This window comes from Kitasatospora sp. NPDC038210, from assembly GCF_055600605.1.
In genome coordinates this window covers 224,961-282,631 of record NZ_JBVJYK010000008.1, presented here as the reverse complement: position 1 = coordinate 282,631, position 57,671 = coordinate 224,961, and the positions used below count along the sequence as shown (strand labels likewise).

General features: G+C 74.4%; 41 protein-coding genes and 1 tRNA gene (2 of these 42 cut by a window edge). 19 read left to right on the top strand and 23 right to left on the bottom strand.

Annotation, left to right across the window (positions count from 1 at the left end):
• On the top strand, positions 1-296 hold the 3' portion of the coding sequence (locus ACZ7KX_RS19245) for an SRPBCC family protein (RefSeq protein ID WP_470327436.1). The gene continues 190 nt to the left of window position 1, outside the view; only the last 296 of its 486 coding nucleotides appear in the window; its start codon lies beyond the left edge, outside the window; it ends in the stop codon at positions 294-296.
• A 277-nt stretch (positions 297-573) separates the two neighbouring features.
• Here the strand turns inward: ACZ7KX_RS19245 and ACZ7KX_RS19240 are convergent, their stop codons facing one another.
• Together ACZ7KX_RS19240 and ACZ7KX_RS19235 are read right to left on the bottom strand one after the other, a co-directional pair.
• Positions 574-2,334, bottom strand: a complete 1,761-nt coding sequence (locus ACZ7KX_RS19240) for a DUF885 domain-containing protein (RefSeq protein ID WP_470327435.1) — start codon at positions 2,332-2,334, stop codon at positions 574-576.
• A gap of 86 nt (positions 2,335-2,420) precedes the next feature.
• Positions 2,421-3,977 carry an AMP-binding protein gene (locus tag ACZ7KX_RS19235; protein WP_470327434.1) on the bottom strand — a complete coding sequence of 519 codons (1,557 nt, stop codon included), beginning with the start codon at positions 3,975-3,977 and terminating at the stop codon, positions 2,421-2,423.
• A 325-nt stretch (positions 3,978-4,302) separates the two neighbouring features.
• On the opposite strand from ACZ7KX_RS19235, the gene ACZ7KX_RS19230 reads away from it, so the two are divergent.
• The 3 genes from ACZ7KX_RS19230 to ACZ7KX_RS19220 all read left to right on the top strand — a co-directional run bounded on the left by ACZ7KX_RS19230 (position 4,303) and on the right by ACZ7KX_RS19220 (position 6,604).
• Positions 4,303-4,386: transfer RNA gene (locus ACZ7KX_RS19230), tRNA-Leu, on the top strand.
• 326 nt (positions 4,387-4,712) lie between these two features.
• Positions 4,713-5,933 (top strand): sensor histidine kinase, encoded by a 1,221-nt coding sequence (locus ACZ7KX_RS19225; RefSeq protein ID WP_470327433.1) that lies wholly within the window; start codon positions 4,713-4,715, stop codon positions 5,931-5,933.
• Positions 5,930-6,604 carry a response regulator transcription factor gene (locus ACZ7KX_RS19220; RefSeq protein WP_470327432.1) on the top strand — a complete coding sequence of 225 codons (675 nt, stop codon included), beginning with the start codon at positions 5,930-5,932 and terminating at the stop codon, positions 6,602-6,604. Before ACZ7KX_RS19225 ends, ACZ7KX_RS19220 begins: the two co-directional genes overlap by 4 nt.
• A gap of 78 nt (positions 6,605-6,682) precedes the next feature.
• Here ACZ7KX_RS19220 and ACZ7KX_RS19215 read toward each other — a convergent pair whose 3' ends face one another.
• A complete protein-coding gene (locus ACZ7KX_RS19215; RefSeq protein ID WP_470327431.1) occupies positions 6,683-8,095 on the bottom strand; it encodes an amidase in 1,413 nt (470 codons plus the stop codon).
• Between the two features lie 123 nt (positions 8,096-8,218).
• On the opposite strand from ACZ7KX_RS19215, the gene ACZ7KX_RS19210 reads away from it, so the two are divergent.
• The 8 genes from ACZ7KX_RS19210 to ACZ7KX_RS19175 all read left to right on the top strand — a co-directional run bounded on the left by ACZ7KX_RS19210 (position 8,219) and on the right by ACZ7KX_RS19175 (position 18,031).
• Positions 8,219-8,863, top strand: coding sequence for a TetR/AcrR family transcriptional regulator (locus tag ACZ7KX_RS19210; protein ID WP_470327430.1), 645 nt, complete (start codon positions 8,219-8,221; stop codon positions 8,861-8,863).
• A gap of 190 nt (positions 8,864-9,053) precedes the next feature.
• Complete coding sequence (aroA, locus tag ACZ7KX_RS19205) at positions 9,054-10,301, top strand: 3-phosphoshikimate 1-carboxyvinyltransferase (RefSeq protein WP_470327429.1); 1,248 nt, start codon at positions 9,054-9,056, stop codon at positions 10,299-10,301.
• A 194-nt stretch (positions 10,302-10,495) separates the two neighbouring features.
• Positions 10,496-11,527: an RNA ligase family protein gene (locus ACZ7KX_RS19200; protein ID WP_470327428.1), complete on the top strand. Its 1,032-nt coding sequence runs from the start codon at positions 10,496-10,498 to the stop codon at positions 11,525-11,527.
• Between the two features lie 187 nt (positions 11,528-11,714).
• On the top strand, positions 11,715-12,092 hold the full coding sequence (locus ACZ7KX_RS19195; RefSeq protein ID WP_470327427.1) for a YciI family protein: 378 nt from the start codon (positions 11,715-11,717) through the stop codon (positions 12,090-12,092).
• The gene (locus ACZ7KX_RS19190) at positions 12,089-13,414 is read left to right on the top strand and encodes an RNA polymerase sigma factor (protein WP_470327426.1); all 1,326 of its coding nucleotides are present in this window, start codon (positions 12,089-12,091) and stop codon (positions 13,412-13,414) included. The genes ACZ7KX_RS19195 and ACZ7KX_RS19190 overlap by 4 nt, the downstream gene beginning before the upstream one ends.
• A gap of 479 nt (positions 13,415-13,893) precedes the next feature.
• Positions 13,894-14,946, top strand: coding sequence for an alpha/beta hydrolase (locus ACZ7KX_RS19185; protein ID WP_470327425.1), 1,053 nt, complete (start codon positions 13,894-13,896; stop codon positions 14,944-14,946).
• Between the two features lie 224 nt (positions 14,947-15,170).
• A complete protein-coding gene (locus tag ACZ7KX_RS19180; RefSeq protein WP_396551556.1) occupies positions 15,171-16,118 on the top strand; it encodes a diiron oxygenase in 948 nt (315 codons plus the stop codon).
• 176 nt (positions 16,119-16,294) lie between these two features.
• Positions 16,295-18,031, top strand: a complete 1,737-nt coding sequence (locus tag ACZ7KX_RS19175) for an FAD-dependent oxidoreductase (protein WP_470327424.1) — start codon at positions 16,295-16,297, stop codon at positions 18,029-18,031.
• Between the two features lie 381 nt (positions 18,032-18,412).
• On the opposite strand, the gene ACZ7KX_RS19170 is transcribed toward ACZ7KX_RS19175, so the two are convergent.
• From ACZ7KX_RS19170 to ACZ7KX_RS19140, 7 genes are all read right to left on the bottom strand, one after another.
• Positions 18,413-19,513, bottom strand: coding sequence for an aromatic ring-hydroxylating oxygenase subunit alpha (locus ACZ7KX_RS19170; RefSeq protein WP_470327423.1), 1,101 nt, complete (start codon positions 19,511-19,513; stop codon positions 18,413-18,415).
• On the bottom strand, positions 19,510-20,364 hold the full coding sequence (locus ACZ7KX_RS19165; protein WP_470327422.1) for a methyltransferase domain-containing protein: 855 nt from the start codon (positions 20,362-20,364) through the stop codon (positions 19,510-19,512). Before ACZ7KX_RS19165 ends, ACZ7KX_RS19170 begins: the two co-directional genes overlap by 4 nt.
• 205 nt (positions 20,365-20,569) lie before the next feature.
• The gene (locus ACZ7KX_RS19160; protein WP_470327421.1) at positions 20,570-25,309 is read right to left on the bottom strand and encodes a DNA repair ATPase; all 4,740 of its coding nucleotides are present in this window, start codon (positions 25,307-25,309) and stop codon (positions 20,570-20,572) included.
• A 121-nt stretch (positions 25,310-25,430) separates the two neighbouring features.
• The gene (locus tag ACZ7KX_RS19155; protein WP_470327420.1) at positions 25,431-27,461 is read right to left on the bottom strand and encodes a flotillin family protein; all 2,031 of its coding nucleotides are present in this window, start codon (positions 27,459-27,461) and stop codon (positions 25,431-25,433) included.
• 149 nt (positions 27,462-27,610) lie between these two features.
• Positions 27,611-28,411 (bottom strand): hypothetical protein, encoded by an 801-nt coding sequence (locus ACZ7KX_RS19150; RefSeq protein ID WP_470327419.1) that lies wholly within the window; start codon positions 28,409-28,411, stop codon positions 27,611-27,613.
• A 275-nt stretch (positions 28,412-28,686) separates the two neighbouring features.
• A complete protein-coding gene (locus ACZ7KX_RS19145; protein WP_470327483.1) occupies positions 28,687-29,835 on the bottom strand; it encodes a PucR family transcriptional regulator in 1,149 nt (382 codons plus the stop codon).
• 112 nt (positions 29,836-29,947) lie between these two features.
• Positions 29,948-30,775 (bottom strand): GntR family transcriptional regulator, encoded by an 828-nt coding sequence (locus ACZ7KX_RS19140; protein ID WP_470327418.1) that lies wholly within the window; start codon positions 30,773-30,775, stop codon positions 29,948-29,950.
• Between the two features lie 358 nt (positions 30,776-31,133).
• Between ACZ7KX_RS19140 and ACZ7KX_RS19135 the strand changes: the two genes are divergently transcribed.
• Both ACZ7KX_RS19135 and ACZ7KX_RS19130 read left to right on the top strand, forming a co-directional pair.
• The gene (locus tag ACZ7KX_RS19135) at positions 31,134-31,895 is read left to right on the top strand and encodes a tyrosine-protein phosphatase (protein WP_470327417.1); all 762 of its coding nucleotides are present in this window, start codon (positions 31,134-31,136) and stop codon (positions 31,893-31,895) included.
• Positions 31,896-32,049: 154 nt separating this feature from the next.
• Complete coding sequence (locus tag ACZ7KX_RS19130) at positions 32,050-32,613, top strand: DUF4291 domain-containing protein (protein WP_402805667.1); 564 nt, start codon at positions 32,050-32,052, stop codon at positions 32,611-32,613.
• 8 nt (positions 32,614-32,621) lie between these two features.
• Here ACZ7KX_RS19130 and ACZ7KX_RS19125 read toward each other — a convergent pair whose 3' ends face one another.
• Both ACZ7KX_RS19125 and ACZ7KX_RS19120 read right to left on the bottom strand, forming a co-directional pair.
• Positions 32,622-33,461, bottom strand: a complete 840-nt coding sequence (locus tag ACZ7KX_RS19125) for an ABC transporter permease (RefSeq protein ID WP_470327416.1) — start codon at positions 33,459-33,461, stop codon at positions 32,622-32,624.
• Positions 33,458-34,369 (bottom strand): ABC transporter ATP-binding protein, encoded by a 912-nt coding sequence (locus tag ACZ7KX_RS19120; protein WP_470327415.1) that lies wholly within the window; start codon positions 34,367-34,369, stop codon positions 33,458-33,460. The genes ACZ7KX_RS19125 and ACZ7KX_RS19120 overlap by 4 nt, the downstream gene beginning before the upstream one ends.
• Before the next feature lie 133 nt (positions 34,370-34,502).
• Here ACZ7KX_RS19120 and ACZ7KX_RS19115 point away from each other — a divergent pair, with 133 nt between their 5' ends.
• Both ACZ7KX_RS19115 and ACZ7KX_RS19110 read left to right on the top strand, forming a co-directional pair.
• Positions 34,503-35,681, top strand: coding sequence for a sensor histidine kinase (locus ACZ7KX_RS19115; RefSeq protein WP_470327414.1), 1,179 nt, complete (start codon positions 34,503-34,505; stop codon positions 35,679-35,681).
• Positions 35,678-36,343 carry a response regulator gene (locus tag ACZ7KX_RS19110; protein WP_470327413.1) on the top strand — a complete coding sequence of 222 codons (666 nt, stop codon included), beginning with the start codon at positions 35,678-35,680 and terminating at the stop codon, positions 36,341-36,343. Before ACZ7KX_RS19115 ends, ACZ7KX_RS19110 begins: the two co-directional genes overlap by 4 nt.
• Before the next feature lie 91 nt (positions 36,344-36,434).
• On the opposite strand, the gene ACZ7KX_RS19105 is transcribed toward ACZ7KX_RS19110, so the two are convergent.
• The 9 genes from ACZ7KX_RS19105 to ACZ7KX_RS19065 all read right to left on the bottom strand — a co-directional run bounded on the left by ACZ7KX_RS19105 (position 36,435) and on the right by ACZ7KX_RS19065 (position 47,231).
• The gene (locus ACZ7KX_RS19105; protein WP_470327412.1) at positions 36,435-37,523 is read right to left on the bottom strand and encodes a hypothetical protein; all 1,089 of its coding nucleotides are present in this window, start codon (positions 37,521-37,523) and stop codon (positions 36,435-36,437) included.
• Between the two features lie 378 nt (positions 37,524-37,901).
• Positions 37,902-38,537, bottom strand: a complete 636-nt coding sequence (locus ACZ7KX_RS19100) for a hypothetical protein (RefSeq protein ID WP_470327411.1) — start codon at positions 38,535-38,537, stop codon at positions 37,902-37,904.
• 128 nt (positions 38,538-38,665) lie between these two features.
• On the bottom strand, positions 38,666-39,685 hold the full coding sequence (locus ACZ7KX_RS19095; RefSeq protein WP_470327410.1) for an N-acetylglucosamine kinase: 1,020 nt from the start codon (positions 39,683-39,685) through the stop codon (positions 38,666-38,668).
• Positions 39,686-39,833: 148 nt separating this feature from the next.
• The gene (locus ACZ7KX_RS19090) at positions 39,834-41,147 is read right to left on the bottom strand and encodes a 6-phospho-beta-glucosidase (RefSeq protein ID WP_470327409.1); all 1,314 of its coding nucleotides are present in this window, start codon (positions 41,145-41,147) and stop codon (positions 39,834-39,836) included.
• The gene (locus ACZ7KX_RS19085) at positions 41,147-42,064 is read right to left on the bottom strand and encodes a carbohydrate ABC transporter permease (protein WP_470327408.1); all 918 of its coding nucleotides are present in this window, start codon (positions 42,062-42,064) and stop codon (positions 41,147-41,149) included. Before ACZ7KX_RS19085 ends, ACZ7KX_RS19090 begins: the two co-directional genes overlap by 1 nt.
• 21 nt (positions 42,065-42,085) lie before the next feature.
• Positions 42,086-43,102: a carbohydrate ABC transporter permease gene (locus ACZ7KX_RS19080; protein ID WP_470327407.1), complete on the bottom strand. Its 1,017-nt coding sequence runs from the start codon at positions 43,100-43,102 to the stop codon at positions 42,086-42,088.
• Positions 43,103-43,130: 28 nt separating this feature from the next.
• Positions 43,131-44,486 (bottom strand): ABC transporter substrate-binding protein, encoded by a 1,356-nt coding sequence (locus tag ACZ7KX_RS19075; RefSeq protein ID WP_470327406.1) that lies wholly within the window; start codon positions 44,484-44,486, stop codon positions 43,131-43,133.
• 98 nt (positions 44,487-44,584) lie between these two features.
• Positions 44,585-45,775, bottom strand: a complete 1,191-nt coding sequence (locus ACZ7KX_RS19070) for an ROK family protein (RefSeq protein WP_470327405.1) — start codon at positions 45,773-45,775, stop codon at positions 44,585-44,587.
• Positions 45,776-46,052: 277 nt separating this feature from the next.
• Positions 46,053-47,231, bottom strand: coding sequence for a mechanosensitive ion channel family protein (locus ACZ7KX_RS19065; protein WP_470327404.1), 1,179 nt, complete (start codon positions 47,229-47,231; stop codon positions 46,053-46,055).
• Positions 47,232-47,719: 488 nt separating this feature from the next.
• On the opposite strand from ACZ7KX_RS19065, the gene ACZ7KX_RS19060 reads away from it, so the two are divergent.
• Complete coding sequence (locus ACZ7KX_RS19060; RefSeq protein WP_350521433.1) at positions 47,720-48,364, top strand: HNH endonuclease; 645 nt, start codon at positions 47,720-47,722, stop codon at positions 48,362-48,364.
• A gap of 114 nt (positions 48,365-48,478) precedes the next feature.
• Here the strand turns inward: ACZ7KX_RS19060 and ACZ7KX_RS19055 are convergent, their stop codons facing one another.
• On the bottom strand, positions 48,479-52,354 hold the full coding sequence (locus ACZ7KX_RS19055) for a beta-N-acetylglucosaminidase domain-containing protein (RefSeq protein WP_470327482.1): 3,876 nt from the start codon (positions 52,352-52,354) through the stop codon (positions 48,479-48,481).
• A 476-nt stretch (positions 52,355-52,830) separates the two neighbouring features.
• Here ACZ7KX_RS19055 and malQ point away from each other — a divergent pair, with 476 nt between their 5' ends.
• Positions 52,831-54,936, top strand: coding sequence for a 4-alpha-glucanotransferase (malQ, locus tag ACZ7KX_RS19050; protein WP_470327403.1), 2,106 nt, complete (start codon positions 52,831-52,833; stop codon positions 54,934-54,936).
• Between the two features lie 145 nt (positions 54,937-55,081).
• The gene (locus tag ACZ7KX_RS19045) at positions 55,082-55,309 is read left to right on the top strand and encodes a hypothetical protein (protein ID WP_350521432.1); all 228 of its coding nucleotides are present in this window, start codon (positions 55,082-55,084) and stop codon (positions 55,307-55,309) included.
• Positions 55,310-55,402: 93 nt separating this feature from the next.
• Here the strand turns inward: ACZ7KX_RS19045 and pepN are convergent, their stop codons facing one another.
• Positions 55,403-57,671, bottom strand: the 3' portion of a protein-coding gene (gene pepN / locus ACZ7KX_RS19040; RefSeq protein ID WP_470327402.1) for an aminopeptidase N. 311 nt of this gene lie beyond the right edge of the window; the window shows 2,269 of its 2,580 coding nt (coding positions 312-2,580); its start codon lies off the right edge, out of view; it ends in the stop codon at positions 55,403-55,405.

Sequence of the window (57,671 nt, the reverse complement as noted above, 5' to 3'; positions counted from 1 at the left end):
GCACGACGCGGGAGATCACCGCGCGCGGTGTGCTGCGGCTGCGCGAGGAGTTCGTGCGGTGGGAGGAGGGGGTGCGGCACTCGTTCTGCGTCGCGCAGGCCACCCTGCCGCTGTTCCGGCGCTTCGGCGAGGACTACCTCGTCGAGCCCACGGCGAACGGCACCCGCTTCACCTGGACCTTCGCCTTCGAGCCGGTCCCGCTGCTGGCACGCCCGGCGGCGCTGACCGGGGTCCCGGGCGCGGCGTTCCTGAAGGGTCTGATCGGCGACACCAAGCGGCACTTCGGCGCCGCCTGAGCCGCGCCGGACGGGCGGACGGACGGACGGACGGCCGTCCGCCCGTCCGGACCGTGTGCGGAGCGGGGTGGCGACCCTCAGCGCCGCCACCCCTCTTGCGTTCTCGGCACCCGGGTGGCACTTCGTTGAGCCAAACCCCACGGTGGGGTGAAGTCCGGTGGGGATCTCCCGGGGATTCGGCGGAGGTGCCGCGCCGGCGGAGGTGCTGCGCCCGTTCTGCTGGGCCGGCGGGCTGCCGCGCCCGGGCTGCCGCGCCGGGCGAGCTGCTGCGTCGGCTCTAGAGCGCGGCGAGTCGGTCGACCAGGTCGTCGAGTCCCAGCGAACCCAGGGCGAGCGCCTTCATGTGCCACGTCTTGAGGTCGAACCCGGCGCCCGGACGGCTGCGGGCCGCGTCACGTCCGCGCAGCCAGGCGCGTTCGCCGAGCTTGTAGCCGATGGCCTGGCCCGGCCAGCCGAGGTAGCGGACGATCTCGCTGTCGCGCAGCTCGGCCGGGCTGCCGTTGTACGTGGCCATGAACTCCGTGGCGAGTTCCGGGGTCCAGCGCTCGCCGGGGTGGAAGCCGGCGTCGGCCGGGACGGCCAGGTCCAGGTGCATGCCGATGTCGATGATCACCCGGATGGTGCGCAGCATCTGTTCGTCGAGGAAGCCGAGGCGGTGCGCCGGGTCGTCGAGGAAGCCCAGCTCGTCCATGAGGCGCTCGGCGTACAGCGCCCAGCCCTCGACGTTGGCGCTGACCATGCCCAGCGTCGTCTGGTAGCGGCTGAGTTCGTCGGCGAGGGCGACCCACTGGGCGAGCTGCAGGTGGTGACCGGGGACGCCCTCGTGGTACCAGATGCTGACGAGCTGCCAGGTCGGGAAGGAGTCCCGGCCGAGGGTGGGGAAGTAGGTGCGGCCGGGGCGGCTGAAGTCCAGGCTCGGGCCGGAGTAGTACGGCGAGGCGGCGCTGCCCGCCGGGGCGATCCGGGACTCGACCCGGCGCAGCGGTCCGGAGATGTCGAAGTGAGTGCCGTCGAGGGCGGTGACGGCCCCGTCCATGATCTGCTGCAGCCAGTCGCGGACCGCCTCCTCGCCCTCGATCGCGGGGCCGTGCCGCTCAAGGTGCCGCATCGCCTCCAGGGCTCCCGCTCCGGGCAGTACGCGGTCGGCCGCGGCGCGCATCTCGGCCGCGGTCCGGTGGAACTCGCTCCAGGCCCAGGCGTAGGCCTCGTCCAGGTCGACCTCGGCACCGGTGTGGTGGCGCACGGCGAGCCGGTAGCGCTCCCGGCCCACGGCGTCCGGGGTGCCGACGGTGGCCGGGGCGTAGGTGTCGCGCAGCCAGTCGCGGAACTCGGCGGTGGCGGCGGTGGCCCGGAGGGCGGCGGCGTCCAGTTCGCCGCGCAGCCGCTCGGGGCCGGGGGCGACGAAGCCCGCGAACCACCCGGCGTTCCCGGTGTCCTCGCCGGTCCAGGCGGTGAGCTGGTCGACGACCGCGGCCGCCTGGCGGGGCGCGACGAGCAGCCGCCGGGACATGCCCTCGGTGAGGGTCGCGCGGTACCCGTCGAGGGCGGCGGGCAGGTTGCGCATCCGGCCGGCCACCGCGGCCCAGTCGTCGTCGGTGGCGGTCGGCATGTAGCTGAAGATGTCCCGGACGTGGTGGACGTGCGCGGCGATGTTGCGCAGCTGGCGGAAGTTCTCGCCGGAGTCGTGCACGGCCAGTTCGGCGGTCAGCCGTTCGCGGAGCAGCCGGGCGCAGGTCCGGTCGGCGGGGTCCGTTGCGGTGGCGGCTGCGGTGGGGGCTGCCTTGTGGTCGTCGTCGGCGTCGGCCCCGGCGGCGCCGGCCCCGGCGGTGAGGCCGGTGGCGGGGTGCGTGGCGTCGAGCGCGGTGAGGGTGCGCCGGGCGATGTCGGCGAGCGCCTCGAACCCTTCGGGGGAGAGGTCCGGCTGCCGGTCGTCCCCCGGGTGCAGGCCCAACCATGCGGCGTGCAACGGGTCGTGGGCGGCCACCTGGTCGAGGTGGCGGTCGGCGATGGTGCGAGCGGTGATCGTTTCATCTGCCATGGCGTCATGATGGCCCATCCGTCGGGGGTGCTTCCGGTCGGATCGTCCGCGGAGGATCCGACCGGAAGCGCCCCCCGGGGCACTTCTCAGCCCGCGTGGGAGTCGCGCAGCAGCTTCTTGTCCGGTTTGCCCACGGCCGTCAGCGGGATCTCGGCCAGTACGTGCAGGGCCTCCGGTGCGTACATCCGGCCCTTGCGGGCGGTGACGAAGGCGCGGACGTCGTCCAGTTCGGGCTGCTGCCCCGGCGCGGGGACGACGGCGACGTGGACGTGCTCCGCCTCCTGGGCGTCGTGCACCCCGTAGACCGCGCACTGGGCGATCGCCGGGTGGGTGAGCAGCAACTCCTCCACCTCGGCGGGGTAGACGTGCCCGCCGACCACGATGATCTTGTCCTTGCTCCGGTCGGCCAAGTAGAGGTAGCCGTCCTCGTCGAGGTAGCCGATGTCGCCGGTGTCCAGCCAACCGTCGCGCAGGACCTCGGCGGTGAGGTCGGGCCGCTTCCAGTACCCGGCCATGACGGTCGCCGAGCGGACGTGGATCCCGCCCTGCTCCCCGGCCGGCAGCTCGGTGCCGTCCTCGGCCCGGACCGCCACTTCGACACCCGGGAGCGGCCGGCCGACCGAGAGCCGGCCGCCGTGCCCGATCCGGTCGTGCTCGTGCGGCGCGAGCATCGAGATGTTCTGCGCCTCCGACTGGCCGTAGCCGCTCACCAGGACCGGCCCGAACACCTCGATCGCCTCGCGCACCCGGGACGGCGAAGCGGCGCAGCCGCCGTACGAGACCCGGCGCAGGCTGGACAGGTCGGTGCGGCCGATCGCCGGGTGGTCGAGCAACTGGTACAGCAGCGGCGGCAGCACCCAGAGGTCGGTGATGCGCTCGCGCTCGACCGCCGCCAGGACCTCGCCGGGGTCGAAGGAACGCTGGATGACCACCGAGCCGCCGCTGTGGAACGTCAGGTCGGACAGCACCCCGGCCAGGTGGGCGAGGGAGGTGGCGGCGAGGAAGCGGGGCGGGGCGGCATCCGGGTCGGTGCCGCCGTACTGGGCGTCGAAGGCGCTCCGGTACGGGCCGTGCAGGCTGCGGATGCCCTTCGGGATGCCGGTGGTGCCGCCGGTGTGGCGGATGCCCAGGTCGTCGTCCGGGCCGACCCGGACGGCCGGCGGCTCGGCGGGCCGGTGCGCGGAAGCGGCGACGACATCCTCGCCGATCGCTGCGGCGCCGGACGTCTCGGGGCCCGGGCCCAGCGTGAGGACGGTCGGCACGTCGACGAGCGGCAGCAACTCGGCGGCCGTCGCGTACCGTTCGGCGTCCACCAGCAGGAGGGCGGTGTCGACGCTCGTCGTGATCTCGGCCAGGGTCGGCGCGCTCATGCCGTCGTACAGGTTCACCACCCGTGCGCCCGCCAGCCCGGCGGCGTAGCGCGCGCTCAGCGCCTCGGCGGTGTTGCCCGTCAGCAGGGTCACGGTGGTGCCGCGGGTTGCGCCCCGGGCGACCAGCTCGTGGGCGAGCCGGTACGTGGCGGCGGCGAAGTCGCCGGCCGTGATCACCGTGCCGTCGGCGGTGGTGATGGCCCGCCGGTCGGGGCGGGCGGCGAGGGAGCGGAGGATCAGGGCCGGGGCGCTGATGAACTCCTTTTCGGCCATGGCTACTTGGTCTGTGTCATTCACAACCATGGCCCCAGACTAGCCCCGTCCTTCGTGTCCGATCCGGGAGTTTCCCCTCGGTCCTCCTCGTCGGGGGTGGATTGTCGGAGGGGCCGGGGCCGGGCCTGGGTTTGGGTCCTCGTGTTTCACCCCCCCGTCGGCCCGGGCGCCGAGCCGCCTGCCCCGGCCGGCACCACCTGGGACGGAGTCGGACGCTCCACCGGAGCCGGGCCGCAGCCCGGCCGGAGAGGGTGACCGCGGGCGTCGCCCGGACGTGGTCGGAAGCACCCCTCCAGATGGTCTATGCTTAACCCATCACCCAGATGCGCGGGTGGCGGAATAGGCAGACGCGCTGGATTCAGGTTCCAGTGCCCGAAAGGGCGTGGGGGTTCAACTCCCCCCTCGCGCACAGCGAACGGCCGGTCGATCTTCGGATCGACCGGCCGTTCTGTTCTCCGTCGCGCGATCCGGTCCCCGCAGGGGGCCGCGCCGTGCCGTCCGGCCGATCCGTGTGTGGAACCCCGCCCGGAAGTGCACCGTGGGGCTGCTGATGGTCCGAAGCGCGAGGGGGCGGGACGCGGGATGGACGCGCTGCTGCAGTGGGCTGCCGGACTCGGTCCGGTTCAGGCGGTGGGCGGAGCGCTGGCGTCGGGGACCGACCGGTCGGACACGGGCGCGAGATGCTCCCTCGATCGGGGGAGGCCGGGTGCGGGGCGTGTGGCAATACTGGCGACCATGATCAAGGTCCTTCGGCCGTTGTTGCGCGGCTCCACGTATTCGGGTGTGTTGTTCGCCGTTCTCGGGGCGGTGGCGGGGTTGCCGTTGGCGCTGGTCGCGGCGGTGCCCGCGGCGGGGATGCAGGCGGATCCGTACGCGCTGCCGGAGGTGCTGTCGCTCGCGCTCTGGGTGGTGCTGATCGGGGTGGTGGGCCTGGCCGGGGTGACGCGGCGGGTGCTGGTCCGGGCGGCGCGGCGGCTGCTCGGGGTGGCGCTGCCGGATCCGGTGAAGGGGGCGGCGGGGGAGCGGTGGCGGACACCGGTGTTCCTGGTGCTGCACGTCATGTCGGGGTGGGCGGTGCTGTTCGGCGGTGGTGTGCTGCTGACGATGGGACTGTTCCTGTCCACCGGATACGCGAAGGGGGACGCGCGGTTCAGCCTGTTCGGGTGGTCCAGGGAGCTGACGGGAGGCTGGGGCCGGCTGGTGTCGGTGGTCTGCCTGGTGCTGCTGGTGGTGCTGTTCGTGGCGGTGTCGGGTGCGTTGCGGTGGCTGGCGCCGCGGCTGCTCGGGCCGTCGCCGGCGGAGCGGCTGGCGATGGCGGCCGAGCGGGAGCGGGCACTGGCCGAACGCAACCGGCTGGCGCACGAGTTGCACGACTCGATCGGTCACACCCTGACCGCCGCCACCATCCAGGCCGCCGTCGCCGGTGAGGTGCTCGCCGCCGATCCGGCGGCCGCCCGGGCCGCCATGCGCAGCATCGAGGAGTCGGCCCGGGCGGCGCTGGAGGACCTGGACTACGTGCTGGGCGTGCTGAGGGAGGAGGAGGCGGGCGTCGCGCCGACCCGGACCCTCGCCGACCTGCCCGAACTGCTGGACCGGCTGCGCCACGCGGGTGCCGTCGTGGAGACGGTGGTCCTCGGTGATCCGGAGCAGGTCCACGGCACGCTCTCCCGTGCCGCGTACCGGATCCTGCAGGAGGGCCTGACCAACGCGCTGCGGCACGGCGCGGGCGGGCCGATCGAGCTGCGGGTGGTGGTCGCGGCGGACGGGCTGGAACTGGGTGTGGTCAACGGGGTCAAGGCCGGCCCGAGCGGCTTCCCGACCTCCGGCCACGGCCTGCCCGGCCTCGCCGAGCGGGTCCGCCTGCTGCACGGCGAGTTCGAGGCCGGGCTGCAGGGTGCGCGCGGGGAACAGGTCTGGCGCCTGGCGGTCCGGCTGCCGATACGGTTGTCGGCGTGAGCAGCCCGGAACGCCCCGTCACCGTCCTGATCGCCGACGACGACCCGGTGACCCGCAGCGGGCTGGGCACCCTGCTGGGTGCCCAGCCGGGCATCGCGGTGGTCGGGCAGGCGGCCGACGGGGTCGAGGTCGTCGAACAGGTGCGGCGGCTGCGCCCGGACGTGGTGCTGATGGACGTGCGGATGCCGCGCCGCAACGGGATCGAGGCGACCCGCGAACTGCTCGCCGGGGACGCCGACCCGCCGAAGGTCGTCGTGATCACCACCTTCGAGAACGACGACTACGTCACCGCCGCCCTCGGCGCCGGGGCCAGCGGCTTCGTGCTGAAGCGGCGGCCGGTCCCGCAGATCGCCGAAGCGGTGCGGGTGGCGGCGGCGGGGGAGGCGATCCTCTTCCCCGCCGCGCTGCGCCGGATGGTGGCCGCCCGTCCGTTGGACTCCGCTCAGGCGCTGCCCCGGGCGGCGCTGACCGGGCGGGAGGAGGAGGTGCTGCGGCTGATGGCGACCGGGTCGTCGAACCCGGAGATCGCGCAGTCGCTGGCGGTGAGTCCGGAGACGGTGAAGACGCACGTGGGGAACGTGCTGACCAAGCTCGGCGCCCAGAACCGGACGCATGCGGTGGTGATCGCGTACGAGTCGGGACTGGTCGTGCCGGGCCTTCAGGGCGCGTAGCCGCGGCGTTCCGTCGCCCACGGCCCCCGGCCCGCAGCCCCCCGCCGCCCCCGCCGACTCCGCGGACCGCTACGGCCGCTACGGCCGCGGGTCGACCGGGGTGAGCACGCCGAGCCGGTCCTCGACGGCCTGGGCGGCGGCCAGGCACAGGTCCTCCCGGAACGCCCGCCCGACGAGTTGCACGCCGGTGGGCAGACCGTCGTCGGCGAGCCCGGTCGGGACGGCGACGGCCGGGACACCCACGAAGGTGGTCACCGAGCAGAGCCGCATGCCCGAGGCGACGCGGTCCCGGCCCGCCTGGTCCCGCGACTCCAGGCCCGGTTCGACAGCCGGCTCGGTGAAGACCGGGCCCAGCAGCAGCGGGTACTCGTGCAGGAACTCCGTCCAGGAACGGCGGATGTTCATCCAGGCGCTCATGAGCCGGATGAGCCCGGCGGCGTCGGCGGGCGGAGCGCTGCGCATCGTCAGGTCGATGAAGCGGTCGCCGCCTTCGCCCAGCAGCTGCCGTACGACGGGCCAGCTCGGGGCGAACTCGGTGACGGTGAGCCGGTGGTAGGCGTCGTAGGCCTCCTGCAGCCTCGGCACGTCGGGGACTTCCCGGACGTCGTACCCCGCGTCGCGCAGCGCGTCGGCCGCGGTCTCGACGGCCCGGCGGACGGTGGGGTGGACGCCGTGGCCGCCAGGGTCGGCGACGACGGCGACCCGTGGCGGGCGACCGAGAGGTTCGCCGTACAGCGGGACGGGGACGGCGCGCGGGTCGCGGGGGTCGGTGCCGGCCAGTGTCTCGTACGCGAGCCGGAGGTCGGCGACCGTCCGGGCCACCGGGCCGTCGGTGACCAGGACCTGGGAGGCCGGGCCGGGGTCGTCCGGACCGAGGAGGCGCTGGTCGGCGGGGAAGCGGCCGGTGGTCGGCTTGAGTGCGGCGACGCCGCAGAAGGTCGCCGGGATCCGCAGCGAGCCGCCGGAGTCGTTGCCGAGCCCGAGCGGGGCCATGCCGGCGGCGACCGCGACGCCGTCGCCGCCGCTGCTGCCGCCGGGGGTGCGGCTCGGGTCCCACGGGTTGCGGGTGTCGCCGTAGAGCTCGCTGCGCGTGTGCATCCCGGCCAGGATCAGCGTCGGCATGTTGCTGTGGCCGATCGGGATCGCCCCGGCGGCGCGCAGACGGGCCACCGGGACGGCGTCGACGGGCGCGACGTGGTTGCGGAAGCGCGGGGTGCCGAAGGTGGTGGCCACCTCCGCGATGGGGGTGCACTCCTTCACGGTGAACGGCACGCCGGCGAGCGGGCCCGGGTCCTCGCCCGCGGCCCGGCGCCGGTCGGTGTGCCGGGCGGCCTCGCGGGCGCGGTCGGCGAGGAGCCGGGTGACGGCGTTCAGGTGGGGGTTGACCTCGGCGATGCGGTCCAGGTGGCTGTCGACCACGTCGAGGGCGGAGACCTCGCCGGCCCGGACGGCGGCGGCGAGTTCGGTGGCGGTCCTGTTCCACAGGGGCATGGGTGCGGGTCTCCTCGGATCGGTTCCGATGCAGTTGCATCGGAACCATAGTCCGGGAACCGATACGCTTGCATCGAATAATGGACGGCCCCGGTTCCCGGAGCCGGGACGAGGAGGCCGGACATGCCGAAGCAGGTGGACCACGAGGGCCGACGCCGGCAGATCGCCGATGCCGTCTGCCTGCTGGTGGACGAGCACGGACTGGAGGGCGTCACCCTCCGGGACGTCGCCACCCGCGCCGAGGTGTCGATGGGGGCCGTCCAGCGCTGCTTCCGCACCAAGGAGGAGATGCTGCGGTTCGCCCTCGCGCACATCGGCGAGCGCGTCACCGAGCGGGTCCGGAGGCGGCTGGCCGCCGGCCCGGCGCAGTCGGCCGCCAGCGAACTCGGGCTGGTGGCCCGGGAAGTGGCGCTGCTGCGCGAGGAGCACCGGGCCGAGGCCAGGATCTGGCTCGCCTTCGTCGCCGGGGCCGCGGTGAACCCAGCGCTGGCGGCGACCCTGCGGAGCAGCTACGCGGCCCTGGAGGAGTTGGTGGTGCGGCTGCTCGCGGAGGCCTCCGGGGACGGAGGCGAGGCCGGGGCCGGGGACGGAGGCGGGGCCGGGCTCGGGGAGTCGGCGGAGGGTCGTGCGGCGGATCGGACCGAGGCCCGGACGTTGCTGGCCCTGGCGGACGGCCTCACCGCGCACGTGCTGGTCGGGCACCGGACGGCGGAGGAGGCGGAGGAGGTCCTGCACGCCCACCTGCTCGGGCTCTGGGGGCGCCGCTGAGCCTGCGGGGTACCGGGCGGGGCGGGGTCCGGAGGGGGGCGGCGTCCGCCGAGCCGTCCCCCGTCCCCCGTCCGCCGGGCGGCCGTCGGGCCGGCGCCGTCCGGTCCGTGGAAGGCCGGGAACGGCAGGGCGCAGGTGCGGCAGGATCGGGCCGACATCGCTGGACACACCTGTGTAGGGAGAGCCTGCCGTGACTGCCGTCGAGATCCCGGGGTCCAAGTCCATCACCGCCCGGGCGCTGTTCCTGGCCGCCGCCGCCGACGGCGTGACCACCCTGCACCGGCCGCTGGCCTCGGACGACACCGAGGGCTTCGCGCAGGGACTGGTCGCCCTCGGGTACGACGTCGAGCGGGCGGCGGACCGGTGGCGGGTGACGGGACGGCCGGCCGGGCCCGGTGTGGAGACGGCCGAGGTGTACTGCCGGGACGGCGCCACCACCGCGCGCTTCCTGCCCGCCCTCGCCGCCGCCGGCCACGGCACCTACCGCTTCGACGCCTCCGCGCAGATGCGCCGCCGTCCGGTCGCCCCGCTGACCCGGGCGCTGCGCGAGCTGGGCGTCGACCTGCGGCACGAGGAGGCCGAGGGGCACCACCCGCTCACGGTCGTCGCCGACGGCGTCCGCGGTGGCGGACTCACCCTCGACGCCGGGGAGTCCTCGCAGTACCTGACCGCGCTGCTGCTGCTCGGCCCACTCACCCGGGACGGGCTGCGGATCACCGTCACCCGGCTGGTGTCCGCCCCGTACGTCGGCATCACCCTGGCGATGATGCGGGAGTTCGGGGTCGAGGTGAAGCGGGAGCGGACGCCCGGCGGCGAGGTGTTCGAGGTGCCGTCCGGGGGCTACCGGGCCACCGCGTACGCCGTCGAGCCGGACGCCTCCGCCGCGAGCTACTTCTTCGCCGCCGCGGCCGTCGCCGGCCAGGAGGTCACCGTGCCCGGCCTCGGCCGGGACGCCCTCCAGGGCGACCTGCGCTTCGTGGAGGTGCTGCGGCGGATGGGCGCCCGGGTGGACGTCGGGAGCGACCGTACGACGGTGGCGGGCGACGGCACGCTGAACGGCCTCACCGTCAACATGCGGGACATCTCCGACACCATGCCCACCCTCGCGGCGATCGCGCCCTTCGCGTCCGGGCCGGTGCGGATCGAGGACGTCCACAACACCCGGGTCAAGGAGTGCGACCGGCTGGAGGCCTGCGCCGCCAACCTGCGCGCCATGGGCATCACGGTCGCGACCGGCGACGACTGGATCGAGATCCACCCCGGTGCGCCGCGCCCGGTCGAGGTCGCCACGCACTCCGACCACCGGATCGTGATGTCCTTCGCCGTCACCTCGCTGCGCACGCCGGGGATCACCTTCGACGACCCGGGGTGCGTGCGGAAGACCTTCCCCGGGTTCCACGAGGCGTTCGCCCGGCTGCGCTCGCAGTGGGCGGTCTGACCGCGCACCGGGGTGACCGCGTGCCGGGGTGACCGCGTACCCGGCCGCCGGCCGCGGCGCACCGGGATGACCGCGGCGTGCGGCTCCGAGCGTGTTCGGGCCGAGCGTGTCCGGGCCGGGCACGCACCTGTGGGATCGGCGGGGTAGGGAATCCCGGTTGCCGACGGGCGGATCCGGCGGCGAGGATCCTGTGCGTGTCCGAGACGACGACGGTGTTCGACGCGGCCGAGCTGCAGCCCTATCCCAAGATCCCCGCGCGCGGCCGCTCCGGCGGGCCCGGCAGCCGCGAGTGGGTCGCGGCGGAGAAGGTGCACGGCGCGCACTTCGCGGTGGTCTGCGAGGGCGACTCGGTGCGGCCCGCGAAACGGCGTCAACTGCTCGACGAAGAAGGGCTGGACGGCTTCTTCGGCGTGAGCCGCATCTGGCCCGGCCTCGCCGTCGCCGCGGCCCGGCTCGCCGGTGCGGTGCGCGGGCCGTGGGGCCCGTCGGCGGTGGTGACCGTCTACGGCGAACTGGCCGGCGGACGCTACCCGCACACCGACGTGCCCGCCGCCGACGGGCTCGAACCGGTGCAGACCGGCGTCTGGTACGACCCCGGCCTGCGCTGGCTGCCGTTCGACGCCACCGTACGGACGTCCGAAGGCCGTTGGTGGATCGCCGACCGTGCCCTGCGCACCGCCGCGGGCACCGCCGGGCTCACCTGCGTGCCGCTCCTCGGCCACGGCCCGCTGAACGCGCTGCAGGACCTCCCGGCGCTGTTCCCGAGCCGGGTGCCGGCACTGTTCGGGCTGCCCGAGCTGGCGGACAACCTCGCGGAGGGGTACGTCCTCAAACCGGCCGGGCAGTGGCGGGAGTCGGGCGAGGCGGGGGCGGTGGCCCGGCCGCTGGTGAAGGTGAAGCAGCAGGCCTTCGCCGAGGACGAGCGCTACGGCGGCGCCCGCCCCTACCTGCCCCCGCCGGAGGGCGCGGCCGGGGTGCCGGCGTGGCTGCTGGTCCAGGCGTCGGCCCTGCTCACGCCCGCCCGCGCGGCCGCCGCGGTCAGCAAGCTGGGGCCGCGCACGGCCACGGAGGCGGTGGCCGAGGAGATCGCACAGGACGTGACGGAGGAACTCGCCGACGCACTGGGCGGCCTGGACGCTCCCGGCCTGGCGGCGCTGCGTCGGGCACTGGAACCGGGCGCGCGGGCGCTGGCGGCCTTCGAGGCCGTGGACCGGCGCGGCGCCTGAGAGGGATCCTCCGACGGCGAGTCTCCGACGGCGGGTGCTTGACGGCGAGTGCTTGACGGCGGATCTCCGACGGCGAAAAAACTTCGGAGAAACCCCGCCGTCGATGTCGAGGGCCCCTGCCGCGGCTCCGACTGAGAGGTGACGGCGCGCCGGAGGGGCGTGCGGGACGGAAGTGGGGACACCCGGGATGAAGTACGTCGCGATGATCTACGGCAACCAGGCCAAGTGGGACTCCTTCCCGGCCGAGGCCTGGCCGGAGGCGATCGCCAAGCAGGAGGCGTTCAACACCAAGTACCGCGCGAGCGGCGAGCTGATCGGCGCGTACGGGCTGGCGGACGCGGCCGCCGCGCAGCTGGTGCGGCGGGCGGAGGGCGTGCCGGTGATCACCGACGGGCCGTACCTGGAGACCAAGGAGTACCTGGCCAGCTTCTACCTGCTGGACTGCGAGAGCCCGGAGCGCGCCCAGCAGATCGCGGCGGACATGCCGTTCGCGGACGTCGAGCCGGTGGAGCTGTGGCCGATCCTGCACGAGTCGCCGACGAACGACCTCGCGGCGAACGGGTGACCGAGCCGAACGGCGTCGAGGGCCTGCTGCGCGAACTGGCGCCGCAGGTCCTCGGCGCGCTGGTGCGCAGGCACGGCGGGGCCTTCGACGCGTGTGAGGACGCCGTGCAGGAAGCCCTGCTGGCCGCCGCGCTGCAGTGGACGGCGGGCGGGGTGCCGGCCAACCCGCGTGGTTGGCTGGTGACCGTCGCCGACCGCCGACTGGTGGACCAGGTGCGCAGCGAGTCGGCCCGGCGCCGCCGGGAGGAGGCGCTGGCGCTGGCCACCCCGCAGGCGGCGCTGCTCGCCCCCGCCGCCGACGAGCCCGACCCGGCGGCGGACGACTCGCTCGCGCTGCTGTTCCTCTGCTGCCACCCGGCACTGTCGGTACCGAGCCGGATCGCGCTGACCCTGCGCGCCGTCGGCGGCCTGACCACCGCGCAGATCGCCGCCGCGTTCCTGGTGCCCGAGGCGACCATGGCGCAACGGATCAGCCGGGCCAAGCAGACGCTGAAGGCGGCGGGCGGCCGCCTGGCGCCGCCGGAGGGGGACGGGGCGGAGGACGGGGAGCGGGCGGGGCAGGGGAAGAGGGAAAGGGACGGCGGAGCGGCGCGGCTCTGCGAGGTCCGACACGTGCTGTACCTGATCTTCAACGAGGGCTACACGGCCAGCGCCGGCGATGAGTTGACCGTGCCGCAGCTCGCCGTCGAGGCGATCCGGCTCACCCGGCTGCTGCGGCGCCTCACCCCGGGCGACGCCGAGACGGCGGGACTGCTCGCCCTGATGCTCCTCACCGACGCCCGCCGACCCGCCCGCACCGGACCGTACGGCGAGCTGGTGCCGCTGGAGGAGCAGGACCGTGCCCGCTGGGACCGCGAACTGCTCGATGAAGGTCTGGAGTTGATCGCCGCTGCGCTACCGGGCGGGCAGCCCGGTCCGTACCTGGTGCAGGCGGCGATCGCCGCGGTGCACAGTGAGGCGGCGACCGCCGAGGCCACCGACTGGCCGCAGGTCCTGGCGCTGTACGACCTGCTGCTGCGCTTCGACGCCAACCCGGTGGTCGCCCTCAACCGGGTCGTCGCGGTGGCGATGGTCCACGGGCCGGCGGCCGGGCTCGCCCTCCTCGATGCGCTGGCCGCCGACCGGCGCCTCGCCCGCCACCACCGGCTGCTCGCCGTGCGCGCCCACCTCCTCGACCGGCTCGGCACCGACCCGGCCGCCGCCGCCCGCGCCTACCGCGAAGCCGCCTCCCGTACCTCCAGCGCCCCCGAACGCCGCCACCTGGCGGCCCGAGCCTCGGGGCTTGGAGTGCGGGTGGGGCGAATATGTAGGTCGGTCTACTGACTCGCGCGCGGGTGGGGCCGGGGCTGGGGGCTGGCGGCGTGGTGTGCGTGGGAAGTCGGCTGGGTCGACTTCCCGTGCGGCTGGGGGTGGTGCTGGGTGTGGTGCCGGGGGTGGTGTGGGCCAGATTATGTCGGTCGGTCTACTGATTCGACCCCTGAAGTGGTGCTCGTGCGCAGGAAGTCGGCCTGACCGACTTCTCGTGCGCAGTGGCGCTGGGCGGCGGGGGCGGCGGCAAGAATGTAGACCGGTCTGCATAATTTCCCCGGGTGCCGGACCAGGGTGGGCGCGCGTCGGGTCGAGGGTGGGTTCAGAGGGCGTCCAGGAGGCTTCCAACTCTGCTGGGACGGCCCCATCATGGGCTCCCGTTCGGGCAACACCGTCCCCGGTCGGTCCCGAGCGCGGTCCCCAGCCGGTCCCCAGCTGGTCCCGAGCGCGGTTCCCGGTCGAGTCCCCAGCACCGTCCCCAGGAGGCAGAAGAGATGACGATCCCACTCCCCGTCCGGATCCAGGCCGCCGTCGTCCGGGGCATGTACGCCCTTCCGGAGGGCCTGCGGCGGGCGATCGCGGGCAAGCCGGTGGTGCGGGACGGGCAGACGCTCGCGTTGGACGCGCAGTTGATACTCAAGCTGCAGCGGCAGTCGAAGGCGGCGCTGGTGATGCCGGGTGGGGTCGATCCGTCGCGGGCCGCGATGGAGTACGCCCGGTACCTGGTGGGCGGGCCGACGCTCCACACGGTGGCCGCGCGGGCCGTCGGGATCCCGCAGGAGCAGGGCGAGTTGGCGGCGACCCTGTACACGCCGGAGGGTCTGGCGGAGGGTTCCGGCCTGCTGGTGTACCTGCACGGCGGGGGCTGGGTGGTCGGCAGCCGGGCCAGTCACGACCACGTCGCCCGGTTCCTGGCGCAGCGGGCGCACGTGCGGGTGCTGTCGGTGGAGTACCGGCTGGCGCCCGAGCACGCCTTCCCGGCCGGGGCCGAGGACGCGCTGGCCGCGTTCGACTACGCGCACGCCAAGGCGGCCGACCTGGGTGCGGACCCGGAGCGGATCGCGATCGGCGGGGACAGTGCGGGCGGCAACCTGGCCGCCGTCGCGGCGCAGCAGGCCGTGCGGCGGGGCGGTCCCGCGCCGGTGTTCCAGCTACTGCTGTACCCGGCGACCGATGCGTCGACCCGGCGCCCCTCGCGGGAGCTGTTCGCCGACGGGTTCTTCCTGACCAGCGCCGACATGGACTGGTTCCTGGAGCGGTACGCGCCCGAGCCCGCCGACCGCGTCGACCCGCGGCTGTCGCCGTTGCTCGCCGGGGACCTGGCCGGTCTGCCGTCCGCGTACATCGGCACCGCGGGCTTCGACCCGCTGCGCGACGAGGGCGAGGCGTACGCGCGGGCGCTGGAGGAGGCCGGGGTGACGGTGCAGCTGAGCCGCCAGCCGGACCTCATCCACGGGTACGCCAACTACATCGGCATCGGCCGGCGCTTCCGGGAGGCGACCGCGGAGGCCGCCGAGGCGCTGCGCCGGGCGCTGGCCTCGGTGTAGCGGAGGCCGGCGAGCAGAGCGGCGAGCGAAACGGCGAGCGAAACCGCGCGCAGGGCGAAGAGCGCAGCGAAGGGCGGGGCCGCGACGGCCCCGCCCTTCGTCGTGCCCGCCCGCGCGCCGGCTCGCTGCTGCGCGGGGGGTTCTCGGCGGCAGGGTCTTATTGTACTGTCCGTCTAATAAGCGGGTGAGCGGGCACCCGCAGCAGCAGGCACCTGGAGGCAGCCATGGCTCTCACCGACCCGAGGGCGCGGAGGCGGGACCACCGTCAGGACGACCGCCGGAGTGACCGTCACACCACCGCCGACGACGACGTCTCGAAGCGGCTGCTGGAGTCGGCCGCCGCCCTCTCCTTCGACCCCTCGACCGAGATCGACTGGGACGCCCCCCTCCCCGAGGAGCACTACGGCCTCAACCCGGAGTGGAGCACGCTCTACGGCACGCGGTTGTGGGACGAGATGACCGAGCGGCAGCGGGTGACCCTGACCCGGCACGAGGTCTGCTCGATCATGAACACCGGCATCTGGTTCGAAATGATCCTCCAGCAGATGGTGCTGCGCGACCAGTACCTCAAGGACCCCGCCAGCGCCGAGTTCCGGTTCGCCCTCACCGAGATCGCCGACGAGTGCCGCCACTCGATCATGTTCGCCCGCGCCTGCGAGAAGATGGGCGTCCCCGCCTACCGGCCGAACAAGCTGATCGCCCAGGCCGGACGCGTGTTCAAGGCGCTCGCCAAGGGTGAACTCGCCTACGGCGGCATCCTGGTGGCCGAAGAGGTGCTCGACGTCATGCAGCGCGACTGGATGCGCGGCGAGAACGTGCTGGAGATCGTCCGCGGGACGTCCCGGATCCACGTGGTCGAGGAGTCGCGGCACATGAAGTTCGCCCGGCAGGAGATCCGCGAGCGGATGCGGCACGCGAGCCCGGCGCGCCGACGCGCCTCGGCGACCGGCATCGCCGTGGGCGCGTACGTCATCGTCACCAGCATGGTCCACCCGGGCGTCTACCGGGCCGCCGGGCTCGACGTGCAGCGGGCGCTCGCCGAGGTGCAGGCCAATGAGCACCGCAAGGCGATGATGCGCACCAGCTCCCGGCACCTGATGGCCTTCCTCGCCGAGACCGGGCTGCTCACCGGCCGCTCGGCGGCCGTCTACCGCCGCGTGCACATGCTCTGACCTGCGGTCGGAAGCGCACCCGCGCCGCCCGCCCCTGCTCGCCGCACCGCCGCACCGCCGTGCCCACCGCCGCCACCTACCACCGCACCCACCGCACCCTCCGCCACCCCCGACGCGACCCCCGACGCGACCCCCGACGCCACCTTCCGACGCGCAGCGAGGACCCCACTCCGGCCATGGCCTACGCGATCACCCAGACCTGCTGCAACGACGCCTCGTGCGTGTCCGTCTGCCCGGTCAACTGCATCCACCCGACCCCGGACGAGCCGGAGTTCGGCACCACCGACATGCTGTACATCGACCCGAAGGCGTGCATCGACTGTGGCGCCTGTGCGGACGCCTGCCCGGTGGACGCGGTGTTCCCGGTCGACCGGCTGCGCGGTCCGGACACCGTGTTCGGGGACCTCAACCGCGACTGGTTCCGCGACCACCCCAACGACCACGCCTGGGGCCGGCCGAGTTTTCCGCGCAGCCTGCCGGGGGAGCTCGGCGCGCTGCGGATCGCCGTCGTCGGCACCGGGCCGTCGGCCGGTTACACCGCGCAGGAACTGCTGCGCAGCACCAGCGCCGAGATCACCATGATCGACCGGCTGCCGGTCACCGGAGGTCTGCTGCGGCACGGCGTCGCGCCCGACCACCAGTCGACCAAGCGGATCGCGGAGAGCTTCGCGAGCGTCTTCCGCGACCCACGGCTGCGGATGCACCTGAACGTGGAGATCGGTGCGGACGTCACCCACCGGGAACTCGCCGCGCACCACCACGCGGTGGTGTACGCCGTCGGTGCGGCCGCCGACCGCCGGCTCGGCGTCCCCGGTGAGGATCTTCCCGGCAGCCTGCCCGCGACCGCCTTCGTCGGCTGGTACAACGCCGATCCGACGGTGCCGGCCGACGCCGTCGAGTTGTCGGCGGAGCGGGTGGTCGTGGTCGGCAACGGCAACGTGGCCGTGGACATCGCCCGCATCCTGCTCACCGACCCCGACCGGCTCGCCGCCACCGACATCGCCGACCACGCCCTCGCCGCGCTGCGCGGCAGCCGGGTGCGGGAGGTCGTGCTGCTCGCCCGCCGCGGTCCGGAGCAGGCGGCGTGGACCGCGGCGGAGTTCCTGGCGCTGCGGCAGCTGCCGGGCGTCGAGGTGGTGGTCGAGGACCACCCGGAGGTCCGGGCCGCCATCGACGCAGCGGTGTCGGCGGCGGGGGCGTCGGCGGAGGAGGCGGGGGCGTCGGCGTCGGCCGGGGGAGCGGGCCCGGGCGCCGCGCCGCCGCCCGCAGGCTCGCGGGCGGCGTTGCTCGCCGGCCTCCCGCTGGTCCCGTACGACGGGGCCGCCGAGCCCGGCGCGGGGCGGCGGATCGTGCTGCGGTTCCTGTCGGCGCCGGTGGAGCTGTCCGGGGACGGGCAGGTCGAGGCGCTGGTCGTGGAGCGGACCAGGCCGGTGGACGGGGGCCGGGTCGAGCCGACCGGGGAGCGGGACGTGCTGCGGGCCGGGCTGGTGGTGCGCTCCATCGGGCACCGCGGGGTGCCGTTGCCGGGGCTGCCGTTCGACGAGCGGGCGGGGACGGTCGCGCACCGGGGCGGCCGGGTCGTCGACCCGGAGACCGGGCAGCCGCTGCCGGGGACGTACGTGGTGGGCTGGGCCAAGCGCGGCCCGTCCGGCGGGATCGGTGCCAACCGGGCCTGCGCACGCGAGACCGTGGACGCACTCCTGGACGACGCGGCCGCCCGCGTGCTGCCGGTACCGGAGGCGGGCCGCAAGGACTTCGACCGGTTGGTGCGGCGCCGTCGGCCGGACGCGGTCGGGCTGAAGGAGCTGCGGGCGGTGGACCGGGCCGAGCGCGAGCGGGGCGAGGCGGAGGGGCGGCCCCGGGTGAAGCTCGCCACCGTGCCCGAGCTGCTGGCGGCGGGCCGCCGACGGTAGGCGGCAGGGCGCCGTACGCGTCGTGCGTCGTGCATGCACACGGCCGCGCAGGAAGTCGGCCCGACCGACTTCCTGCGCGCCAACCCCTGTCCGCAGCGCCTCCCGTGCCCCGCAGCGCCTCCCGTGCCCCGCAGCGCCTCCCGTGCCCCGCAGCGCCTCCCGTGCCCCGCGGCGCCCCCTCCGCGCCGCCCCGGACGGAGCCCCGCGAGGGGTTGATGTGCGGGCCGTCCGGTTGACGGAACCGTGTCCCGGCGCGGCCTGGGCGCGTTGGGTGGGTGTGAGTGGATTTGGGGTGATGCCGGTCGCACGGCGGTGGCCGGCCGAAGAAACGATCCTGCATGGGCTGGAGCCGCCCGGAGAACCCGATCCGGAGGCTCCCATCTATGCCGAGCTGGCCCGGCGGTGGCAGGCGGAGGGGCGGTCCGTCCCCGGGCTGCCCGACCCGGTGTGGGAGTCCCTTGCCGCGCCCCGGGGTCGGGGTCGGTCCGCGGGATCCGCCTCCGGGTAGAACTGCCGGGCCCAGCGGCGGAACAGTCCGATCGAGCGCTCCCCGGGGACGAGCCGCGGCTGCTCCAGGTACCGCTTGTGGGCCAGCACCGGCCGGTCCTGCTTGATGATCCGCACCGAGGCCTGCAGCGCCAGCCAGGACGTCGCCCGGTCGAGCGCCTTCGCCGACCCGCCCCCCGGCACCAGCGCCGACACCGGCGCCCATGCCGGCACCGGCACCGTACCGGTCGCCGCGAACCACACCCTGGTCCGCCACGGCGCGACCGGTGTCGCCAGCACCCAGACCCGCAGCGTGCTTCCCAGTTGCGGCAGTTCGGCCGTCAGTCGCATCATCCCCAGCCCCGCCAGCGTCACCGGCTGCTCCAGGCTGACCGCGCCCAGCCCCGGGAATCGGGTCGTGGTGCGCTGGTGGACGGTGAACAGCGGGCCGTCCACCTCCGGCGGCGCGGTCTCCCGGGTGTCCAGGCCGTGCAGCACGCTCACGTGCCGGAAGTCGACGCTGTTCTCCATCACCTCCTGCGGGTGCGAGCGCACCTCCCCGCTCCACCAGGCGAGCGGACGCACCCCGACCGCCGGCGGCAGCTCCCACCCGGGCGGCCGTCCGTCCGGGCCCCGCCAGACGAACAGCGCGCCGTCCCGTTCGCTGAGGTGGTGCGTCGTCAGTGACGCGTGGAGCCGGGTGCCGTCCGGCGCCCCGGTGCACGAACCGTCCGGACCGAAGGCGAAGCCGTGGAACGGGCAGACCAGCTCCTCGCCCCGGACCGTCCCGCCGGCGCCGAAGTGCGCGCCCAGGTGGGGGCAGTGCGGCCCGACCGCGCGCACCGCGCCCCGGCGGGTCCGGTACAGCACCACGTCCTCGCCCATCAGCCGGGCCGTCCGCACCCGCCCGGGCGGCAGGTCCCGGGCCCGGCCGACGCAGAACCAGCCGCTCGGGTACGGCAGCGGCGCCGGGCGCCCGTCCACGGCGGAGGTCACCGCGCCGGCTTGACGGCGGTGTGGACGTACCAGGCGATGTACTCGCGGACGGCGTACATCTCCACCGTGGAGCGGAGGTTGAGCCACTTCGCCGGGTCGCCGAAGCGTCGCAGGACCTCCCACGGCAGCCGGAAGTACGCGTACACCGCCTCCGACGTGGGCGTGTAGTACGGCGTCGCGTCCAGCGCCTCCTCGACCTCGAACCCGGCGTCGGCGAGCAGCCGCGGCAGGTTGCGGGCGTGGTAGAGCTTGGCGCCCGTCATCGTCATCGCGTCCAGGTACGGTTCGAGCAACGCCCGTGCGCCCGGCTCCAGTTCGTCCAGCGGGACGGTGCTCATCGGGCCGAGCAGCACCAGCCGCCCGCCCGGGCGCAGCACCCGGTGGAACTCGGCCAGGGCGCGCGGCGGGTCGTAGGAGTGGACGAGCGTCTCCATCGAGTAGGCGCCGTCGAACTCGTCGTCCCCGAAGGGGAGCCGGTGGTAGTCGCCCCAGGAGAAGGCGGTCCGGTCGTCCAGTGCGGCCCGGACGCTGAGCCGACGGGCCTCGGCGAGGTGGAAGTCCAGCACGTCGACCCCGGTCACCTCCAGTCCGAACCGCGCGGCCATCGCCCGCGCCACCACCCCCGCCCCGCACCCGGCGTCCAGCACCCGGGCCCCGACCGGCAACGCCAGTTTGTGCCCCAGCACGTCCTCCAGCTGCTGCTGCGCCCGCCACAGCCGCCACTTCGACTGCCCCGGCTCCGTCCATCCCCAGTGCCGGGCGTTGCGCGCCACCCGGGTGTAGAACCACCGGCTCCCGGCCCGCCCGTACACCCGGCGCAGCCCGGTCAGATCGAGTTGCTGAGCGCCCATGCGGACACGCTAGCCGCGGGCCTCGGGCGCGACCCGGCGGCGCCACGGAGGGTTGCCCCGGTGGGGCGTGTTGTGTGGTCGTCCGACCGGCTGATCAGCGGACCGGTGCACGCAGCGACACGGCGAGGCCCCGGCAAGGCCCCGGCGGGCCCCGACACAGGTGGCGAGGCCCGCTGAGTCCCGGCGGGGCCGGGAGGCCCGGTCGTCAGAGACCCGGGCCCCGCCCCCGTCGGGCGCGCTTCAGCTCCTCCCAGCGCTGCGCCTGCTCCGGCGTCAGGGCGCCGCGCAGCTCGGCCAGCTTCAGCAGCTGTGCCTCCGCCTCGGCGCCCAGCGGCTGGGCCTCGGCGCGGTAGTGGTCGGTGAGGAGGGCGTCCAGCTCGGGCCGGGTGAGGGCGGGGTCGAGGCGCTGGGCGAGCTTGGCCATGTTGCGGTACGAGCCCTGGAGCAGGAACGGCGGCTCGGTGCGGGTGCGGTCGTCCTGGGCCGCGGAGTCCAGGTAGGCGCGGTTGACGGCCAGGACGGTGGTGCGCAGGTGGAGCAGGCCGGCCAGGACGGCCGTCATCCGCTCGACCTCGGCGGCCGGCCAGGCGCCGGTCAGGGTGCCGCCCGGGACGCCCGCGGCACGGGCGAGCAGGGTGTCCAGGTCGGCGCGCTCGGCGGTGGCGAGCGGGGCCAGGTGGGGGTTGGCGGGCAGGGCGTTCTCGATGAAGCTGAGCGCGAAGAGGTCGTCCCGCCCGGCGACGGCGTCGCCGAGGTTCCAGACGTCGGCGCGGTTGGCGAGCATGTCGGGCAGCCGGAAGAGCCGGCCGGACTCGGTGTACGGGTTGGCGGCCATCACCACGGCGAAGCGCTTGCCGCGCAGGTCCCACTCGCGGGCCTCGCCGTCCCGGACGCCGTCGATCCGGCGCTGCGCGTCGCACAGCGGGATGAAGCGCTGCAGGAACTCGGGCGAGGTGTGCTGGACGTCGTCCAGGTAGAGCAGCACGTTGTCGCCGGCGTGCAGGGCGAAGTTGAGCTTCTCGACCTCGCGCCGGGAGGTGGCGTCGGGTGCCTCGGCGGGGTCGAGCGAGGTGACGCGGTGGCCGAGCGCCGGGCCGCTGACGGAGACCAGCAGCAGGCCGAGCCGCTCGGCGAGGTACTCGACGAGGGTGGTCTTGCCGTAACCGGGCGGGGAGACCAGGAGCAGCAGGCCGCTGCGGTCGACCGGTCCGCCGGACTCCGCCGTGCCGAGCTGCTTGGCGAGGTTGTCGCCGATCAGCGGCAGGTACACCTGGTCGATCAGCCGGTTGCGGACGAAGCCGTTGAGCGGGGCGGGCCGGTACTGGTCGAGGCGCAGCCGGGCGTGCTCGGCGGCCAGGAGCTCGCCGCGCAGCTTCCGGTAGGCCCGGTGTCCCGGCACCTCGACCTCCTCGAACTCCTTGACCCGGGCGAGCAGTTCGTCCAGTCGGAGGTCGAGCGCGCCGCCCGCCAGGCGCGGGTGGTCGCCGAGCAGTCCGGTGAGCCGGGTGGCCACCGCGGCGTCCACCGGCCGTCGCGGCAGGGACGGGCAGAGCAGCACGGCGGCGGCCTCGGCGAGGTCGGCCGGATCGGCGTCGGCGGCTCCCGCCGTCAGCCAGGCGGTGGCGAGCTGGCGCCGTACGGGCAGCAGCGCGGGCTCGTCGGGCAGGGCGGCCAGCGCCTCGGTGAGGCCGGCCGACTCGGGGGCGGCGCGGAACTTGTCGAGCAGCGCGGCCGCGCCCGCCGAGTAGGCGAACGCGGGCGATGCGGCGGTGAGTTCGGCCACCAGGTACGGTCCGGCGTCGGCCGCCCCGGGGCCGGCGGACTCCGGGTCGAACTCCGCGACGGCCCGCGAGAGTTCGGCGGCCAGCCCGTCGAGCGCCGGCACACCGCCGAAGGCCTGCCGGGCGAGCCCGAGCGATCGGGCCCGGGTGTGCCAGAGCAGCCGCTGCCGCTCGTCGGCGCCGTGCGCCCAGTACAGCTGCGCGGCCGCCCGGGCGGCCGCCGGGTGCCGCAACAGGCCGGCGTCGGAGCCGAGTTCGATCAGGGCGCGGAGCAGCAGCGCCGCGTCGTGGTCGTGCACGCCGCGCTGGTAGCCCTCGTCCGGCCGCTGCTCGGCGGCCCGCCGGACGTGGTCCAGCAGGTCCGCGTCGGCGGAGAGCGAGCCCGGCTCGGCGGCCAGCAGCAGACTGGCGGCGAGGTACTCGGCGCGGTAGAGCTGCGGGGTCTCCGAGGGCAGCGGGCGTTCCCAGTAGCGCTCGGTGGCGGCGAAGGCCGGGTCGGTGACGGGGGAGCGGTAGTCGGTGCCGGTGAGGGTGAAGGCGGGGCGCCCGCGCCAGGGCACGAGGGCGAGTTCGGGCCGTCGGGTGGTGACGGCGAACAGGTGCCGGCCCAGCCGCAGGGTGCCGGGGCCGTCCCCGGCGAGTTCGGCGCGGTCGCGCAGGGCACGGTGGGCGCGGCCGCGGGCGGCGCGCAGCCGTCCGGTCAGCTCCTCGGCCCGGACCCGGTCGCCGAGCGCGGTCAACTGTCCGGCGAGGTCGCGGAGTTTGACGGCGGTCGGGTCGGCGGCGAGCGCGGCGTCGATCTCGGCGGCGGTGTCCAGCGCGGTCAGGCGCCGGTGCAGGGTGTCGAGGATCCGCTCGGCGGAGGCGGCGAGCCGGTCGGCGCGGCGGGCCCGTTCCTCCAGCAGGTGCTGGCGGCGGGCGGTGAGCGCGTCGTGGATCCCGGTGCGCCGCTCGGCGAGCTGCTCGCCGAGGGCCGGGTCGGCGTCGGCGAAGCGGGTCTCCAGCTGCTCGATCCGCAGCAGGAGCCGGCCGAGTTGGTCGTCGCAGGCCTCCGGGGTGTCGGCGGCGGCGAGCGCGGCGGTGGTGGCCTGGGCGAGCAGGGCCGTCTCGGCGGCGAACTCGGCGGCGGCCTCGCGGGTGCGCAGCTCCCGGCGGCGCACGGTGAGCGCGGTCCGGGCCCGGTTGAGCAGCCCGAGGACGTCGGCGAGGCGGTCCAGGATCGCGGTGCGGGTGGTGGCGTCGGCCAGGTCGAGGGTGCCGACCAGCTCCGAGACGGTCTGCAGCGCCTCGCCCTGGGCGTTCAGTTCGAGGCCCAGCGGCTCGGCCTCGGCGGCGGTCGCGATCACGGCGCACTGCTCGGCCAGTTCGGCGGCCCGCCTTCGGTGCGGTTCGAAGGCGGTGGGTTCGGCCAGCTGGCCGACGGCGCGTTCGGCGGCCTCGGCCAGGCCCTCGGTGAGGTGCGCGGCGAGCGCGTCGATCCGCTCGGCGTCGGCCCGCGGCAGGTCGCGCAGCGCCTCGACCCGGCCCTGGGCGCGGCGCAGCGCGGCGAGCCGGTCGACCCACTCGGCGGCGTCGGCCAGGGTCTCGCCGCGGGCGGTGCGCAGCAGGCCCTCGACGTGTTCGGCCGCCTCGCCGGTCTGCCGGGCGGCGTGCGCGGTGAGCTGGGCGATCGCCTCGTACTCGGCGATGACCTGCCGGGCGGTGCCGCGGATCTCGGCGAGCGGTGCGGCGAGGTCGCCGAGGCCGCTCTGGCCGAGCCAGTGGTGGCGGTCGGCGGTGCGGGTGCAGGCGGCGAGGACGGCCCGGTGGCCGGCCGGGGTGTCGGCGCCGGCCGCGGCCAGCCGGGCGAGCGCGAGGCAGTCGGCCAGGCCGCGTACCAGGTCGGCGTTGCCGATGCGGGCCAACGGCCCGGTGCCGGGCGGCTGCCGGGCGGCGAAGCGCTCGCTGGTGAACGGGGTCTGCCAGAGCTGGACGGGGTGCAGCCGGGTGGGCCCGTCCTCGGCCGGGCGCAGCGCGATCAGGGTGCCGTCGGCGAGCAGTGCGTACCCCTGGCAGGACAGCGGGGTGGCGGCCTCCTGGCGGACGCTGTTGTACGGCTGCAGCAGGGCGCGGCCGTCGGCGGGGGAGCGGAACTCGTACAGCACGTCCTCGCCGTTCGGCGAGACGACGGTGCGCTCGTGGACCAGGCCGTCCACGGGCTGGTCGAAGGTGCGTACGGTGCCGTCCGTCAGGTGGCAGCCGCCGGGGAAGGCCACGCCCTGGTCGGCGGGCAGCCGCAGGCAGGCCTGGCCGAGCGCGTCGATCCGGGTGACCTTGCCGGTGGGCAGGTGCACCACCAGGTGCCGGACGCCCTCCTCCTGGTACGGGCGCACGCGCACCAGCAGCAGGGTGCCCAGGCGGGCGTGGGCGATCTGCGCGTCGGCGAGGGTCTGCAGGGCGTCGGCGAGCGGCTCGTGATGCAGCTCGCGGCCGTCCGGGGTGGTGAGGGTCAACCGGCCGCCGTCGACGCCGAGGTGGAGCTCTCCGGTCAGGTCGGCGCGGGGCGGGCGGCCGGGGCCGGCCGGCAGCTGGTCGTCGCGGGTCAGTGCGGTCCAGGCGAGCTGCTGCCCGTCGGCGGGTGTGTGGTCGCGCTCTCCGCGCCCGTCCAGGTAGGCGGGGCGGGCGTCGTCGGCGTCGTCGTCGAGGCGCCAGCGCAGCACCCGGACGTCGGTGGCGGCCGGGCCGGTGCGGAAGACGGCGAGCAGCCGCCCGTCCACCGGCCGCAGGCGTTCGAGGCGGGCGTCGCGGAAGTAGCGCCGCAGGTCGGCGAGGTCCTGGCGCAGCCGGGGGTCGTCCAGCAGGGTGCCCTCGGCGGGGGCGGGGGAGAGGTCGGGGCCGTGGAGGCCGAGGACGTCGGTGAAGTCCTCGGCGCCGTCCGTGACCTCGGTGGGGCGGGTGCCGAGCAGGAGCAGCCCGCCGGCGGCGGTGAGGTCCTGCGGGAGGCAGGCCCGGGCGGTGGTGAGCCGCCCGGTGCCGGTCAGCCGCAGCTCCCCGCCGCCGAACTCCTCGACCCGGCGGGCGTTCAACGCCTGTGCGCGGTCGGCGAGTTCGGCGGCGGCCCGGGCTAGCCGGTCGCGCAGGACCTCGTAGGTGCCGGCGTCGAGCCGGTCGTCGAGGACGTCCACGGTCAGTTCCTCAGGTACTCGGCGGATCGTTGCTCGGAGCGGTGTTGCCCGGAGCGGTGTTGCCCGTTGCCCGGAGCGGGTGCTGCCCGTTGCCGGGAGCGGTGTCGCCCGGAGCCGTGGGCTACTTGGAGCCGTTCAGTGCGGCGCCGCCACCGGCCAGCGTCCCGATCGGGGTCTCGGCGATGCCCAGCTTCCGTGCCGAATCCAGGAGTTGGCGCAGCTGTCCGGACTGCGCGCCGGCGCCCGAGCCGATCAGCTGCATCAGCAGCGCGGAGACCGTCAGGTTCTGCACGTCCGCGGTGGAGACCGAGGACAGCACCCGGGTGAGGTCCTCGGTGAAGCTGGCCCGTCCGTCCAGCCAGGGGCCGGCCAGGGTCTGCGCGGTCTGCGAGTGGCCGACGAAGGCGTCCACGCTCTTGCCGGCCGTCACCGACTGCACCAGCCGGTCGAAGAAGACCGAGTCCCCGCCGACGATGTCGATCTTGGCCTTCTCCAGTCCGGTCGCGACCAGCGCGGCCTGCGCCTCGGCGATCTGCCGCTGCGCGTCCAGCCCGGCCAGCCGGACGTCCTTCTCGGCGGCCAGCCGCAGCCGGTACTCCTCGTGCTCGCGCGAGGCCTCGTCCAGCTTGGCCATCGCGGCGGCCTTCTCGGTCAGGCCCTCGGCCTCGGCCTTCAGCTTGGCGCCGACCTCCAGCGCGGCGGCCTTGGCCTTCTCGGCCTGGACGACGGCCTCGGCGAGGCCCACCTTCTCCACGGCCGCGGCCTCCTGCTCCCGCACCTGGACGCGGGCCAGGCCCTCGGCGGCGGCCTCCGCCCGGACGCCCTCGGCCATCCGGATCTTGGCGGCCGCGTCCAGCTCGGCGGCCTGCTGCCGGGCCTCGGCCAGCACCAGCGCCTCGCGGGCCTTGTGCGTGGCGGCCTGCTCGGCGGCCTCGGCGGCCTTGATGTCCTTGACGAGCTTCTCCTGGGCCTCCGCCTCGGCCTGGATGACGACCGCCTTGCGCACGCGCTCGGCCTCCTCGGTGGCGCGCAGCGTCTTGACGGCCTCCTCCTGCTCGGCGACGGTCCGGTCCACCGCGACCCGCTCGCGGACCACGTCGGCGACGTCCCGCTTGGCGGACTCGACCTCCTTCTCCTTGGCGATCGAGGCGAGTTGGGTCTCCCGCTCGCGGCCGACGACCTCCAGCAGGCGGTCCTTCTCGATCCGCTCGTTCTCCACCGCGATCACCCGCTCGCGGTTCTTCTGCGCCACCGCGACCTCGCGGGCCTGGTTCTCCCGCTGCACCCCGAGCAGCTCCTCGGTGCGCAGGAACGCGGTCTGCGCGTTGAGCCGCTCCTCCTCCTGCACCCGGGCGATCACCGCGTCCTCCTTGGCCCGCAGGGTCTCGATCTCGCGGCGCTGGCGGATCTCGGCGTCGGCCTGGCGCCGTTCGAGCTCCAGGACGGTCTCCCGGGCGTCGACGTTCTGCCGGGTGATCTCCTTCTCCTCGGTGCGCTGGTACTCGTTGGTGCGCACGTGCTCGATCGCGGTCAGCTCGGTGATCTTGCGGATGCCCTGGGCGTCCAGGATGTTGTCGGCGTCCAGCTGGCTCATCGGGGTCTGTTCGAGGTGGTCGATGGCCGCGTCCTCCAGCGTGTAGCCGTTGAGGTCGGTGCCGATGACCGCGATGATCTGGTCCCGGAACTCGTGCCGGTGGGTGTACAGGTCGGTGAAGTCCAGTTGCTTGCCGACGGTCTTGAGCGCCTCGGCGAACTTCGCCGCGAAGAAGTCCTGGATCGCCTGCGGATCGCTGGCCCGGGCGGTGCCGATCGACTGCGCGACCTTGACGACGTCCTCGACGGTCTTGTTCACCCGTACGAAGAAGGAGATCCGGATGTCCGCGCGGATGTTGTCGCGGCAGATCAGGCCGTCCCGGCCGGCCCGGTGGATCTCCACCGTCTTGGCGGTGATGTCCATCAGCTCGGCCTTGTGGATGACCGGTAGGACGATCGCGCCGGTGAAGGTGACGTCCACCTTCTTCGTCCGGGAGACGATCAGTGCCTTGCCCTGCTCGACCTTCTGGAACAGGCGGCCCACGAAGAGCAGCATGGCGAGCACGATGAGCAGCACGACGGCGACGAGTACGCCGAAACCCACGGCGATGGTGTCCATCACGGAGTCCTTTGACGATGGAGACGGTGCGAATAGGAGAGTTGGGGAAGTGGACCGACGGGGAGCGCCGGACGGGATCCGGCGGGTTCGGGCCGTCAGGTCGGGGCTGCCGGGTTCGGCTGTCGGGTTCGGCTGTCGGGCTCGGGCCGTCAGGTGAGGCCCGGCGGCGACGGGTCGAAGGGCGCCACCAGGAAGTGCTCGCCCTCGGCGTCGTAGTCGAAGATCAGGGCGGTCCGCCCGACGGTCAGCTCGGGTTCCGGGGTGGTCGTGCGGACCTGGACGGTCGCGGTGGAGCCGTCCTCGGCGGTGACCTCGGCCTGCCCGAAGTCGGCCGTCACCCGGCCGGTCCGGATCACGCAGACCCGGCCGACGAAGTCCCCCCGGGTGGTCGGCCGGTCCTGCGGGAAGAGCCGCCGCAGCGGCTTGACGAGCACCCGGGTGCCCGCCCAGGAGGCGACCAGCGCGACGGCGAACACTCCGCCGCGCGCCGGCGCCCCCGAGGTGAGCACGGTGCCGGCCAGGCTGACGAACCAGGCGAGCGCGACCAGCAGCGACACCGCCACCGTCACGGGCACGCCGCCCAGCCCGAGCGCGTCCAGCACGCCCCCGTGGTGGCCGGCCCCCGCGCGGGTGCCGTCACCGCCGTTCCCCCCGTCGGAGCCGCGCCCGTCGGTTCCGTGCCCGCCGTGTGCCACGTGGTCCCCGTGTGCCACGTGGCCCCCGGCACCGTGCCCCCCGGCACCGTGCCCGACGTGGCCCGCATGGCCGACGTGACCGGCATGCCCGGTATCCAGGTGGTGCCCGACGCCGTGCCCCCCGTGCAGGGCGTCGAACCCCAGTCCGCCGAGCAGCATCAGCAGCCAGTACCCGACGACGACCACCAGCGCGAAGCTGAACAGCGCGGTCGGAAAGGCCAGCGCGGCCGCGAAGAACTCCCCCGTCCCGGCCACGCTCCCCCGCCTTCCCTCGGCACCGCGCTTCGGCGCCGGGGAGATCATGGCAGTGGAGGAGCCGGCCGCACATTGCCAGGATCCGGCAATCTTTACGGCTCTTTGACACCCTGGTACGCGCGACCCACGTGACACTGCAACAGCCGGGCAACAGAACGGCCGCCGGACTGTCGCAGCGGGCCCGCGCGGGTTTGGCGAACGGGCTCGGCGAGCGTCCGGTGAGCGGTTTCGGCGGGCGGGTTCGGCGGGCGTTCGGTGACGGCTCGACGCCGGACCTAGAGCGGCTGCTCCGGCCAGTTCAGCAGCCGCGCGCCCATCGCCGCGGTCTCCAGCGTGAAGCGCTGCAGCGCGTCCGACGGGTCGTACCCCGTGAGCGCCTTGATCCGCTCCAGCCGGTAGCCCAGCGTCCGCACGCTCAGCCCCAGCCGCCGCGCCGCCTCCGCGTTCACGTACGCGGCCTCCGCCTGCACCGCGATGGTGTCCAGCAGGGGGCGGGCGCCGCCGCGCGCCTCGGTCAGCGGGCCGAGCACGCTGCGCACCAGGTCCGCCATGGCCGCCCGGTCGCGCATCAGCACCGGGAAGACCAGCAGCCCCTCGGCCTTCAGTTGCCGGGTCGGCAGGTTCAGGCGCTGCGCGTAGTCCAGCGCGTCCAGCGCCTCCTCGTAGCTGCGCAGGACCCCGCTCGGCCCCGAGTGCCGACGGCCGGTGGCCACCCGCTGCACCGGGCGGTAGCCGGAGCCCGGGCGCAGCGTCAGATCGGCGAAGGCCTCCAGCACGGCCCGCTCGGAGTCCGGGGCTATGCAGACCAGCCGGCCGTCCTTGCCGGCCAGCAGGACGTCCCGCTCGCCGAACCGCCCGGCCAGTTCCCGCTCCACCCGGTGCACCATCGGGTGGACGTCCGCGAAGGGCTCGTCGCCCACCGCGACCGCCACCGTGTACGCACCCGCCAGCCGCAGTCCGAACCGCTCCGCGCGCTCGGCGAGCAGGCCGAGGTCGCTGCGGCCGAACAGCAGGTCGTCGATGAACTCCCGTCTGGCCGACTCCTCCTGACGAATCGCCAGGCGCTGTGCGCGCTCGTGCCCCTCGCCGAGTGCGGCGAGTGCGGCGTCGGTGGCGGAGAGCACGGCGTCGCCCATCCGGCGCAGTTCGTTGACGCTGGTCGCCGAGGCCGTTCCGGGCAGCGTCTGCCAGGCCCGGCGGGCCGCCGCCAGGCAGTGCGCCACCACCTCGCGCAGCCCGTACCCGGCCTCGGCGCAGTGCTCGCCGAGCCTGCGCAGACCCTCCAGCTCGTCGCGGCGCAGCAGCCGGCCGGTGCGGGAGACGTCGGCGAGCAGGACGAGGTAGGCCTCGGCCAGCTCGGTGGGTATGTCGTGCTCGATCCCCTCGGTCACCTTGTCCTGCCATCCCCCGAACGACCTGGTGATTCGGCGCTGAACACTAGCAGGATCGATACGGTCGGAGGCCGGTGCCGCCGCACTCGGGGCCCCTGCGCCGCCCGGCCTGCGCCCCTCGGCGCCGCCTGCCCGGGAGCCCGCGCTAGCGGTCGCGGAAGTGCAGCACGAACCGGGCGCTGCTGCCGTCGATCCGCCGCCGCACGTACAGGGCCGGGGTGCCGTCCGGGGTGCAGCTGACGCCCTCGCGGACGAGCAGTGCGGTGCCCGGCGGGACGCCCAGCAGTTCGGCGTCGGCGAGATCCGCGCCGACCGCGCCGAAGGCCCGCCAGTCGTACTCCAGCTCCACTCCGGCGGCGCGCGCAAGGTCCAGCACGAGGTTCCCGGGGCGCCCGGGCCGGACCAGCTCGTCGGGCAGCGGGCCGAACGGGACCCAGTAGCTGCAGGCGGCCCGGGCCCGGCCGCCCAGCCGGATCACCGAGTCCACCCGGGACAGCTCGCCGGGCTCGCGCCCCAGCTGGCGGGCCGCCTCCGCGTCCTCCGCCGCGCCGGTGACGGGCGGCGCGGCGACGACGAACTCGCCGTCGTCCTGAGCGCCGGCCGGGCCGCCGTCCCGATCGCCGCCCTCGTCGCCGTTCCGGCCGGGGCCGTGGCTGCCGGCGGGCAGGGCGGCGTGGACACTGCCGAGGTCGAAGCGCTGGCTGCGCGGATCCACGGTGATCGACACGCGGACGGCGGGCGGGCGGACGAAGGTGCCCACGCCCCGGCGGATCTCCACCACGGCCGCCCGCTCCAGCTCGGCGACCGCCTGCCGCACGGTCAGCCGGTTCACGCCGAACTCGGTGCTCAGCTCCGGCTCGCTCGGCAGCCGGGCGCCCGCCGGGTACGTGCCGGCGTCGATGCGCTCCTGGAGCCGTCGCGCGAGGCGGCGGTACAGCGGGGTGCTCGGGGTGCTCGGAGGGTTGGTCGCCACACGGTCGATCCTACGAAGCCCGCCGCCCCGGAACCGCCGCCCCGAACCCGCGGCCCCGGAGCTGCCGTTCCGAACCCGCCGTCCCGAACCCGCGGCCCCGGAGCTGCCGTTCCGAACCCGCCGTCCCGAACCCGCGGCCCCGGAGCTGCCGTCCCGAACCCGCGGCCCCGGAACCGCCGCCCCGAGCCCGTCGCCCCCTTCCGGGTCGCCCCGGCGCACGGACGGGGGTGGGATGGAGGGAGCGCCGTCGGCCGCCGCTTGCCCGGCGACCCCCGGAGGGGTTAGACATCTAGACGTCTAGATGTCCGTCCGGATGCCCCACCCCTCCCGAGCGCGGCTCCACCGAAAGGCCTCACGCATGTCCCTGGTCAACTTCCGCGACGCCGCCGTCCTCGGCGACCCCGAGGGCCGTCGGGTCCGCCCCGGCGTGCTGTACCGCTCCGCCCAGCCGTTCCCGGCTGCCGACGAGGCCACCGTCGCCCAGCTGCGCGCCTGCGACATCCGTACGATCGTCGACCTGCGCGACCTGCGGGAGACCGACCCCGCCGACTGGGCCGCCGCCGAGGCCGCCGGGATAGCCGTCGTCGCGGCCCCGGTGAACCCCGCCGCCGACACCCTCACCGCGCGGATGAGCACCATGACCACGGCCGCCGACCTCGGCGACTTCTACGTGCTGCTGGCCGAGTCCGCCCCTGAGGCGGTCACCGCCGCCGTCGAGGCCACCGTCCGCCCCGGCGCCGTCCTGCTGCACTGCGCGGCGGGCAAGGACCGCACCGGCCTGCTGACCGCCCTGCTCCTCGACCTCCTGGGCGCCTCCGCGGACCGCATCGTCGCCGACTACGCCCGCACCGCCGACGCCCTCCCGCAGATCTTCGCGGGCCTCGCCGAACGCCACCGCGCCGCGCTCAACGATTACTCCCCCTCCCGCGTCACCGACTCCCAGGGCCGCCACCTCACCATCCCCGCGCCCCTGCTGGAGGCCCCGGCCGAGGCCATGTCCGTCTTCCTCGACCGCGTCCGCACCCACCACGGCGGCGCCGCCTCCTTCCTCCCCGCCTGCGGCGTCCCGGCCGCCACGATCACCGCCTTCCGCACCAAGGCCGGCGCCGGCGTGAGCTGACCCGACACCCCCGGGGCCCCGCCGCCCCGCCCGCGCGGCAATTCCGTTGCGCCGCCCCGCCCGCCCTGGCAGCGTGCCCGGCGGGGGACGCTGCCAGGACGGCAGAGGACGGCGGAGATGCGCCGGGGAGCAGGGAACCAGGGGGTGCGCCGCGATGACCGCGCTGCGGGAGATCCGCGCCGACCACGACGACCGGACGATCGTGGTCTACCAGGCCTACCCGCCCGCCGTCGCGGACGCGGCGCTGGCGGCGGGACGCTTCGTGGCGCCGTTCGGCTTCCACCGGATGACGTGGATCAAGCCCTCGTTCCGCTGGCTGATGCACCGCAGCAACTGGGCGCAGAAGCCGGGGCAGACCCGGGTGCTGGCGGTGCGGATCACCCGTGAGGGCTGGGAGGACGCGCTGGCCCGGGCCGTGCCGACCACGGCGCACCCCGACGAGCTCGCCCGCGCCGAGGTCCACGTCCAGTGGGATCCGGAGCGCACGCTGCGCGGGGCGGCGCTCAACCACTACAGCATCCAGGTGGGCGTCGGCCGTTCGCTGGTCCGCACCTTCGCCGAGGAGTGGGTCACCGGGCTCACCGACCTCACCCCGCAGGTGCGGCGGATCGCCGCGCTGGTCCGCGGCGGGCAGGGGGCGAAGGCGCAGCGGCTGCTGCCGCCCGAGCGCCCGTACCCGCTGCCCGCCGCGACCGCGCAGCGTCTCGGCCTCGGCTAGGGCCTGCCTCACACGTCCCGTCGCCGCACCACGACCACGGTGACCGCCACCGAGACGGCGGCCCACACGCCCATCGTGATCCAGGAGTCCAGCACGGTCGGCGCGTACTTCCCCATCGTGGTCGAGGAGCCGGGGGTGATCGTGAGCCGGGAGACGGTGCTGAGCGGCAGGTGGGTGCCGATCTCCTTGAGCCACCGGTAGCGGTCCCCGCCGAACATCAGCGGCAGGATGAACATCAGCACCACCAGCGACACGATCGAGGCGGTGGCGTGCCGCAGCGCCGCGCCGAGCGCCATCCCGATCAGCGCGCAGACCGGCACGATCGCCGCGTAGCCGAGGACGGCCCGCAGGCAGCCCTCGTCGGTGATGGAGAGCCCGACGTGCCGGGAGGCGAGCATCGCGTTGGTGGCGAAGAAGGACACGGTGGACACCACGGCCCCGGCGAGCGCGGTGATCCCGCCGATCAGCACCACCTTGGCGGCGATCACGCCCCGCCGGTCCGGCACCGCGGCGAAGGTGGTGCGGATCAGGCCGGTGGTGTACTCGCCGAACACGGTGATCGCGCCGAGGCTGCCGGCCGCGATCGCCATCAGGTCGCCGGCGATGCTGCCGAGCCCGTGGAACAGCGGGTCGTACCGGTACGCCGGGAGGCCGTCCGGCGGCGGGGGCGCGTGGTCGATGTACGTCAGGTCGGTGTGGACGGCGTTCAGGTTGACCACGATCGCCGCCAGTGAGGCGAGCGCGAGCACCCAGTACGTCGACCGCAGTGAGCGCAGCTTGATCCACTCGGCGGCGAGCAGGTCGGTGAAGCGGGCGCGCGGTTCGACGGGCGAGGTGAAGGAGTTCATCGGGCCTCTCCAGCCAGGTACTCGACACTGTCGGCGGTCAGGGACATGAACGCTGACTCCAGGGACGACGTCCGGGCGGCGAGTTCGTGCAGCACCACACCGCGCTGCAGTGCGAGTTCGCCGATCCGCTCGGCGGGCAGCCCAGTGACGATCCCGAACCGCGGCTCCACCTCCCGGACTTCGGCCCCTTCCAGGCGCAACGCCTTGGTTAGCACGGCCAGTTCGGGTGACCGTACGGCCACCGAACTCGCCGCGTTGCGGGCCGAGAACTCGGCCAGGCTCTCGTCGGCGATCAGCCGGCCGCGGCCGATCACCACCAGGTGGTCGGCGGTGTGCTCCATCTCGGCCATCATGTGGCTGGAGACGAACACCGTCCGGCCCTCCGCGGCGAGGCGCCGGAACAGGCCGCGCACCCAGAGCACGCCCTCCGGGTCCAGCCCGTTCAGCGGCTCGTCGAAGAGCAGGACCGGCGGGTCGCCGAGCAGGGCGCCCGCGATGCCGAGCCGCTGCTTCATGCCCAGCGAGTAGCCGCCGATCCGCCGCCCGGCGGCCTTGCCGAGGCCGACCTCCTCCAGCACCTCCTCCACCCGCCCGGCCGGGATCCGGTTGCTGCGGGCCAGCGCCCGCAGGTGCGCCCTCGCGCTGCGCCCGCCGTGGACGTCGCCCGCGTCCAGCAGCGCGCCGACGTGCCGCAGGCCGCGCGGCCGGCTCGCGAAGGGCACACCGGCCACGGTGACGCTGCCCCCGGTGGGGGTGTCGAGGCCCAGGATCATCCGCAGCGTGGTGGACTTGCCGGCACCGTTGGGGCCGAGGAAGCCGGTGACGGCGCCGGGCCGGACGGTGAAGGTCAGTCGGTCGACGGCCGTGGTGGCGCCGTACCTCTTGGTCAGTCGCTCGATCTCGATCACGGGGACAACGCTGCCGGTCGCCGCCCCACCCGGGCGTCGGGCGGCGGGCCACAACTGCCTGCCGGCGCACTGGCCCCGGGGATTACGCCCGCCGGCCAATGCGCCGCCGAACGGCCGCGGCTACCATCGCGTCATGATCACCGAAGCCCGCCCGCCGCTGCTCAGGCGCCTACCGCCGGGCGTGTGGGTGGCGGCGCTCTGGACGGCCCTGGTGGTGTTCCGTTGCTTCACGCGTGAGGACGAGCTGAGCCACCTGTTCAGGTACTACGGCAACCCGGAGGACATGCCGCTGGTGGTCACCGCGGTGGTCACCACCCTGGTCGCGACCCTGCTGGTCCGGCTGCCGCTGGCGGCCATCGCGGTGGCGCTCGGGGGCAGCGTCTTCGCGTTGGGGATGTGGGAGGTTCCGGAGACGACCGGGCTCCAGTTCCTGATTGCTGACGGGGTCGTCGGCTACTGCGCGGCCACCCGCTCCCGGCGCGTCTCGCTGAGCGCCCTGGCGCTGCCGCTCGCCACGCTCGCCGGGCTGATGCTCTGGGGTGCCGTCCACGACTACCCCGTCAACCCGCTCGCCTACGCGGGCTACGCCGCGACCGTGCTGATCGCCTGGCTGGTCGGCAACACCGTGCACCAGACCCGCGCCCACACCGAGGCGCTGCGCGGCCGGGCCTCCGAGCAGGCGATCACCGCCGAACGGCTGCGGATCGCCCGGGAGTTGCACGACATGGTCGCGCACAGCATCGGCATCATCGCGATCCAGGCCGGCATGGGCAGCCGCGTCATGGACACCCAGCCCGCCGAGGCCCGCAACGCGCTGGCCGCCATCGAGACCACCAGCCGGGAGACCCTGGCCGGCCTGCGCCGGATGCTCGGCGCGCTGCGGGCCGGCGAGCAGGAGTCCGCGCCGCTCGAAGTCGCGCCGGGTCTCGCCGAGTTGGACCGGCTGGTGGAGAAGAGCGCGGGCGCCGGCGTCCGGGTCGCGGTGACCCGCGGCGGCGAGTCGCGAACCCTGCCCGCCGACGTCGACCTCGCCGCGTTCCGGATCGTCCAGGAAGCGGTGACCAACGTGGTCAAGCACTCCGGCACCCGCGACTGCCACGTCACCGTCGACTACCGGCCGGACGAACTGGCCGTCACCGTCGTCGACCTGGGAGCCGGCCCGGCGGCGCCCACCCCCGGCACCGGCTACGGCATCGCCGGCATGCGCGAGCGGGTCGCCCTGCTGCACGGCGAGTTCAGCGCCGGCCCGCGCCCCGAAGGCGGCTTCCTCGTCGCCGCCCGACTGCCGATCCCCGTGGAGGTGGGACCGTGATCCGCGTCGTTCTGGTGGACGACCAGCCGCTCATCCGCACCGGTCTGCGCGTGCTCATCGCCGACGCCCCGGACCTGGAGGTGGTCGGCGAGGCCGGCGACGGCGCCGAGGCCGTCGACCTGGTCGCCCGGCTGCGCCCCGACGTCGCGGTGATGGACATCCGGATGCCGGGGACGGACGGCATCGAGGCCACCCGCCGGATCACCGCCGACCCGGACCTGCCCACGCACGTCCTCGTCCTCACCACCTTCGACGACGACGACTACGTGTACGGCGCCCTGCGGGCCGGCGCGAGCGGCTTCCTGGTCAAGGACCTCGCCCTGGAGACCATCCTGGACGGCATCCGGGTCGTCGCCGCCGGGGACGCGCTGATCGCCCCCGGCATCACCCGCCGTCTGATCGGCGAGTTCGCCGCCCGTCCGGACACCGCCGGGGCGGCCCGGCAGCCCCGGCGGGCCGTCACCGGGAGCGTCACCGAGCGCGAGCGCGAGGTGCTCACCTTGGTCGGCCGTGGCCTGTCCAACGCCGAGATCGCCGACGAGCTCACCATCAGTGTGGCCACCGCCAAGGCCCACGTCGCCCGGCTCTTCACCAAGCTCGACGCCCGCGACCGGGTTCATCTGGTCATCCAGGCCTACGAGTTCGGGCTGGTCAGCCCCTGACGGCGCCCCGCGGGAACGCCGAGCGCCGGGGCGGGCCCGCACGGCCCGCCCCGGCGCCTCAACGCCCCGGCGCCTCAACGCACCGCGGGCGTCAGTGGACGATCGCGTGCGAGATCTGGCAGCCGCTGACCGCGTTCGACCAGGTGCCCTGCATGGCGAACGACCCGGTCGCGAAGGTCACGTTCTGCGCGCCGCCGGTCCCGCCGGTGCCCTTCCAGGCGCACTTGTCGGCGTTCTCGTACCCGGTCGAGTCGGTCCAGCCGCCGGCCGGGTTCTGGTCGGTGACGGTTTCCGAGTACTCGTGGCCGTAGACGATGGTCACGCCGTCCAGCGTGCCCGCACTGCCGCTGTTGACGTAGTTCTGGCCGCAGGAGGCGCCCATGTCCGTCACGTACGGGTCGTTGGTGAACGCCACGTCGCCGTACGGGGACGTGGCGGCGCCGCCGGTCAGTGTGGTGTCGCCGTTCCAGTCGTGCCAGGCGCAGAAGCCCCCGTTCGGGGTGTTGAAGCCGTCCGGGTGCGTGCCGGTGGGCGAGAGCACCACGTACTGGGCGTTGCGGTTGGACGCGGCCGTGGTGTTGCCGAAGTGCCCGGCGGCCTTGACGGCCTCGGCGGCGAGCTGGTTGCCGGTGGCCTGGCCCGGGGCGGCGGCCGAGGAGTCCACCCAGACGCCGGCCAGCGCGCCGCCGGTCGGGTAGCCGACGTGCGCGGCGGTGGCCGGGCAGCTGGTCGCACCCTTGGCGACGCCCTCGCAGTACTGCGTCATGACGCCGGACCAGGTCTCGTTGTTGGTCCCCAGCCCCTTGAACAGCTGCTGCGCGCGGACGGCGATGCCCTTCGGGTCGCCGGTGAGGGTGGTGTAGCCGTTGGCGTCGGTGCCCTGGGTGCCCCACTGGGTGCCCCAGAAGACCAGATAGACCTCGGGGGCGCCGGTGGTGACGCCGATGCCGTCCACGGCGCCGCCGTACTTCAGGTTGCTGGTCCGTGCGGCGGCGGAGTTGCCCGCCTCCTTGGACGGGTGGACGCCGTGCCGGTACGGGTGGGAGTTCCCGGCGAACTCGCCAGCCGGCTGGTCGGCCTGGGCGACCGGAGCGGCGAAACAGGTGACGGCGAGGGCCAGCGCGCTGAGCCCGGTCAAGGCCCGGACGCGCATCCGGCGGGAGGTGGGGGAGATGCCCATCGTGAGGGTTCCTCTCTCGCGCCGGCCGCACCCGGATGGGGACGCGGCGGCGCTGTGGGGGGACGAGCGGGGCGACGACGGCAGGCCGGAGCGGCGGACCGCCCGTCAGGGGCGGCCGGCGAAGAGGGGATGGGGGACCGGCACACCGTCGACCGCCGGAAGCAAAGCAGAGCCGCCGAAACCGGGTCAACGAGGCTGGGAGTAAGACCAGCCCCAAGGGCGGCCCACGGGGAGGTATGGAACGTCAAAAGTCCCCAGCTGCCGAGCCGCTGACGCGCGTAGCTCAGCCGAATGTCAACAGTTGCGGGGAGGTTCTACACCGTATGCCGCCGTGAGCCGCCTTCCGGGCTGCCGCCCGCCCTGCCGCCGCCGCCCGCCCTACGGCCGCTCGACCTCGCCGATCCGCATGATCCGCCCGTGGGAGTCCAGCACCACGTCGTACGCGTTCCCGTGGCACCCGTACGGGGGCGCGGGGTCGCGCTCCGCCAGGCAGTCGTCGAGGTGGGCGACCAGTTCCGCCAGCGGGACCGCCCTGGCCGGCTCGTCGTGCGGGCGGTCGACCAGGGTCGCCGCCACGCCGGCCGCCGCGAAGCCGTAGTGGACGGGGGTGCCGGTGGGGGCGTAGCGGGCGGGCCCGCAGGTGAAGCGGGCCGGCTGGGCGGTGAGTGCGGCGGGGCCGGCGGCGACGACGACGAGGACCTCGTGGCCCGGGAGTTCGGTGGGTTCCGTGCAGGCGGGGGCCGGGCCGGACGGAGCCGGGAGGGAGGGGGCGGCGCCGGACGGGTCGGCGGTGGAGGGGTCGGCCGCGGGGGAGTAGGCCTCCTCGACGTCCTCCTCCTCGCCCAGGAGTTCGTCGTCCTCGTCCAGCAGGTCGTCCGCCGCCTCGTCGGCGACCGCCGCGGCGGAGGCGGCGGCCACCGTCGGGCGGGAGTCGGCGGGGGTGCAGCCGGTGAGCGCGGCTGCGGTGCCGCAGGCCAGCAGGGCGGCGGCGAGGAGGTTGCGGGGCACGGCCATGGCACCAGTCTCCCCGGGCGGCGGCGTCCGCCGGTACTCGGGTCGTACGAGGACGACCGGGAGCGCGGGGTTCCCTCCTCCGCCGGACGTGCGGATCCGGCGGAGGAGGGAAGTTCGTTGACGCCGGGTCAGGCCGCGACCGGCCGCGGTCCCTCGTAGGCCTCGCGCAGCCGGGCCTGCGCCTGCGCGCCCGCCTTGAGGTGGTCCAGTCCGAGCAGTGCCGCGCCCAGCACCGGCGGCGCGACGACGACCCGGGGTTCGGCCAGCGGTGCGGCCTGCGCGAGGCGGGCCTTCACGTTGTCGAGCAGCAGCGGCTGCTCGGAGGCCAGCACGCCGCCGCCGAGCACGACCGGGGTGGGGGAGTCCAGCAGGTCGAGCCGTCTCAGGGCGACCGCGGCGAGCCGGACGATCTCGTCGGCCTGGCGGTCGATCAGTTCCAGGGCGACGGCGTCCCCGTCGCCCGCGACCGCGAACAGCACCCGGACGAGTTCGTGCAGCCGGTCGCTCGACAGCTGCCCGAGGTGGACGGCCTCGGCGACGGCACCGGCGCTGGGCAGGCCGAAGTGGTCGGCGATCGCGCGGGCGAGGGCGGTGGGCCCGCCGCGGCCGTCCTCGGACCGTACGGCGTGCCACATGCTGGTGATGGCGAGGCCGGAACCGCCGCCCCAGTCGCCGGTGAGTTCGCCGAGGGCGGGGAAGCGGGCGGTGCGGCCGTCCGGCAGCAGGCCGACGCAGTTGATCCCGGCGCCGCAGACGACCGCGACGCCGCGCGGGCCGTCGGTGCCGGCGCGCAGCAGGCCGAAGGTGTCGTTGACGACGGTGTTGGTGGCGCCCCAGGGGTGGGCTTCGAGGGCGTCGTGCAGGGCCTGTTCCTCGACCGGCAGGTCGGCGTTGGCGAGGCAGGCGCTGACGTGGCCGGTGAGCACGCCGTTCCAGGTCGGGTGGCCGGCCTCGGCTGCGGCCTGCCGGACGAGCGGGGCGAGGCCGGCGACGGCCGCGGCGCCGCCGATCCGCTGGGGGGCGAAGCCGCCGCCGCGGGCGGTGCCGAGGACGCTGCCGTCGACGCCGATCAGGGCGACGTCGGTCTTGGAGTTCCCCGCGTCGATGGCGAGTACGCCGGGCAGGTGTGGTTCGGGCTGGTGGGTCATCGGGTCCCCGCGGCTCGTACGTGGCCCGGCCGGGAAGTCGTCGGCCGGGGGTGCCCGGCCGGGTGTGGGCGGCCGGGTGTGGGGCGGTCTCCTCGCTGTGCCGGCCCGCGGTCTCCTCGCGGGACGCGGGCCGGCACCGCGGGCCGGGTCAGGCCCAGGCGAGGTGCTCGCGGTTGTGGGCGAGCAGTCGGTCCGTGAGCCGGTCGGCGAGTTCGATCTGGCCGACCAGCGGGTGGGCGAGCAGCGCGTCGAAGACCCGGTCGCGCCCGCCGCGCAGCGCGGCGTCCAGGGCGAGGTGCTCGTACGCGGTGACGGCGGCGACGAGGCCGGCGTACAGCGGCTCCAGCGGGCGCTGCGGCAGCGGGCGCACGCCGTGGGCGTCGACCTCGGCGGGCACCTCGATGACGGCGTCGTCCGGCAGGAAGGGCAGCACGCCGTCGTTGCGGGTGTTGACGACCTGCACGGAGGTCCCGCCGCCGGTCCCGAGCAGGGCGGCGATCAGCTGGACGGCGGCCTCCGAGTAGAAGGCGCCGCCGCGCTTGCCGAGCAGCTCGGGCTTGGTGTCCAGGGTCGGGTCGGCGTACAGCTCCAGCAGCTGCCGCTCGATCTCGGCGACCTGCGCGGCCCGCGAGCCCTGTTCCCTGAGCTCGGCGACCACCGCGTCGTGCTGGTAGAAGTACCGCAGGTAGTAGGACGGCACGACCCCGAGCCGCTCGATGACGGCCTGCGGCAGGTGCAGGTCCTCGGCGATCTCCTTGCCGAAGCCGCCGAGCAGCTCCGGCAGCACCTCCCGCCCGCCGGCCGCGCCGGGGGCGTCCAGCAGGGTCACCCCGCGCTCCCAGGTCAGGTGGTTGAGCCCGACGTGGTCGAGCCGCACCAGCTCCGGGGCCACCCCGAGGTGCGCGGCGAACTTGCGCTGGAAGCCGATGGCGACGTTGCAGAGCCCGACGGCCTTGTGGCCGGCGGTCTGCAGGGCCCGGGTGACGATGCCGACCGGGTTGGTGAAGTCCACGATCCAGGCGTCCGGGTTGGTCCGGCGCACCTGCTCGGCGATGTCCAGCACCACCGGGACGGTGCGCAGCGCCTTGGCGAGCCCGCCGGCGCCGGTGGTCTCCTGCCCGACGCAGCCGCACTCCAGCGGCCAGGTCTCGTCCTGGTTGCGCGCCGCCTGCCCGCCGACGCGCAGTTGGAGCAGGACGGCGTCGGCGTCCGCGACGCCCGCCGTCAGGTCCGTGGTCACCGTGACGGCTGCGGAGTGCCCCTGTCGGGCGAAGATCCGCCGGGCGAGGCCGCCGATCAGCTCCAGCCGTTCGGCGGCCGGGTCGATCAGCACCAGTTCGCCGATCGGCAGGGTGTCGCGCAGCCGGGCGAAGCCGTCGATCAGCTCCGGGGTGTACGTCGAACCCCCGCCGACGATGGCGAGCTTGAGCGCGGCGGTTCCGGACGTCTTCGGTGCGGACATCAGCCCTTGACCCCTGTCAGTGTCACGCCTTCGATGAAGGCCTTCTGAGCGAAGAAGAAGAGGACGATCACCGGTGCCATCACCAGCAGGGTGGCGGCCATGGTGAGGTTCCAGTTGGTGTGGTGGGCGGCCTTGAAGGACTCCAGCCCGTACGAGAGGGTCCAGGCCTCGCGGTTGTTGCTGGCGTAGATCTGCGGGCCGAAGTAGTCGTTCCAGCAGTAGAAGAACTGGAACAGCGCGACCGCGGCGATGGCCGGCTTGGCCATCGGAAGGACCACCCGCAGCAGGGTGCGCAGGTCGCCGCAGCCGTCGATCCGGGCGGCCTCGATGTACTCCCGGGGGATGGTCATCAGGAACTGGCGCAGCAGGAAGATGGAGAACGCGTCTCCGAAGGCCATCGGGATGATCAGCGGCCAGAGCGAGCCGCTCATGCCCATCTGCTTGGCCCAGAACAGGTACATCGGGATGACGGTGACCTGCGGCGGCAGCATCATCATCGCGATGACCGCCATCAGTGCCAGGTTGCGGCCCCGGAAGCGGAACTTGGCGAGCGCGTAGGCGACCGGCAGGCTGGAGACGACGGTCAGCAGCGTGCCCGCGCCGGCGTAGAGCAGGGTGTTGCGCCACCAGGTGAGGAAGCCGGGGGTGTTCCACACCTTGCCGTAGTTGCCCCACTCCCAGTGGGTGGGCCAGTAGTCGGTGGTGAGCGCCTGCTGGTCGTCCATCAGCGAGGTGAGCAGCACGAAGACGAAGGGCAGCAGGAAGAACAGCGCGGCGGCGATGGCCAGCGAGTGTACGGCCACCCAGTCGAGCAGGGCGCGGCGCCGGGCGGCCCGGGCCGCGGGGCTGCCGGGCCGGCCGGGGCGGGTGGGGCCGGCCGGGGCCGGCGCCTCGGTGAGCGTGTTGCCGAGAGTCATGATCAGGTCCTCACTGGCCCGTTAGTCGTCGCTCGCCATGAAGCCGGACCGGCGGCGGAGCAGGATCGAGGTGACGGCCATCGAGATGGCGAACAGCACCAGGGCGACGACGCAGGCCGCGCCGTAGTTGAAGCGCTGGAAGCCCAGGTTGTAGACCATCTGCGGCAGGGTCCAGGTGGAGCCGCCCGGGTAGCCCGGTTCGAACTGCTGCCCGGAGTTGCCCGCGATGCCGCTGGCGACCTTCCCGGCGACGATCGCCTGGGTGTAGTACTGCATGGTCTGGATCACCCCGGTGACCACCGCGAACATGATGATCGGCGAGATGTTCGGCAGCGTGACGTACCGGAACCGCTGGAACGGGCCGGCGCCGTCCAGCTCGGCCGCCTCGTACTGCTCCCTCGGGACGTCCAGCAGCGAGGCCATGAAGATGACCATCAGGTCGCCGACGCCCCACATGGCGAGCAGGGTGAGCGCGGGCTTGGACCAGTCCGGGGACGCGAACCAGCCGGGCTGCGGCAGGCCGAGCTCGCCGAGCAGGTGGTTGACCGGGCCGGTGCCGGGGTTGAACAGGAAGGCGAAGGCCACGGTCGCGGCCACCGGCGGGGCCAGGTACGGCAGGTAGAAGACGGTGCGGAAGAAGCCGGCGCCGGTCTTGACCCTGGTGATGAGCATTCCGATGCCGAGGCCGAAGGCGACCCGCAGGCTCACCATGACGACGACCAGCCAGAGGGTGTTGCGCAGGCCTTGCCAGAAGGTCGGCAGCTGGCCGAGGACGTAGTCCCAGTTCTTGAGGCCGTTGAAGGTCGGCTGGCCGAAGCCGTTGTACTGGGTGAAGGAGAAGTAGGCGGTGGATACCAGCGGGTAGACGAAGAAGACGCTGAACCCGATCAGCCAGGGGGAGAGGAAGGCGAGGGTGCGGGCCGCCTCCCGGCGGCGCTTCCGGCGCAGCAGGTGCTGCGTGGAGGGCGCCGCCGGTCCGGCCGGTCCGGCGCCGGCGTTGCCGCCGCTCTCCTTGCGGGTGCCGAACGCGAGTGACATGGGAGCTCCGTGGGCCGTTCGCGGGCGCTTACTTGGCCTGGGCGATGTCGGTGTCGATCTGCTTGGCGGTGGCCGCCAGTCCGGCCTGCAGGTCGGTCTGCTTGCCGGACTCGTAGTCGTAGCCGAGGTTCTGCAGCGAGCTGATGTAGCCGCTGCCGTTGACGGCCGGCGGCGTGGTGCCGGAGTGGGCGTTCTTGGCGATGTCCAGGAAGGTCTTGACGTTGTCGTCGCTGACCAGCTTCGGCGAGTCGAGCGCCGCGAAGGTGCTGGGCACGTTGTGGATCGCGTTGGCGAAGCCGACGACCGCGTCGGTGTCGGTGGTCAGGTACTTGACGAACTCCCAGGCCGCGGCCTGCTTCTTGCTGGTGCTGGCGATGCCGACGATGGTGCCGGTCTGGTAGCCGCGGCCGTAGGTGTCGGCCTGGTCGTCCGGCACCGGGAAGGCGGCGGCGCCCCACTCGAAGTCGGGCTTGTTCGCGGCCAGCGAGGCGGTGCGCCACTCGCCGTCCATGGCCATCGCGACCTGACCGGTGTTGAAGGGGTTCTTGGCGCTGAACTCCTCGCCGAAGGTGGCCCGGTACTTCTCCAGCTTGTCGTAGCCGCCGAGCTGGTCGACCAGTCCCTTCTGCCACTTGAGCATCGCGGCGACCTTCGGGTCGGTGGCGAGGTTCGACTTGCCGTCGGGGCCGAAGTAGGTGGCGCCGTACTGGCCGAGGTAGTGCTCGGTGGTGGTCTCGTAGCCGTGGTACAGCGGCATGAAGCCGAGCTGCTTGTACGAGTCGCCGTCAGCCTTGGTCAGCAGGGCGGCGTCCGCGGCGAACTCGCTGAAGGTCTTGGGCGGGTGGGCGATGCCCGCCTCGGCGAAGGCCTTCTTGTTGTAGTACAGGCCGTACGCGTCGCCCAGCAGCGGCAGCGAGCACTGGTTGCCCTGGAACTGGGTGTAGTCGAGCATCGCGGCCGGGAAGGTCTTGGCCGGGTCGATGCCGCTCTTCTGGAGCAGCGGCTTGAGGTCGATGAAGGCCTTGGTCGAGCAGAACATGCCGACGTTGTTGGTGGTGAAGGAGGAGACCACGTCCGGCGCGTCGTCGCCGCCGGCCCGCAGCGCCTGGTTGACCTTGTCGTCCGGGATGTTGCCCACGGCCTTGACGTGGATGTTGGGGTGGGCCTTCTCGAAGGCGGCGATGTTGTCGTCGATCGCCTTGGTCTCGTTGTCCTGGCTCCAGCCGTGCCAGAAGGTGATGGTGACGTCCTTGCCGCTGGCCGAGTCGTCGTTGCCGCCCGAGTCGCTGGAACCGGTGCAGGCGGTGGCGAGCAGGGCCAGGACGGCGCTGCCGGCGACGGCGGCGATCGTGCGGCGGCCGCTGCGGGAGGTGGTGGCGTGCACTGGGAGGTCCTCCTGGAAGTGCGCGGGCAGGCTTCGTCGCCTCGGGTCCCGCGTTCGGGGGTCGGGGAGAGGTGGGTGCGGGGGAGTGGGCGGGAGCGTCAGTGGGTGGAGAAGACCGCCTCGCGGGCGTCCGACAGGGCGCGTTGCAGGGCGCCGAGCAGGACGGGGGAGCCGGGCAGGGCGCTGCTCCTCACCTCCGGCCGGGCGATGGAGAGTCTGGCCAGTTCGTCCTCGACGAGCGCGCGCAGGCGTTCGCCGCCCGCGCTCGGCACCGCGCCGGAGAGGACCACCAGCTGGGGGTCGACGACCGAGACGATCACGGTCAGTCCGACGGCGAGCCGCCCGGCCAGCGCGGCGAGGAAGGCGTCGCCGGCGCCCGGGGTGGCCAGGGCCCTGGCCACCGACTCCTCGGCGGTGGGCGCGCCGAGCCCGTGCTCGCGGGCCAGGGCCCGGACGGCGGGCGCGCCGACCAGGGCCTGGAACCCGCCGAACTTGCGGCGGCGGGAGTCCCACTCGACCGGGGAGTCGGGCACCGGCATGTAGCCGACCTCCCCGGCGCCGCCGGTGAAGCCGCGGTGCAGCCGCCCGGCGATCACGATCGCGGCGCCGACGCCCGCCTCGGCCCAGAGCAGGACGAAGTCCTCGAAGCCGGCCGCCGCACCGGAGGCCTGCTCGGCGACGGCGGCCAGGTTCACGTCGTTCTCGATCGACACCGGCGCGCCGATCGCCTCGGACAGTTCCTCGACCAGCCGCGGCGAGTGCCACCCGGGCAGGTGGGAGGCGTAGCGCAGCTTGCCGGTGACCGGGTCGGGGGCGCCGCCGACGCCGATCGCGACGGTGCGCAGGCTGTCCTCGGCGAGCCCGGCGGCCCGGACCGCCTCGGCGACGGCGGAGGCGACCCTGGCGACGGTCTCGGCGGCCGGCACGCCCTTGGTGCTGACGGCGTGCTCGACCAGCGTGGTGCCGGTGATGTCGGCGACCGCGACCCGGATCCCGGTGTTGGTGACGTCCAGGCCGGCGACGTACCCGGCGGCCGGATTCACCTGGTAGAGCTGGGCGTTGGGCCCCGGCCCGCCCGCCGTGGTGCCGACCGGCACGACCAGCCCGGCCGCCTCCAGCCGGGCCAGCAGCTGGGAGGCGGTGGGCTTGGAGAGCCCGGTCAGCGTGCCGATCCGGGTGCGGGAGAGCGGGCCGTTCTCCAGCAGGAGTTCGAGGGCGGCGCGGTCGTTGATGGCCCGCAGGAGGCTCGGGGTGCCGGCGAGGGGGGCCTTGGCGGTGCTCTTGGTCATGCCCGGAATCCTCCTCTTTCGGCTGGTCGGGGTCGCCGCCGGGGGACGTCGGGGTGGCTCTCGGGCGGCGTCCGTGGGGACGGGGGCGAGCTTCGGGCGAACTGTTAGGAAACTTTCCAGTCGCTTGGGAAGGACCGTAAGGGCCGCGTCAGCGGGGTGTCAATGGTCGGTGGAACGGAGGATGCCGAAGCGTTACCGGGCAGCAGGGAGCCCCGCTCCCACGGTGCCGGGGCGGGGCTCTCGTCCTCTCTGCGGGGAGCCGTTTCCGTTACGGGGCCTACGGGGCCGGCTCCGGCTTCGGCACCGGGATCGGCTCGGCTGCCTTGAACCGGGCGGAGTTCGGGTCGGCGAACGCGGACGGCGCCACCTGCTCGACCGCGGGGGCCTGCGCCGGTGCGATCACCGCGGCGGCCACGGCGGCCGCCGCCGCGGCCGCGGCCGTCGGGGCCTCCTCCTTGACCTTGATCCCGGCCCCGTCGAAGGCCGCCTTGAGCCGCTGGCGCAGCGCCCGGGAGACCACCGCCGCCTTGCCGGGCGCGGTCCGGGCCTCGACCCGCAGCATCAGGGAGTCCGCCGCCACCGACTCGACGCCCAGGATCGACACCGGCGCCCAGACCAGCTCGTCGTACGGCGTCTCCTTGGCCAGCTCCTCGGCGGTCTGCTGGATCAGGTCCCCGACCCGCAGCAGGTCCTCCTTGTACGCGACCTGGACGTCCACCGAGGCCGTCGACCAGCCCTGGCTCATGTTGGCGATCCGCTTCACCTCGCCGTTGCGGATGTACCAGATCTCGCCGTTCGCGCCGCGCAGCTTGGTCACCCGCAGGCCGACCTCCAGCACCGTGCCGGTGGCCACCCCGGTGTCGATCTCGTCGCCGACGCCGTACTGGTCCTCCATGATCATGAAGACCCCGGAGAGGAAGTCCGTGACCAGGTTGCGGGCGCCGAAACCGATCGCCACACCGGCCACACCGGCGCTCGCCAGCAGCGGCGCCAGGTTCACCCCCAGCGCGGAGAGCACCATCAGGGCCGCCGTGCCCAGGATCGTGAAGGAGGCCACGCTGCGCAGCACCGAGCCGATCGCCTCCGAGCGCTGCTGGCGCCGCTCCGGGTTCACCACCCCGGTGTTGGCCAGCAGCCCGCCCAGCCGGCTCTCCTCCTGGTGCTCGGGACTGCGCGCCATCCGCCCAATCAGCTGGGTGATCAGCTTGCGCACCACGGCCCGCAGCACCATCGCCAGCACCACGATGAAGACGATCCGCAGGCCCGAGGCCAGCCAGCTCTGCCAGTGGGTGTCGAACCAGCTGGCGGCCTGCTTGGTGGTGTCCGACACCTCCTGCGCGCTGGTCGGGATCCGCAGGTCCAGGTTCGGCAGCTGCGCGGTGGGGCTGGGGGTCGGCGTCGGGACGGAGGGCGTCGGGGACGCGTCGGACAGACCGGTGGCACCGGAGCTGAACACGTGCGGACCTTCCTTGCTGGGTGCGTGGCGGCCCGCACCGCCGGCAAGCGGCCCGCGGACCGTGCGCCTTAGCCTATCCGCCGCCGAACGCCCGCCCGGACACGCCGAACGCCGTCGGCCGCCTCGCGGGAAGCCTCCCGAGGGCGTACGGAAGGGCCCGGACGCCCCGTCAACACCCCGGTGCGCTCCCCCCGTACCCCGCCCCGGAAGCCGCCGTGACCCGGCCGGACACTGCTCCGACCGGCCGATCCGTCCCCCGGGAGGGCCACCCGCCGGGCCCGGGCGGCACCCGGGTGCAAGTCGACCTTCCCCGGGCATACCGGTTATGACAGAGACCACACCCGAAGTTCACGGCAGGTCCGTTACACAGGAGTGGTGGCGCCGTACAAAGGCGTAAGGCGACACTGGGGGAGATCGCGCACTCGTTGTGCGATCCAACCGCTCGTCCCGGCGCGAGCCACGCGCCGCAGGCGTCCAAGGAGGCATCCGTGCCGCATGTCCTGGTCCTCAACGCGTCCTACGAGCCACTCGGCGTCGTATCGATGCGCCGCGCACTCATCCTGGTCCTCAACCACAAGGCGGTCAGCCTGGAGGACACGGGAGTCACTCTGCACAGCGCCACCAGCGCCCTTCCGGCGCCGTCCGTCGTCCGTCTGACCCGCTTCGTCCGGGTCCCGTTCTGCGGGCCCGTCCCGCTCACCCGCCGGGCGCTGTTCGCCCGCGACCACGGCCGCTGCGTCTACTGCGGGGCCGCCGCCACCAGCGTCGACCACGTGATCCCGCGCAGCCGGGGCGGCCAGCACCGGTGGGACAACGTGGTGGCAGCCTGCCGCCGCTGCAACCACACCAAGGCCGACCGTCACCTCACCGAACTCGGGTGGCGGATGAAGCGCCCACCCGCACCGCCCAGCGGACTCGCCTGGCGGATCATCGGCACCGGCATCAAGGACCCGCGCTGGCGCCCCTACCTGGAACCCTACGGCGGCGGCGACCAGCTGCGCGCCCCGCAGTGGGGCGAGTACGAGCACCACGACCATACCGAGCCCAACCACTCGGTACCGATCGGCCGGGCGCACGGCGCCCACCCCACCCCCGTCCGCCGCGGCGAGCAGCCCGAACCGCTCTCCGCCTGACCCCAGCGACACAAGGGCCCGCCCGTCACACCGCCGGTACGCGCCTCATGGGCCGCCGCGCCCCCCGCAGCGGGGAGCACGGCGGCCCGCCGCGTTCTCGGGGCCCGCGGCCGGCTACGGCTTCGCGGGCGTCGCCGGAGGAGTCGCGGGAGCGGCCGGCGAACCACCCGGCTGTCCCGGCTGAGCGGGCTGCCCCGGCTGGACGGCCGGTGGCTGCGGCTGGGCCGGCGGGGTCACCGCGTACAGCTCGACACCCCACAGCGAGTAGCCGTACTTCGTCGCCCGCGCCACGCCCTGGACCCGGACGAACCGGACGCCGGGCGCGTCGAAGCGCACCGTCTCGTCGCCGCCCTTGCCGTTGTCCACCGTCGCCGCGTCCGTCCAGGAGTTCCCGTCCGCCGAGACCTGGATCTTGTACGCCGCGGCGTACGCGGCCTGCCAGTGCAGCACCGCCGCGCCCAGCCGGGTCGCCTGCGGCAGCTCCAGCCGCACCCAGGCGTCGTCCTTGGCCGGCGAGGACCACCGGCTCTTCGGATCGCCGTCGGTGACCGCCGAGGCCGGGAAGTTCGACGTCTCGTCGCCCGAGGAGGTGGCCTTGGCGCCGAGCGCCAGGTCCGGCCCGCCGGTCGGCGGCACCACGTGCACCTGGAGCACCTGCTTGACGCTGGTCGCCCCGGACACGAACTGCACCGGCACCTGGTACGTCCCGGACGGCGTGCCCGGCGCGGCGGCGACCTGCAGCGGCACGCCCACCCGGCCGCCGCGCGGCACGGTCACCGGGCCGGCCGGGGTCACGGTCAGGCCCTTGGCGGCGACCGGCACCTCGGCACGCAGCTCCCCGGTGGTGCCCTCGGGGCGGCCGGCCTCCACGGTGGCCTGGGTCTTGACCGGCGCGGCCGCGCCGGTGACCACGTCCATGGCGGGGTCGGACAGGCTGAGGCGGGCCGCCGGGGCGTCCGCGTACCAGGGGATCACCTGGTTGACGACCGGCGGGTCGCCGCCGGGCCGCCAGGTCAGCCGGAACGCGTCGGCCACCTGCCCGCCGGCCGGCAGTTCGTTGTAGCCGGGCACCACGGTGCCGATGTCCGCCCAGGTGCCGTCGGCGCGGCGCACCGCGACGGTGGCGGTGGCGCGCACGCCCGGATCGGTCAGCACGGTGAGCCGGTCCAGCGGGCGGGCGGCGCCGAGCTCCACGGTCAGCGGCTCGTCCTGCGCGGTCGGCGCCTTGGCGGCCCGGTACGCGGTGTCCGGGTTGCCGTCCAGCACCGCGGCGGCGGAGGAGCCGGGCAGCGCGTCGGGCCCGCCGGTGACGCTCGCCGGGGACTCGTCCGGGGCGGTGACGGTGAACTCGCGCACCGCGACGGCGGTCTTCTGCGCGGCGGTGGCCCGCAGCCGCACCGCCCGGACGATCGTGCCCGGCGGGAGCTGGGCGCTGACCGTCTTCTGGTTCTTGACGACGGCCAGCTGCTTCCAGCCGCCCTCGCCGGTGGAGTACTCCAGCACGCCGTCGCGGATGTAGTCGTCCACGGCGGTCCGGGCGTCCGGGCCGTTGCCCCAGCTGCCCATCAGCACGGTCACGCCGCTCACCGGGCGGCCCGCGCCGAGGTCCAGACCGACCGCGTCGCCGGGCTGCGGGGGAGCGGAGCTCCAGTAGAAGGTGTCCGCCACGCCGTCGGCCATCAGCGCGGGCAGGTGGTCCTGGGCGGTGCCCAGGGTGGTGGTCGCGGTGACCCCACCGCTGACCACGCCGGCCCAGTTGTCGGCGGCGCGGACGGCGCGGTCCAGGAACGGGGCGAGCACCCCGGCGCCGATGGTGGCCGGGGACCGGTCCAGCTGCTCGCGCAGCCGGTTGAGCTCCACCCGGGCCTTCCAGGCGGCCGCGCCGTCGCCACCGTGCTGGGCGAGCAGCATGTTCAGGGCGGCCTGCCCGGCCAGCCCGTAGTCGCGCAGCGGGCCCAGCCACGGCGCGGCCTCGCCGGCCAGCTGGGCGGTGGCCGGGGTGCCGGCCAGCGTCTGCTGGGCGGTGGCCATCGCGGCGAAGGCGTCGCGCAGCGGGGCGGCGGCCTCTATCAGCCTGGCGAGGTCGGGTGCCGCGCCGGAGGTGGGCTCGGCGGCCGCCCAGAAGCGGTCGAGCAGCGGCGTCAGGTAGCCGGACTCCTGCTTGGACAGCGGGGAGGAGATGCTGTTGCCGGCCAGCGCGGTGACGGCGGGCAGCGCCGACCCGGCGGGCGTCGCGGCGGCGCCGGTCGGCCCGGCCAGCGTGCGCACGGCCGCCTGCCAGGACTCGTCCGACTTGTAGCCGACGGGGTTCCAGGCGAAGTCGCCGGCCGTGGCGATGGCTATCCGCGAGGCGATCGGCTGCTGCATCGCACCGGTCAGCATCACCGCCGAGCGGGTGGCCACCCCCGGGTCGCGCCCGGTGTAGGCGCCGAGGAAGAGCCGGTCCGGGCTGGCGTCGTTGACCGGGTAGTTGTCCATGGTGACCAGCGGGTGCCCGTACAGGTCGGCGGTGTCGGAGGCCTGAGCGGTGGTGATCTTCTCCGGGATCACCCCGACCCCGCTCCAGGCGACCTGCACGTTCGCCGGCAGCGCCGCGGCCAGCGCCTTGCGGTACGGCGTGGCCCCCTGCTGGTGGTACTCGGTCGGGACGACGGACAGCGGCGCCAGGCCCGGGTTCCGGGCGATCAGCCGGTCCTGCACCTTCTTCACCAGCTCGGCCTGCGCCTTGGCGGCCGCGGCGGGCCCGGTGCCGTACTCGTCGCGGTCGTCGCCGCAGTGCCACTCGTCGTAGCTGACGTCCAGGAACTGCAGCTGGAAGGCGCCGAAGCCGAGCTTGCGCAGCCCGTCCAGCTTGGCCACCAACGCGTCCACGTCCTTGCCGGAGCTGAAGCAGAGGGACTGCCCCGGGTCGATCGCGTAGCCGAGCGTGACGTGGTTGCGCCGCGCCCGGTCGGCCAGCTCGCGCAGCTCGTCCGCCTGCGCGGCCGGGTAGGCGTTGCGCCAGCGGGAGAGCCGGTACGGGTCGTCACCGGGGGCGTAGAGGTAGAAGTTCTGCTTGGAGCGGCCGAGGAAGTCGACCTGGTCCAGCCGCTGCTGCGCCGTCCACGGGGTGCCGTAGAACGCCTCGGCGGTGCCGCGCACCGGCGCGCCGCTGGGCCAGTCCCTCAGCGTGATCCCGGGCAGGCCGAGCCCGTTCGCGCCCGCCGCCTGCCCCTGCCCGGCCGGCACGGCGGCGAGCAGCTGGCGCAGGCTCTGCGCGGCGTAGAAGGTCCCGGTGGAGTCCGTGCCCGCCAGCACCACGGCGCCGTACGTCCCGCCGCCCTGGGCGGGCAGCTGACCGGCCGACAGCACGTACCCGCCGGCCGGCAGGTTCGCGGTCGAGGGCGCGGTGCCCTCCTTGCCGCCGGCCGCGGTGCTCAGCTGCCGCAGCACGCGGTCCACCTCGCCGTCGGCGCCCTCCGAGGGCCCGCCGACGTACACCACCAGCGAGCCGGCGGCCGGCGTTCCGCCGTCCGCCTGCGGCGTCACCTCGGTCGCCCCGGCGACGTTCAGCACCTCACGGACGGCCAGGACCGCGCCGATGTCCGCCTTCGGCGAGGCCACCAGTGTCACCGCGGCCGGCACCACGACCGCCTTGCCCGCCACCGTCTTCTCCTGCGGCCGCGGGAACACCTGAGGGTCGGTCACGCTCCCCAGCGGCGTCTGCGGCGCGGTGGACACCACGTCCGGCCCCGGCGTGGCCGCGTACGCCGCCGACGGCAGCGGCCCGGCCAACAGCCCGCCGACCACCGCGGCGGTCGCCACCCCGGCCGCGATCTGCATCGCCCGCCGCCCGGGACGCCCGGCCGCGCGCTCCGCCCGCACCGAGGCCAGCAGCGGCTCCGTCCCCTTGAGGTCGGCGATCAGCCGGTCCGCCGTCCTGGGCGCCAGCTGACGGCACGTCCGTGCCGTCGCCCGCCGTGCGGCCAGCGCCGCCGGGTGCTGCAGCACCTCACGCAACGCAGGACTCTGCTCCAACTGGGACCGCAGGCGTCGCCCGGCTGCGACGGACACTCGGGCTTGCACAGGAGCCTCCTCGCCAGGCCAGGACCACAACGCGAGCAACCCCACCAGGTACCCAACCCGGTGTCAACGCCGTCGACGGCTATGCCGATCTTGCCCCGATTCATCCCCTCGCGGGGCCCTCCAGAGCCCCTCCCCGAACTCTCCTCGAACCCTCCTCCAATCCTGTCCGAAGCCGCCCCGGACCGGCGCCGTGAGGTGCGGCGATGCGTCAGCCGCGGCCGGTGGAACGGGAAGTGGACGGGGAGGCGGGACGGCCCGGAGACGGTCCGTCGCCGACGGTCGCCGGCCCCGCCGTGCCGGACCGCCCGATCCGCCGTGTCGCGCAGCGTCGTCGGGCGGTTACCCGGGTAGGACTTGGGGAGTCCCGACCGGGCGTTGCCGAGACATCGCAGGAGCCGCGAGTGGCCGCTTACCACGACAGTGACGGAGCCGAGCAGGTACCGGCGCAGGACGCCCCGCCACCGCCCGCCGAACTGGTCGCGCTGGCGCAGGCGTACGGGGTGGACACCCGGCACCCCGGGCCGGGCGGACGGGCGGTGGGGGCGCGGACCCTGGTCGCCGTGCTGGCCGCACTGGGGGTGGCGGCCGGGACGTCGGAGGAGGTGCGGGAGGCGCTGGAGCGTCACCGGACCGAGCAGCGCGCCCGGTTGCTGCCGCCCACCGTGGTGGTCCGGCAGGGCCGGCGCACCGCCCTGGACGTCCCCGCGGACGCCCGGCTGCACGTGGAGCTGGAGGACGGCGGGAGTTGGGAGCTGCCGTGCGGGCACTCGCACTGGCTGCCCGCCGACCTGCCCCTCGGGCGGCACACCCTCAAGGCGGAGTCCAACGGCGCGAAGGCCGAAGCGGCGCTGATCGTGGCCCCGCAGGAGGTCCCCCGACTCCCCGGCCGCAGCTGGGGGTTCCTCGCCCAGCTGTACTCCGTCCTCTCCGACCGCTCCTGGGGCATGGGCGACCTCGGCGACCTCGCCGAACTGGCCCAGTGGGCGGGCGCCGACCTCGGCGCGGGCTTCGTGCAGATCAACCCGCTGCACGCGGGGCTCCCCGCCACCCCCTCCGACCCGTCCCCGTACCGCCCCTCCTCCCGCCGCTTCGCCGACCCGGTGCACCTGCGGATCGAGGCCGTCCCCGAGTACCCGTACCTCGACGGCGAGCAGCGCGCCCGGGCCGAGGAGCTGACCCACCGGGCGGCCCGCCTGCGCGACGAGGTCCTCGGCCACGACGGCCTGATCGACCGCGACGCCGTCTGGGCGCTGAAGCGCGAGGCCCTGGAACTGTTGCACGAGGTGCCGCGCGGGCCCGGCCGGCAGGCCGCGTACGAGGCGTTCCGGCGCCGGGAGGGCGAGTGGCTGCGCCGGCACGCCCTGTGGAACGCCCTGGCCGAGGTGCACGGCGCCGACTGGCACCACTGGCCGAAGGGCCTGCGTCACCCGGACGGCCCACACGTCGAGCAGGCCGGCAAGGAGCTCCGGGACCGGGTCGAGTTCCACCACTGGCTCGCCTGGCAGGTCGACCAGCAGCTCGGCCACGCCCAGCGCGCCGCCCGCGAGGCCGGCATGCCGGTCGGCCTGATCCTCGACCTCGCCGTCGGCGTCCACCCGGACGGCGCCGACGCCTGGGCCCTGCAGGACGTCCTGGCCGGCGGCATCTCGGTCGGCGCCCCGCCGGACGCCTTCAACGCCCACGGCCAGGACTGGGGCCTGCCGCCCTGGCGCCCGGACGCCCTCGCCGAGGCCGGCTACGCCCCGTACGCGGACCTGCTGCGGGCGGCCGCCCGGCACGCGGGGGCCCTGCGCATCGACCACGTCATGGGCCTGTTCCGGCTCTGGTGGGTGCCGGCAGGGCACCCGCCCACCGAGGGCGCGTACGTCCGTTACGACGCCGAGGCGATGCTCGGCGTGCTGGCCCTGGAGGCGCACCGGGCCGGGACGGCGGTGATCGGCGAGGACCTCGGCACGGTCGAGCCGGGCGTCCGGGAGGAGCTGGCGGCGCGCGGGGTGCTCGGCACCTCCGTGCTCTGGTTCGAACGGGACTGGCAGGCCGGCGGCGGCATCCTCGCCCCGGACCGCTGGCGGCCGGGCTGCCTGGCCACCCTGACCACCCACGACCTGCCGAGCACCGCCGCCCGGCTCTCCGGGGAGCACGTCGAGCTGCGCCACCGGCTCGGCCTGCTGGCCCGCCCGCTGGGCGAGGAGCAGGAGGAGGCGGCCGGGGAGCTGGCGGACTGGCGGGCCGCGCTGGCCGCGCAGGGGCTGCTCACCCCGGACGAGCCGCTGTCGATGCCCGCGCTGTACCGCTTCCTGCGGGCGACCCCGGCGGAGCTGGTCGGCGTCTGGCTGCCGGACCTGATCGGGGACCCGCGCCCGCAGAACCTGCCGGGCACCTGGGACCAGTACCCGAACTGGCGCCTCCCGGTCGCCGACGGCGCCGGCGCCCCGGTCACCCTCGACCGCCTCGCCACCACCCCCGCCGCCCGCGTCCTGGCCCACCTGCTCGCCCTGCCCCGTTGACCCGACGGCCCCGCGCCGCACGCGGCACCCCCGCCGCGTGCGGCCACCCCTTCCGGCCCCGCCGTCACCACCCGGCGCACGCCCCCCGACCCACCAGGCCGACCCCGACGCGCGCCCTCCCATAAGCGGCGGGTAAGTTGGAAACGTGGACAAGAGGAACGCTTTGCGAGCCGGCGCGGTCTCCGCAACGGTCACGCTGATGATGCTGCTGTCGTCGCCCGCCATGGCCTACACCAGGGACGACGGCGATGACCCCGGTACCGGCCTGAGCCTCGGCCAGACCCTCGGCCTGTACGTGTTTCTCCCGATCGTTCTCTTCGTGGTGATCGCCGCCCTGGCCGGCCTGCCCTACGGCAAGACCAAGAAGAAGTAACCACCCCGCGCACGGAGTCCACCCGGACCCGCACAACCCCGAAGGGGCGCCGGACGATCCCGTCCGGCGCCCCTTCGGGTTGTCCGCGCCCCGTCAGCGAGCGCCCGCCGCACGGTCGGCCGCCTGGGCCTTGAGCGCGCGCTCGATCCCGGCCCGCGACTCGACGACCTGGCGCCGCAGGGCCGGAGCCGGCTCGGCCGAGGCCAGCCAGGCGTCGGTGGCCTCCAGCGTCCCGGTCGTCACCTGCAGCCCCGGGTACAGCCCGACGATGATCTGCTGCGAGATCTCGTGGCTGCGGGTCTCCCAGATGCCCTTGACCGCCGCGAAGTACTTCTCCGCGTACGGCGCGAGCAGCTCGCGCTGGTCGGACTGCTGGAAGCCGGCGATGACGGCCTCCTGGACGTAGTTGGTCAGCGTGTCGGACTCCACCACCGACGCCCAGGCCTCCGCCTTGGCCTCGGCGGTCGGCCGGGCGGCGCGGCAGGTGGCCGCGTGCTCCTGGCCGGCCGCGGTGTTGTCCCGCTCCAGCTCGGCCGCGATCGCGGCCTCGTCCGCCCGGCCCGTGGCCGCGAGGCGGCCGAGCAGCGTCCAGCGCAGCTCGGTGTCCACCGCGAGGCCCTTGATCTCGACCGAGCCGTCCAGCAGACCGGCGAGCAGTCCGAGCTGACCGTCCGTGCGGGCGACCGAGGCGAGGGCGCGGGCCCAGGCCAGCTGGTGGTCGCTGCCGGGCTCGGCGGCGCGCAGGTGCTCCTCGGCGGCGGCGGCCCAGCGGGAGAGGCCCTCCTCGCGCCAGTCCGGGTCGGCGTACGCGTCGAGGGCGAGCTTGACCTGGCGCTGCACGGACTGCACGACGCCGATGTCGGACTCGCGGCCGATGCCGGAGAGCGCGAGCGACAGGTAGTCGCGGGCGGCGAGTTCGCCGTCGCGGGTCATGTCCCAGGCGGAGGCCCAGCACAGCGCGCGGGGGAGCGACTCGGTGAAGCCGCCGAGGTGCTCGGTGACGACGGCCATCGAGTCCTCGTCGAGCCGGATCTTGGCGTACGACAGGTCGTCGTCGTTCAGCAGCACGACGGCCGGACGGTGACGCCCGACCAGCTCCGGCACCTCGGTGCGCGGGCCGTCGACGTCCAGTTCGATCCGGTCGGTGCGCACCAGCGCGTCGCCGTTCAGCTCGTAGAGGCCGATCGCGATGCGGTGCGGCCGCAGCACGGCCTCGCCCTTGGCGCCGGCGGGCAGCGCGGGGGCCTCCTGCAGCACGGCGAAGGACTCGATCTCGCCGTCGGTGTTCAGCGTGACGGCGGGCCGCAGCACGTTGATGCCGGCGGTCTCCAGCCAGGACTTGGACCAGGCCTTGAGGTCGCGGCCGCTGGCCTCCTCCAGGGCGCCGAGCAGGTCGCTGAGCCGGGTGTTTCCCCAGGCGTGACGCTTGAAGTAGGCCTGCACGCCCTGGAAGAAGGCGTCCTGGCCGACGTAGGCCACCAGCTGCTTGAGCACCGAGGCGCCCTTGGCGTAGGTGATGCCGTCGAAGTTGACCTGGACGTCCTCCAGGTCGTTGATGTCGGCCATGATCGGGTGGGTGGACGGCAGCTGGTCCTGCCGGTACGCCCAGGTCTTCATCTGGTTGGCGAAGGTGGTCCACGACTGCGGCCACTTGGAGCCGGGGGCCTCGGCCTGGCAGACGGCCTCGGCGAAGGTGGCGAAGGACTCGTTCAGCCAGAGGTCGTTCCACCACTCCATGGTGACGAGGTCGCCGAACCACATGTGGGCGAGCTCGTGCAGGATCGTCGCGGCACGGGCCTCGTACGCGGCGTCGGTGACCTTGGAGCGGAACACGTACTGGTCGCGCAGGGTGACGGCGCCCGCGTTCTCCATCGCGCCGGCGTTGAACTCCGGGACGAACAGCTGGTCGTACTTCGCGAACGGGTACGGGAAGTCGAACTTCTCCTGGAAGTAGTCGAAGCCCTGCTTGGTGACCTCGAAGATGGCCTCCGGGTCCAGGAACTCCCGCAGCGAGGGCCGGCAGTAGACGCCCAGCGGCACCTTCTGCTCGCCCTTCTCGTAGCTGTCGAAGACGCCGACGTACGGGCCGGCGATCAGCGCGGTGATGTAGCTGGAGATCCGGCCGGTGGGCTCGAACTCCCAGACCTGGGTGTCGCCGTCGCCGACGGGGGTCGGGGTCGGCGAGTTGGAGACCACGACCCAGCCCTTGGGGGCGGTCACGGTGAACCTGAACGCGGCCTTCAGGTCGGGCTGTTCGAAGGTGGCGAAGACCCGGCGGGCGTCCGGCACCTCGAACTGGGTGTACAGGTAGGTCTCGCCGTCGACCGGGTCGACGAACCGGTGCAGACCCTCACCGGTGTTG

What these genes read in the sequence shown, in the direction of transcription:
- ACZ7KX_RS19195 (WP_470327427.1), top strand. Translation starts at nt 11,715, where the DNA reads ATGAAGTACGTCGCGATGATCTACGGCAACCAGGCCAAGTGGGACTCC.
- ACZ7KX_RS19210 (WP_470327430.1), top strand. Translation starts at nt 8,219, where the DNA reads ATGCCGAAGCAGGTGGACCACGAGGGCCGACGCCGGCAGATCGCCGAT.
- ACZ7KX_RS19215 (WP_470327431.1), bottom strand. Translation starts at nt 8,095, where the DNA reads ATGCCCCTGTGGAACAGGACCGCCACCGAACTCGCCGCCGCCGTCCGG.
- ACZ7KX_RS19130 (WP_402805667.1), top strand. Translation starts at nt 32,050, where the DNA reads ATGACCGCGCTGCGGGAGATCCGCGCCGACCACGACGACCGGACGATC.
- ACZ7KX_RS19105 (WP_470327412.1), bottom strand. Translation starts at nt 37,523, where the DNA reads ATGGGCATCTCCCCCACCTCCCGCCGGATGCGCGTCCGGGCCTTGACC.
- ACZ7KX_RS19225 (WP_470327433.1), top strand. Translation starts at nt 4,713, where the DNA reads ATGATCAAGGTCCTTCGGCCGTTGTTGCGCGGCTCCACGTATTCGGGT.
- ACZ7KX_RS19125 (WP_470327416.1), bottom strand. Translation starts at nt 33,461, where the DNA reads ATGAACTCCTTCACCTCGCCCGTCGAACCGCGCGCCCGCTTCACCGAC.
- ACZ7KX_RS19185 (WP_470327425.1), top strand. Translation starts at nt 13,894, where the DNA reads ATGACGATCCCACTCCCCGTCCGGATCCAGGCCGCCGTCGTCCGGGGC.
- ACZ7KX_RS19165 (WP_470327422.1), bottom strand. Translation starts at nt 20,364, where the DNA reads ATGGGCGCTCAGCAACTCGATCTGACCGGGCTGCGCCGGGTGTACGGG.
- ACZ7KX_RS19100 (WP_470327411.1), bottom strand. Translation starts at nt 38,537, where the DNA reads ATGGCCGTGCCCCGCAACCTCCTCGCCGCCGCCCTGCTGGCCTGCGGC.
- ACZ7KX_RS19175 (WP_470327424.1), top strand. Translation starts at nt 16,295, where the DNA reads ATGGCCTACGCGATCACCCAGACCTGCTGCAACGACGCCTCGTGCGTG.
- ACZ7KX_RS19090 (WP_470327409.1), bottom strand. Translation starts at nt 41,147, where the DNA reads ATGTCCGCACCGAAGACGTCCGGAACCGCCGCGCTCAAGCTCGCCATC.
- ACZ7KX_RS19180 (WP_396551556.1), top strand. Translation starts at nt 15,171, where the DNA reads ATGGCTCTCACCGACCCGAGGGCGCGGAGGCGGGACCACCGTCAGGAC.
- ACZ7KX_RS19135 (WP_470327417.1), top strand. Translation starts at nt 31,134, where the DNA reads ATGTCCCTGGTCAACTTCCGCGACGCCGCCGTCCTCGGCGACCCCGAG.
- ACZ7KX_RS19235 (WP_470327434.1), bottom strand. Translation starts at nt 3,977, where the DNA reads ATGGCCGAAAAGGAGTTCATCAGCGCCCCGGCCCTGATCCTCCGCTCC.
- ACZ7KX_RS19155 (WP_470327420.1), bottom strand. Translation starts at nt 27,461, where the DNA reads ATGGACACCATCGCCGTGGGTTTCGGCGTACTCGTCGCCGTCGTGCTG.
- ACZ7KX_RS19240 (WP_470327435.1), bottom strand. Translation starts at nt 2,334, where the DNA reads ATGGCAGATGAAACGATCACCGCTCGCACCATCGCCGACCGCCACCTC.
- ACZ7KX_RS19070 (WP_470327405.1), bottom strand. Translation starts at nt 45,775, where the DNA reads ATGACCAAGAGCACCGCCAAGGCCCCCCTCGCCGGCACCCCGAGCCTC.
- ACZ7KX_RS19080 (WP_470327407.1), bottom strand. Translation starts at nt 43,102, where the DNA reads ATGTCACTCGCGTTCGGCACCCGCAAGGAGAGCGGCGGCAACGCCGGC.
- ACZ7KX_RS19115 (WP_470327414.1), top strand. Translation starts at nt 34,503, where the DNA reads ATGATCACCGAAGCCCGCCCGCCGCTGCTCAGGCGCCTACCGCCGGGC.
- ACZ7KX_RS19085 (WP_470327408.1), bottom strand. Translation starts at nt 42,064, where the DNA reads ATGACTCTCGGCAACACGCTCACCGAGGCGCCGGCCCCGGCCGGCCCC.
- ACZ7KX_RS19095 (WP_470327410.1), bottom strand. Translation starts at nt 39,685, where the DNA reads ATGACCCACCAGCCCGAACCACACCTGCCCGGCGTACTCGCCATCGAC.